This is a genomic window from Actinomadura rugatobispora (assembly GCF_042656285.1).
Classification (GTDB): domain Bacteria; phylum Actinomycetota; class Actinomycetes; order Streptosporangiales; family Streptosporangiaceae; genus Spirillospora; species Spirillospora rugatobispora.
Genome location: NZ_JBHSON010000045.1, coordinates 1 through 56774, shown reverse-complemented (window position 1 = coordinate 56774; position 56774 = coordinate 1). Strand labels below are relative to the sequence as shown.

The window sequence follows — 56774 nt, the reverse complement described above, 5'->3', positions numbered from 1 at the left end:
TGCCGAGGTGGCGCAGCAGCGCCGCCCAGTCGCCGACCGCCGACGGGGCGGTGCCCTGCGCGATGTCGCCGAGCACCGTCATCGAGCCGGTGGCGCAGCGCCGCCCGACGGCGCGGCACTGCATGGGGCTGAGGTCCTGGGCCTCGTCGAGGACGATGTGGCCGATCGAGGCGGTGCGCTCGACGAGGTCGGAGAGCTCGTCCAGCAGCGCGGTGTCGGCGTCCGACCACTTCGCCGAGCGCCACGACCTGGGCGGCCTGCGCCACAGCAGCAGCTCCTGCTCCTCCTGCGTGAGGTCGCGCCGGGCGGACCTGGCGAGGAACTCCGCGTCCGACAGCAGCCGGAACAGCACCTGCTCGGGCGTGACCTTCGGCCACACCGCGTCGAGCAGCTGCCGGACGGGCTTGGAACGGGCGACGGCGTTGTGGGTGCGGTCGTCGGGCGACTCCCCCCGCCGCTCCATCTGCACCAGGACCGCGTGGGCGATCCGCTTGGCGGCGGCCGCGCGGCCCGGGCCGTACCGCATGGCGCCGCGCAGCCCGGCGACGATCTCGCTGACCTCGTGGTCGGCCACCCGGTGCCGGTAGACGCCCTTGGCGTACACCAGCCCCTCGGCGGGCCGGGTGACGTGCGACCACAGCGCGCGGTGCAGCACCTCCGCCATCCGGGCGTCGCCCTTGAGGCGGGCGACCGCCGGGTCCTCGCGGTGGTGCGCGGGGCCGCGGCCGATCAGCTCCTCGACGGTGGTCTGGGTGACGTTGACCTCGCCCAGCGCCGGGAGCACCCGCCGGATGTAGGACAGGAACGAGCGGTTCGGCCCGACGACGGCGATGCCCGTGCGGCCGAGCCGGTCGCGCTCGGTGTAGAGGAGGTAGGCGACGCGGTGCAGCCCGACGGCGGTCTTGCCGGTGCCGGGGGCGCCCTGCACGCAGACGGTCCGCTCCAGCGGGGCGCGGACCAGGTCGTCCTGCTCGGGCTGGATGGTGGCGACGATGTCGCGCATCGGCCCGGAGCGGGGGCGTTCGATCTCGGCGGCCAGGAACGCCCCGGCCCGGTCACCGTCCACGCCGGGGCCGGCCAGCGGCTCGTCCTCGTAGGCGGTGAGCTCGGCGGCGCCGGAGAACCCGTACCGGCGGCGCAGCCGCACGCCCTGCCGGTCGTCGCGGGTGGCGCGGTAGAACGCGGTGGAGATCGGCGCCCGCCAGTCGATGACCAGCGGGTCCCCGGCGCCGTCGTGGACGTGCCGCCGCCCGATGTAGAGCCGCTCGGCGCCGGTCGAGCCCGGGTGGGCGGCGCCGGGGTCGAAGTCGAGGCGGCCGAAGAACAGCGGCACGTCGGGCAGGTCGACCAGCAGCAGGGCGCGCAGCTCGCGGGCGCGCTTCTGGAACAGCCGCTCGGCGTAGTTGTCGTTGTCCTCGGCGGCGGCGGTCAGCTGGGTCTCGGTGGTGACGACGTCGTGGTGCATCCGGTGCAGCGCGGCGCGGGCGGTCGCCAGGTACGCGCGCTCGGCCCGGATCTCGGGCTCGGCGTGGTCGAGGGCAGGGTCGGCGGGCGCGCCGGAGGAATCGGCCATGGCAGGACGGCCTCGGCTTTCGGGTCGCGGTGTCGGCGGGAAGGTGTCGGCAGGAAAGAAGGGGAGGCGGCGGACTCCGGATCCCGCCCCGGAGGAACTCCGGTTCGTTGCGACCCTCAGGCATGGTGCGGGCGCCTGCCTCGAAAAGAAGCGGGAGGCACTTTAGCGCGCCCGCGGGCCCGTGCCAAACGGGTTTATGATCGACCGGCAGAGGCGCTCAACGGCAGGGGGCGAGGCGCATGGCGGAGGGCGACGCGGGTGGTGACACGGGCGTCGACGCCGGGCCGGTCGTGATCGACGGCGGCGACCGCTCCTGCGTGCGGCTGCTGCTGGAACTGCGCGGCCGGCTGGCCGAGATGGCCGCCGGGACGGTCGTCCACCTGATGGCCAGCGACCCGGCCGCACCGCTCGACCTGGCCGCCTGGTGCCACATGACCGGGCACGAGTACCTCGGGACCGTTCCGCCGCCGTACGGCGAGACGCCCACCTACGCGCTGCGGGTGGCCGCCGCGCCGCGGCCCACCCGGCCCGAGTCCCCCTGGCGCCCGCAGAACTGAGGCCGGGCTCGGTTCATCGAGGCCGGTGGACGACGGACAGGACGATCTTCCCGGTGGTCCGGTTCGTCTCGCCGCGCTCGTGCGCCCTGGCGGCCTCCTCCAGGGGCACCACCGTGTCGAGTTGGGCGCGCAGCCGTCCCGCCCCGGCCAGCGCCGCCAGCTCCTTCATGCCCTGCTGGTCGGGCTCGACCAGCAGCACCTCGCTGCGGACGCCGGGTGCGTCACCGATCCGCACGTCGCGCGGGGTGATGGTGACGATCACGCCGCCCGGGCGCAGCGTCCGCACCGACCGCGGGCCGTACTCGCCGCCGATGGTGTCCAGCACCACGTCCACGTCCCGGACCGCCTCGGCGAAGTCGGTGGTGCGGTAGTCGATCAGCTCGTCCGCGCCCAGCCCGCGCAGCAGGGCGTGCTTGGGCTCGCTGGCGGTGCCGATCACGTACGCGCCGCGGGCCTTGGCGATCTGCACCGCCAGGTGCCCGACCCCGCCCGCGGCCGCGTGGATCAGCACGCGCTGCCCGGCCTCCAGGCCCGCGGTGTCGACCAGCGCCTGCCAGGCGGTCAGCCCCGCCAGCGGCAGCGCCGCGGCCTGTATGTGGTCGAGGTTCTCGGGCTTGGGGACGAAGTAGCGGGACGGGGCGGAGACGTACTCGGCGTGCGCCCCGGCCCCCTGCGGGTACTTCAGCATCCCGAACACCGCGTCGCCCGGCTTGTGCAGGGTCACGCCCAGGCCGGTCTCCTCCACCACGCCCGACAGCTCCCAGCCCAGCACGAACGGCGGCTGCCCCAGGAAAAGCCCGTACGCCCGGTGCTTCCAGTCGGTCGGGTTGACGCCCGCCGCGTGCACGCGGACCAGGACCTCGGTGGGCCCGGGGTCGGGGCGCGGCAGGTCGATCTCCTTGAGCACCTCGACGCCGCCCAGGACGTCCTGGCTGATCGCTCGCACGGCGCTCAGTCCTCGGTGGCGAGCCGGGCCGGGAAACCGCCCGTCGCGATGGGGCCCCAGCCCTCCGGGCTGATCCGGATCAGCGACTTGCCCTGCTCGACCATCGCCGCGCGGTACTCGTCCCAGTCGGGATGCTCGCCGGAGATGTTGCGGAAGTACTCCACGAGCGGCTCCACCGACTCGGGCGCGTCGATCACCTCGGCCCGGCCGTCGATCTGGACCCACGGCCCGTTCCACTCGTCGGACAGGACGATCACGCTGACCCTGGGGTCGCGCCGGGCGTTGCGGACCTTGGCGCGCTCGGGATAGGTGGAGACGACCACCCGGCCGGCGTCGTCCACGCCGCAGGTCACCGGCGAGCCCTGCGGGCGCCCGTCGGCGCGGGCGGTGAGCAGCAGCGCGCGGTGCCGAGGCCGGACGAACTCCAGCAGTTCGGGCAGCCCCACGGTCTGGTTCGTCGCGATGGTGCGGGCCATCACCGGCCCCCTTCCTTCGGGTGTCGTGCGGGTGTCATGGCAGGATCTTCGTCCCTGCTCCCTTACCGTGATTCGCCGGTTTCACTCGGATCTCACCCGGACCCGCCGCGCCGGGCCAGCAGCCGCCGCCTGGGAGCACCCGGCTCGTCCGGGACGTTCCGCTGGTCGAGGACGACGAACGGGCCGGGCAGGTGCGTCGCGGGCTCGCCGGGGAGCAGGCACCATTCGGCGGGCAGCGACGGGCGCTCGCGGCGGGCGTCGGAGGTGAACGCCTCCCAGGCCAGGAGCCCGCCGTCCATCACCGCCTCGGCGGCCGGTCCGAACACCCTCCGGTCCCAGAAGCCGGTGCACACCACCAGCGCGAAGGCGCGCGGCGGCGGCGTCCACACGGCCAGGTCCGCGTGGACGAGGGTGATCAGGTCGCGCCGCCCGCGCCGCCCGGCCTCCTCGCCGAGCAGGTCCAGGGCGGTCTCGGAGACGTCCACCGCCGTCACCTCGCGGCCGGACCCGGCGGCCAGCAGGGCGCAGCCCGACGGGCCGCAGGCCAGGTCGAGGACCGGGCCGTCCGGGGGCGGCACGGCCAGCGCCCGCGCCGCCGCCGGGTGGGCCTTGAACGAGGGCCGCGGGGCGGCCTCGTACTTGGCGTTCCAGCGGAGCCGATCCGGATGGCCGGAAGGCACGGCGGGCACGGGCGGCGGGTGGTTCATGATCGGAAGACTACGCGGTCGTCACGGTTCGAGGGCGAGCTCGGGGGAGGGAGCGGGGGCGGGGGACGTGCGGAGGGCGGTCAGCGCGGCGGCGGGGTCGTCGGCGAAGAACCGGATCGCGCGGACCTCGGCGCGGGCGCCCATCGGCCGGACGATGGTGACCGGCTCGGTCAGTTCGACGACCAGGTTGGTCCGCGAGGCGACCACCACGGCGGCGGTGCCGTCCTCGACGCGGATGAGGCCGGTCTCGTTGAGGTTGCGGACGGAGCGGACCGCGGCGATCCGGTCCCGCGGAATCCGCGCGTCGAAGTACGCGCCGGAGCGCAGCCGCAGCTCGTCGCGGGTGACCACGTGCGGGCGGGTGACGCAGGCCGCCCACATCCCCAGCGCCATCAGCAGTCCGTACACGTCCACCACCAGGACCAGGATCCGCAGCCAGTCCGGCACGCCGAGCCCGCGCAGCAGGATCTCGAAGCCCACCAGCTCCACCGTCATCGCGAAGAGCCACAGCGACTGGGTGAAGGTCTGCTCGCGCGCGTAGGAGACCTCGACGGCGCCCTCGGGAACGCCCGACCGGCGGCGGGCCGCCCACAGCAGCAGGCTGTGGTTGCCCTTCAGCTCGAAGCCGGCCAGCCGGAGGACCTGCCGGGGGACGAGCCGGTCGCGGACCTCGCGCAGCGCCGCCCGGCGGTCGGCCCCGTCCCGGCGGGCGGCGGCGAACACCCGGCAGGCCACCGTGAGCTCCAGGGCCAGCACCGCCGGCACGGCGGCCTCGGCCGCCAGGATCAGCCCGGCGGGGACATCGGCCCCCGACAGCAGCAGGACGACCAGCGTCAGCTCGGCGGGGAACACGGCCAGTAGCGCGGCACGCGCGATCTTCACCAACACGTTGTCACCGTCTCTCCATGAGGAGGGCCACCATCCGCCGGAACACCGCGAGCTGGGCGGGCGGCAGCTCGCCCAGCAGCGTGTCCAGCCATTCGGCGCCCTGGACCTGTTCGGCGCCGGGCGCGCCCCCGCCCGGCGGCGCCAGGCTGTCGACCATCACGGCCGCCATCTCGGCCGGGATGTGATCGGCGAGGTCGGCCGCCAGCTCGGCGATGCGGGGATCGTCGGGCGGGACGCCGGTCAGCTCGTCCAGCCGCCGGTAGAGGTCCTCGCCGCGCTCGACCGCCGCGGGCTCGGTGAAGGGCCGGAACATCTCCAGGAACTCGGCCCGGGCCGCCTCGTCGACCCCGGTCTCGATCAGCGCGATCACCTGGCGGTCGAACTCGGCGAACTCCGACCCGCCGTGCGGCAGCGCGTCCAGCACCGCCGCCAGGTCCGGCGACACCGTCGACTCGGGGTGCAGGTCCGCCTCCGACAGCAGTGCCGCCAGCCGGGCCCGGCGGGCGGCGATGGCCTCCTGCTGCCTGGCCAGGTCGGCGTCCAGCTCCAGAAGCACCTCGCGCAGCTCCTTGCCCTGGTCGTCGGCCAGCACGTCGCGGATCTCGTCCAGTGACAGCCCCAGCTCCGTCAGGCGGCGGACGCGGGCCAGGGCGACCGCGTCCCGCAGCCGGTAGTCCCGGTAGCCGTTGGCCCGCCGCTCGGGCTCGGGCAGCAGGCCCAGATGGTGGTAGTGGCGGACGGTACGGGTGGACACCCCGACCAGCGCCGCGATCTCGCCGATCCGCATGCCTTCATTAGAAACGTTGACGTTGCGTCAAGGTCAAACCGGCGCCCCCGGGACGCCCGTGTGCAGCGTGTAGCGCCGGAAACCGAGCGGTGTCACCCCGTCCATCCGGGCGATCAGGGAGCCCAGCCGGTTGCCGCCCCGGGTGGACGCCTCGATCACCGCCTCGTGTGAGGCCGCGTCCGTGAACTCGGCGTAGTTGAGCATCCGGGAGCCGTCCACCGCGATGTGGAAGTGCGAGGCGAGGCCGCCCCCGGGCAGGTCGGCGCCGGCGAACTCCTCGATCAGGCCGTCCACCAGGGCGCGGGCGGCCCGCTCGTCCCGGGTGTCGAACCGGATGATCACGATGCTGCCGGGCGTGCGCCCCCGCGCGGTGAGACCGGTGCGGTACAGGCGGTACGCGGCGGGCTCGCGGCGCTCGACGCCCGGCGCGACCTCCCCGGTCAGCGGCGGGCGGCCGGTCTCGGCGAACCGGCGGTACGCCTCGTGGCTCCGCCACTGCTCGTACGCCAGGACCGCCGTACCGTCGTCGCTCACGTACAGATTCCGGGACAGGCAGCCGCCGGGGAGGGGAGCGGAGCGCCAGAGCCGCGCGAGGGCGGCGGCGCCCGCCCGCTGCCGCTCGCGGGTCCCCACGTCCCACTGGTCGATCAGGACGGCGCCCGCGTCGGCGCGGGAGATGTCGGGGTGCTGCTGCTCGGTGGTTCCGGCCGGACCGGTCACGTCGTGCTCCTCGGGTCGCTTCGTCGTACGGCGTCGTACGGCGTCGTACCGGAAGCTACGGGCGGGGCGGCCCGCGGAGCATCAGTCACGTGACCGGTCGCCGGGCGGCGGCCGTCCGGGCGGGTCAGCCGCCGAGCCGCTCGGCCAGGATCGAGACCAGCGGTTCGCGGCGTGCGCAGGCGGCGAGGGCGAACGAGTCGGCCAGCGCGTCCAGCCCGCCCTCGTCCAGGCCGCGGAACAGCTCCGCGTACTCCACGGTCAGCGGCTGCGCGAACAGCAGGTGGCGGACCAGGTCGTCGGTGAACTTGCGCCGCCCGAACGGGTAGGGGTCGAACCCGGGGAACTCCTCGGCCATGAAGGTGTGGAGGGGCTCGGTCAGATGCCGCACGCCCTCGCCGGTCGACCCCCAGTGATCGGCGCCGATCCGGTCCTTCTTCGCCTGGAACTCCCCGAACCGCCGCATGTAGGGGCTGTCCGGGTGGGCGTGCACCATTCCCTGGAGCCCGACGTCCTTGTACGTCCACAGCGACCAGCCCGCGCCGTGGGCGTCGTAGATGTCGAGCTGGTCCCGCAGGATCTGGTAGCGCTGCGCGTCCCGTTCGGGGTCGCCGGTGTAGACGGGGCCGAACTCGCCCACCCAGACAGGGGTTCCGGTGCGGCGCTGGTAGGCGGTCCGCTCCAGGAACTTGTCCTCCAGTTGGTCGCGGTCCACCCATTCGCCTTCGGTGCGGCCCGGGTAGGGGCCGCCGTACACGAAACCGGCGAGCGCGTAGTCGTGGCAGGTGTAGACGGCGTTCTCCGCCGGCTCCCCGAACATGTCGAACCGGGTGGAGTAGGTGTTGCCGTCCAGGAAGATCGTGTGGCGGGGGTCGGCCTCCCGGACCGCCTCCACCAGCCGGGCGTAGAACGGGCCGATGATCTCGCCGGTGGGATCGGCGGGCTCGTTGAGCAGGTTGTAGCCCGCCACCCACGGGTTCCCGGCGTAGCGGTCGGCGATGGCCCGCCACAGGTGGACGAGCCGGTCCTGGAAGTGGGCGTGCTGCCAGAACGCGGGCTCGTGCGTGGGGTTGTCGCTGTGCCAGTGGTGGTTCTGCGAGCCGGGCGCGGCGTGCAGGTCCAGCACGGTGTAGACGCCGTGCCGCGCGCAGTCGCCGACCACCCGGTCCAGGTGCCGGAACCCGTCCTCGATGATCTTGAAGGGGGCGAGGTCGTCCTCGAAGTGCCGGTAGTTCAGCGGTATCCGCACGCAGTTGACGCCGAGCGAGGCGAGGAGGGCCGCGTCGTCCTCGTTGAAGAAGGCGGTGAGGAGGCGGTCGAAGAAGCGGCGGTACCGCTCCTCGCCCAGCACGCCGCGCACCGCCCGCCGCATCAGCGTCTCGGTCGCCGGGTAGCCGGTGATGAAGTTCTCCATGTTCATCCACCCGCCGAGGCCCACGCCGCTCAGGCGCACGGGGGCGCCCGTCCCGTCGGCGAGCGTGCTGCCCTCCACGCGGAGGAACCGGTCGTCGTCGGTCATGCCCGTCTCCTTGGATCTCACTTGCCGAATCCCGCGGTCAGCCCGCTCACCAGGCGCCTGCGCCCGAGCACGTAGAAGAGGAACACCGGCAGCACCGACAGCGTCATCGCCGCCATCAGGGCCGGGACGTTGGAGGTGTACTGGCCCTGCAGGCTCCACAGGCCCATCGTCAGCACCCGCCGGTCCTGCGACTGGGTGAGCACCAGCGGGAAGAGGAAGCCGTTCCAGGCGTTGACGGCGACGTAGACCGCGACGGTGACCAGGCCGTGGCGGCTCAGCGGGATCACCAGCGTGCGCAGCGTCCGGGCGGGGCCGCCGCCGTCCAGCGCCATCGCCTCGTACAGCTCCTCGGGGATGTCGCGCAGCGCGCTGGTGAGGACCAGCACCGCCATCGGCAGCAGGAACGCCGCCGTGGGCAGCACGATCCCGGTGAGCGAGTCGTACAGGTGCATCCGGGTGATGATCAGGTACACCGGGACGATCACCGCCTGGGCGGGGATGGCCAGCCCGAGGAGCAGCAGCGAGAAGCCCGCGCGCACCAGCCGTCCGCTGCCGCGCACGATGGCGTACGCGGCGGGGAGCGCCAGGACCAGCACCAGCGCCACCGACGCCGCCGTGACGACGGCCGTGTTCAGCAGGTACCGCTCGAAGCCGCCGCCGACGACGGTGGCGTAGTTCTCGAACGTGGGCGAGGTCGGCGGGGACAGCGCCCCCGCCGTCAGGTAGTCCTCGCGGGTGCGCAGGCTCACCGCGACCAGGTAGTACAGCGGCAGCCCCACGACCACCAGCCACGCCAGCGCGCCGAGCGCGGCGAGCGGATTGGCGCGGCGCAGCCGGTGGGCACGGGGCGGCCGGTGGGTACGGGGCGGCAGGGCCGGGGTCACAGGCCCTCCCGCGTGCTGCGCATCCGGGCGAAGCCCGTCGCGCGGACGATGACGATCGACAGCGTCGTGCCGACCGCGACCAGCAGCACCGCGAGCGTGCTCGCGTACCCCATCTCGAAGGCGGAGAACCCGGTGAGGTACATGTGCAGCGGCAGCACGCGGGTCGCGGTGCCCGGCCCGCCCCCGGTCATCAGCAGGATCGTCTCGAAGTAGGTGAACGACCCCACCAGGATCAGCACCGTGGACGACACGATGGTGTTGCGCAGCTGGGGGAGGGTGATGGACACGAACCGCCGGACCCGCCCGGCGCCGTCGATGGCCGCCGCGTCGTACAGCATCGCGGGGATCTGCCGGGTCGCCGCCTGGTAGAGCAGCACGTGGAACGGGACGAACTGCCACGACACCACCAGCACCACGGCGGCCAGCGCCCGGGACGGCTCGCCCAGGATGTTGCCGTCGCGGGCGGCCAGCAGGGGGCCGACCAGGTCGGCCAGGCCGAAGGCGGGGTCCAGCAGCGACTGCCACAGCAGCGCGACCGCGGCGTTCGACATCAGCAGCGGCACGAAGAACACCGCGCTCAGCGCCGCCCGGCCCCGGCCGGGTCCGGCCGCCCAGACCCCGAGCAGCAGGCTGAGCGGGGTCTGCACGCACCAGGCCGCGACGGTGAGGATCGCCGACAGCCGCAGCGAGCCGGGCAGCGCGGCGTCGTCGCCCAGCCGGGCCCAGTTCGCCGTGCCCGCCCACTGCGGGACGCCGAGGCCGTTCCAGGTGGTGAGGCTGAGACAGGCCACCAGCGCCATGGGCGCCACCGCGAACACCGCGAAGTAGGCGATCGCGGGGGCGGCCCACAGCGCTCCCGGACGCTTGGTCATCTGACCTTGTCCATGGCGGCGGTGAACTCCTCGGGGCCGAGCTGCCCGAGGAAGAACTTCTGCAGGTTGGTCAGCAGGGCCTGCGACGCCGCCGGGGTCAGCGCCTGGTCCCACGACTGGGTGAACTCGGGCGCCGAGCCGACCAGGGAGTAGATGAACGTCGCGTACTCGGACTCGGGCGCGGTCCGCAGCGTGGGCTCCAGGCCCTTGATGGCGGGGATCTCGCCCACGCTGATGAGGCCCTTGACGTAGGCGTCGGAGGTCATGGACTCCTTGAGGAACCGGATCGCGCCCGCCCTGTCCTTGGACGCGGCGCCGACCGAGTAGTAGTTGGCCGGGTTGCCGACCACGTTGCGGGGGTCGCCGGTGCCGCCCGCGACGGTGGGGAAGGGCACCCAGCCCATCCGCTTGTTCTTGACGAACCCGGGGTTCTGGCCGAGCTGGGTCGCGTACTCCCACGAGCCCATCAGGTGCATCGCGGCCTTGCCCGTGGCGAACAGGGTGGAGGCGCCGCCCACGTCGTAGTCGACGGAGGCGAAGCCTGTGCCGAACGCGCCGCGGTCGATCAGCTGCCGGATCATCGTGAGGGCGCGGACGACCGCCGGGTCCCGCCAGGCGCCGGGCGTCCCGTCGGTGATCGCCTTGAACCTGGCCGGGCCGCCGATCCGGTCCAGCAGGTACTCCAGCCACATCAGCCCGGTCCAGCCCTGCGACCCGGCCAGCGCGAACGGGGTGATCCTGCGCGCCTTGAACGTGTCGACCAGCCTGAGCACGTCGTCCCAGGTCTTCGGGGGCCGCGCGCCCGCGGCCGCGAACACGTCCTTGTTGTAGAACAGCACGATCGGCTGCATGCCGCGCTCGGGGACGCCGTAGTAGCGCCCGCCCAGCTGCGCGGTCTTCATCACGACGGGGAGGAACCTGTTCAGCCAGGCCGGGTCCTTGGTGAACTCCGGGGTCAGGTCGGCGACCTGGCGGGCGTCCACGTACTGCTTGAGGTGGCCGCCGCCCCAGTTGATGAACACGTCCGGAGCGTTGGGCGCGCCCATGGCGACCTGCAGCTTCTGCTTGTAGGGGTCGTTGAGGAAGGTCTCCAGCCGCACCCTGGCGCCGGCGGACCTGTTGAACGCCGCGACGCCGTCCCGTTCCACCTTGTTGATGGCGTCGCCCTGCAGCGTCCACGCCCGGATCTCCCCGGAGGCCCCGCCCCCGGCCGGGCCGGAGGTGCCGCACGCGGCCGTGCCGGCGGCCAGCGCCAGCGCCGCCAGCGCGGCGATCAGCGGCCGCGGCCGCGTTCTGAACGAAACGTCGAACACCTTTCGCACCTCCCGAGGCGTCGCCCCCGGACCGCCGATGTTCTCGAAACATTGCCGATACATTTCGGAAAGTATGATCGGCCCGAACCCCTGTCAATACGGTGATTGTGCTTTTTCAAAAGCGCATCGGCCATCGAAAATTTTCGGAGTAGTATGCGGCCAACAGGAAGGCGAGGTCCACCTTGACGAACCGGAACCAGAGCGGACGGGACCGGCGGCGCGTCACGATCACCGCGATCGCCCGGGAGGCGGGCGTGTCGGTGTCGACGGTCTCCAAGGTGCTCAACGGCCGCGCCGACGTGGCCGACGGCACCCGCAGCCGGGTGGAGGAACTGCTCGACCGGCACGCCTACCCGCGGGCCAGGCGCCGCGGCTCCGAGCCCGCCGGGCTGGTCGACCTCGTCTTCGACGAGCTGGACAGCCCCTGGGCGGTGGAGATCATCCGCGGTGCCGAGGAGGTCGCGCACGGCTCCGGCGTCGGCACCGTCGTCTCGGCCATCCACGCCCGCTCCGAGCCCGCCCGGCAGTGGCTGGACAACCTGGAGCGGCGGCGGTCGGAGGGCGTCATCCTGGTCCTGGACGAGCTCACCCCCGACCAGCACGCCCGGCTCGGTGCGCTGAACGTCCCCTACGTCGTCATCGACCCGCGCGGCGAGCCCGACCCGGAGGTCCCCTCGATCGGCGCCGCCAACTGGGCGGGCGGGCTGGCCGCCACCCAGCACCTCATCGACCTCGGCCACCGCCGCATCGCCATCATCAGCGGCCCCTCCGGGATGCTGTGCAGCCGGGCCCGGCTGGACGGCTACCGCGGCGCGCTGGAGAGCGCCGGGCTCCCGGCCGACGCCGGGCTCGTGCGGCACGGCGACTTCCACCACGAGAGCGGCTACGTCCAGGCCGGGCTGCTGCTGGAGCTGCCCGACCCGCCCACCGCCATCTTCGCCGGCTCCGACCAGCAGGCCTACGGCGCGTGCGAGGCGGCCCGCGAGCGCGGCCTGCGCATCCCGCAGGACCTCAGCATCGTCGGCTTCGACGACCTGTCGGTGTCGCGCTGGTTCTCCCCGCCGCTGACCACCGTGCGCCAGCCGCTGGCCGAGATGGGGGCGCTGGCGGCGCGGATGCTGCTCCGCATGGCCCGCGGCGAGACCCTGGAGACCCACCGGGTCGAACTGGCCACTGAGCTGGTCGTCCGCGAGAGCACCGCACCCCCCGCGCCCCACCGGTAAGTTCGCCCGCCATTGACCTCTCCTTCACACGACCCGCCCCGGCCGGGCGAAAGCGCCCTCCAAGATCGGCTCGGCGACGGGACCGACGGCGTCCCGCGCGCGAAGGAGATCGGTTCCATGGCTGGGAAGTTCATGTCCGTGCTGGCCGCCACCGTGTTCGCCGCCGGAGGCGCGCTGCTCGCCGGCGGCGGTGCCGCGGCCGCCGCCCCCGCCCCCTGCGCGGACGCTCCCGAGGTCAAGGTCACGACCGGAGCCGTGTTCAGCGAGCCGGTGGGCGGCGACCCGGCCGCGATCGCGCAGCGGCTGTGCTCGCTGGTCGAGCAGACGCCCGCGGGCGCCACCGTCCAGGTCGCGCACTTCGTCATGTCGGGGACGGCGGGCACCGGCTTCGCCGACGAGCTGATCAAGGCGCACCGGCGCGGCGTCCGCGTGCAGGTCCTGGTGGACGGCGACACCCGCGGCGCGGCCGTGGCCCGGCGCCTCGCCGACGCGCTGGGCACCGACACCGCGGACCGCTCGTTCCTGCACGTCTGCACGGGCCCGATGTCGGGCGGGACGGCCGCGTGCATCGGAGACAAGGGCCAGCACAACAAGTTCTACCTGTTCTCGCGCGTGGGCCGGGCCAAGAACGTGGTGGTGCAGTCCTCGGCGAACCTGACCGACCTCAACTCCACCACGTACTGGAACAACGCGGTCACCCTCGTCGGCGACAAGCGGCTCTACGGCGCCTACTCGGCCTACTTCGCCGACCTCGCGGCCGAGCGCAAGAACCTCGACTACTACCGGACCGTGGACGCCCGCAAGGTGCAGGCGTCCTTCTTCCCGCGCGCCGGGACCGACGCCTCCACCGACCCGATCGTGGAGAACCTGGGCCTGGTGCGCTGCACGCCGGGCACCGCCATCCGGGTCGGCATGTCCGAGTGGGACGCCTACCGCGTCGCCATCGCCGAACGCCTCCGCGACCTGGCCCGCCAGGGCTGCACCGTCCAGATCGTCTACGGCATCGTCGACGACGAGGTCAAGCAGGTCCTCCAGAGCGAGCCCCGGATCGGACTGCGCGTCCTGGGCGGCGGAAGCGGCCTGCCCGGCCGGATCCACTCCAAGTACATGCTGATCGAGGGCTCGTTCGGCCGCGACGACCGCGCCCGCGTGGTGCTCACCGGCAGCCACAACTACAACCAGACCTCGCTGCGCCGCAACGACGAGGCCCTCCTGCGGCTGACCGACAAGACGATCTACACCCAGTACGTCCGCAACTTCACCACGATGCAGGCGGCGGCCCCCGCCGCCTCACCGGCCTGACGGGCGCACCAGGCCCGAGAGGGTGGGGCCCAGGGGGGCGTTCAGGGTCAGGAGGGCGTGTTCGTCTCCCCTGGTGGGGCCCTGGTTGATGATGGCGATGGGGATGTCCAGGGTGGCGGCGTGCCGGACGAAGCGCAGGCCCGACATCACCGTCAGGGAGGAGCCGAGGACCAGGAGCGCGCCCGCCCGTTCGGTCAGCGTGAAGCATTCCCGGACGCGCGGCCGGGGCACGTTCTCGCCGAAGAAGATCACGTCGGGTTTGAGCACCCCGCCGCAGCGGTCGCAGTCCACGGTCCGGAACGACTCGATCCGCTCGTCGCTCAGCGCGACGTCGCCGTCGGGGTTGATCGCGGCGGACTCGTCCCGCCAGCCGGGGTTGGCCTCGTTCAGCCGGTCGTGCAGGTCCCGGCGCGGGGAGCGGCGGCCGCAGCCCAGGCACAGGACGCGGTCGAGCCCGCCGTGCAGCTCGATCACGTCCCGCGCCCCGGCGGCCTGGTGGAGCCCGTCGACGTTCTGGGTGATGATGCCGGCGACCAGGCCGCGGCGCTGGAGTTCGGGCACCACGTGGTGGCCGGCGTTGGGGTCGGCGCGGGCGATGTGCCGCCAGCCCAGGTGCCCGCGGGCCCAGTACCGGCGGCGGGCGGCGGCGCTGCCGACGAAGGTCTGGTAGGTCATCGGCCGGGCCTGCCGCCGGCGTCCGGTCTCCCCGCGGTAGTCGGGGATCCCGGACTCGGTCGACAGCCCGGCGCCGCTCAGGACCACCAGGTCCCCGTCGGCGACCAGGTCGGCCAGCATCTCCAGCCGGTGGCCGGAGGTGAGCGGGAGAGTGTCTGCCACCCTCCCATGGTGCCCGACGGGCGCGCCCGTCCGTCAGCGGCGGACGTCCAGCCAGACCAGGCGGTGGTCGGAGCTCGGGAACGGGTAGGCGCCGGTGAGGCGGGACAGCGGGTCCGACGCCACCGGCCAGAACACCCCGGCCCCCGTGGCCTTCAGGCCCTTGGAGGGCAGCACGTAGTCGGCCCGCAGGTTGCCGGGCGCGGTGTCGGCGAAGTCGGCGGTGTCGTAACGGGGGTCGCCCTTGTGCCCGGCGTTGGCGCCGCCCTGGAGCCGGCTCGCCTCGGCCGCGCCCTCGCTGGCGGGGCGCACGCCGGCGTTGACGCGGGGGTTGCCGAGCAGCTGCAGGATGGCGTGGTCGTGGCTGTCGCCGTCGTGCGGGTCGGCGTTCTGGTCGCCGGCGATCACGAACTCGGCGCCGGGACGCAGCCCGCCGCGCCGGCCCTGGTCGTCGTAGAGGTAGCGGCCGTGGGAGGGCCGCACGTAGTCGGCCCAGAGCCGGATCTCGTCGTGGTTGCGGCGGCCGTTGCGGTCCTCGGCGCCGTCGAACGTGGGCGGCGTCGGGTGGGAGGCCAGGAAGTGGACGGTGCGGCGGCCCAGCTTGATCGGCACGTCCCAGTGGCTCTTGGACGACAGCCGCACCGCCCCGAGCTCCTCGTCCGAGTACCAGCCGGGCGGGAGGGCCGCGCCGGGCATGTCCTTCCACAGGAACTTCTGGAACGTCCGGATGCCGCGGTGGTCGATCGGGTGCCGCGAGTAGACGACCATGCCGTACTGGCCGGGGAAGAAGCCGTAGCCGAGCGCGTCCTGCCCGTAGGCGTCGGAGCCGGGGGCCGTGGTGACGGCGCCGTCGTTGTTGAGGTCGTGTCCGGAGGCGACGCCGGTGTTGCTGGGCGCGGTGTACCGGTAGGGGTAGCGGATGGGGGCGGCGCCGTTGCGGCCCTGGGACAGGTAGTTGTCCTGGAAGAGCCGGGCCGCCTCGCCCCTCGCGTCGTAGTCGAACTCGTTGATGAGCAGGACGTCCGGCCGGGCCCGCTGGATGATCTCCGCGACGGTGGCGGCCTGCGCGTTGCCGGGGGTGGACAGGTCCTTGACCAGCTGCCCCTCGGTACCGCGGTTGAGGGACGCGTTGAACGTGGCGAACCGGACGTCCCGCCGCTCCCCGGCGTGGGCCGGGACGAGGGGCAGGGCGAGGGTGACCGCGGTCACGGCCGCGGACGCGGTGGCCGTGAGGGCGCCGGCACGGATCATGGGCTTCTCCTCGGAGATCGTCTCGCGCCGATGCTTTCATGACCGGGATGTCCGGAAGGGGGCTTGCAGGCGACGTGCCGGCGAATCGCTCGGCCGCCCGTCCCTGTCCCCCTCCCGTCCCCGCCCGAGGTGTCATCGCATGTGAGGGGGTATGCAGGCCCCGACCACACGCGGGGGAGGACGACATGGCGGTGTCGCCGGAGGGATCCGGGTGAGCGGGCCGCTGGCGGCGGTGGCCGCCGCCGCCACCGAGGCCACCACGGGGGCCGATCTCGGCGCCGCGCGGATGCAGATGGCGCTGTCGCTGGGCTGGCACATCGTCCTGGCCTGCCTGGGCGTGGGCATGCCGGCCATCACCCTGATCGCCGAGTGGCGCGGGCACCGCACCGGGGACGAGCACTACCGGCTGCTGGCCCGGCGCTGGGGCCGCGCGATGGGCGTGCTGTTCGCGGTCGGCGCGGTGTCGGGGACCATCCTGTCGTTCGAGATGGGCCTGCTGTGGCCGGGCCTGATGGGCACCTACGGGGAGGTCATCGGGCTGCCGTTCTCGCTGGAGGGCATCGCGTTCTTCATCGAGGCGATCTTCCTGGGCGTCTACCTGTACGCCTGGGACCGGCTGCCGCCCGTGCGGCACATGCTGACCGGGATCCCGATCGTGGTCGCGGGCGTGGCCAGCGCGTTCTTCGTCGTGACGGCCAACGCGTGGATGCAGCAGCCGACCGGGTTCGACACCGAGGGCGGCCGGATCGTGGCGGTGGACCCGTGGGCGGCGATGTTCAACCCGGCCACGCCGCCGCAGACCGTCCACATGATCCTGGCCGCGTTCATGGTGGCCGGGTTCACCATGGCGAGCGTGTACGCGGTGGCGATGCTGCGCGGGCGCCGGGACCGCTACCACCGGCTGGGGTTCCTGATCCCGTTCACCGTGGCGGCGGTCGTCACCCCGGTGCAGATCGGGGTGGGGGACTGGGCGGCGCACTTCGTGGCGAGCAACCAGCCGGTGAAGCTGGCGGCGATGGAAGGGGTCTTCGAGACCGCGCGCGGGGTGCCGCTGCACGTCGGCGGGGTCGCGATCGACGGCGAGATGCGGTACGCGCTGGAGATCCCGTACGGGCTGTCGCTGCTGGCGCACTGGAACCCGGACGCGGAGATCGCCGGGCTGAACCAGGTGCCCGTGGCGGACCGGCCGCCGGTGAACGTCGTGCACTGGGCGTTCCAGATCATGGTGGGGCTGGGGCTCGCGCTGCTGGCCCTGGCGGCCTGGGCGGCGTTCTGCTGGTGGCGGCGCCGCGACCTGCCGCGCACGCCGTGGTTCCTGCGGGCGGCGGCGCTGTCGGGCGTGGCCGCGGTGGTGGCGCTGGAGGCCGGCTGGGTGGTGACCGAGGTCGGGCGGCAGCCGTGGATCGTGTACGGCGTCATGCGCACGTCCCGGGCGGTCAACCCGGCGCCCGGCCTGGTGTGGGGGTTCGTGCTGGTCAGCGTCGTGTACGTGGTGCTGACGGTGGCGACGGTGTACGTGCTGCGGCGCATGGCCCGGTACCGGCCGGTGCCGATCGCGCCGCAGGAGCGCGACGTCACCGACTTCAAGGTGGTCTGACGATGCCGCTGCCGGAGATCATGCTGGTGGTGCTGTGGATCGGCCTGACCGCCTACGTGCTGTTCGGCGGCGCCGACTTCGGCGGCGGGGTGTGGGACCTGCTGGCCGGGGGCGCCGAGCGCGGGCGGCCGCGGCGGGCGCTGGTGGAGCACTCGATCGGCCCGGTCTGGGAGACCAACCACGTCTGGCTGATCTTCGTGATCGTGGTGACCTGGACCGCGGTGCCGCCGGTGTTCGCGGCGATCGCCTCGACGCTGTACGTCCCGCTGACGCTGGTGGCGCTGGGCATCATCGCGCGCGGGGCCGCGTTCGCGTTCCGCAAGGCGAGCACGGAGCTGTGGCAGCAGCGGCTGTTCGGCGCGACGTTCGCGTTCTCGTCGCTGGTCACGCCGTTCTTCCTGGGCACGGTGGCGGGCGCGATCGCCTCCGGCCGGGTGCCGCCGGGGATCGCGGCGGGCGATCTGCTGACCAGCTGGCTCAATCCGACCTCGCTCATCAGCGGGGTGCTGGCGGTCGGGGTCGCGGCCTACCTGGCGGCGGTGTTCCTCACCCGGGACGCCGAGCGCGGCGGCGAGCGCGGGCTGGCCGAGGAGTTCCGGCGGCGCGCCCTGGTCACCGGGGCGGTGGTCGGGGTGCTGTCGGTGGCGGGGCTGGCGGTGCTGCGCGCCGACGCGCCGGGGCTGTTCACCGAGCTGACCTCGGGGCGCGGGCTGCCGCTGCTGGTGGTGTCGGTCGTCGCGGGGCTGGCGTCGCTGGCGCTGCTGTGGCGGCGCGCGTACGTGGCCGTCCGGGTCACCGCGGCGCTGGCCGTCATCGGACTGCTGTGGGGCTGGGGGCTCGGCCAGTACCCGGACCTGCTGCCGGGGGTCCCGCTGGACGAGGCGGCGGCGACCGATTCCGTGCTGGCCGCCAGCCTGGGCGCGCTGGCCGTGGGCGCGCTGCTGCTCCTGCCGTCGCTGTGGTGGCTGTACTCGATGTTCCAGCGGGACCATCGCGCCTGACCGGTCCGGGCATCTCCGGCGAGCCGGGATGTAAGGCACATCATTGACGGCCGTAACGCATCTGACTAACTTCATGGGGTGGGTCAACCGATCCCGGGCCGCTCGCGGCCGTTCACAGGAGGATGCATGCTCAAGGGCAAGGTCGCCGTGGTCACCGGCGCCGGGCGCGGTCTCGGCAGGGCGTACGCCCGGGCGATGGCGGCCGAGGGCGCCGCGGTCGTCGTCAACGACATCGACGCCGGGGTCGCCGACGAGACCGTCGCGCTGATCGCCGGGGCGGGCGGCTCCGCGGTCGCCGAGACCGGCGTGATCGGAGAGTCGGAGACGGCCGACGCCCTGGTCGCGCGGGCGGTCGCCGAGTTCGGCCGGCTGGACGTCATGTGCACCAACGCGGGCGTCCTGCGGGACCGCACGCTGCGCAACACCGGCGACGAGGACTTCGACGCGGTCGTGCGCACCCACCTGCGCGGCACGTTCACCTGCGGCCGCGCCGCCGTCCGCCGGTTCCGCGAGCAGGGCGACGGCGGGCGGCTGATCCTGGTCGGCTCGCCGGCCGGTCAGCGCGCCAGCTTCGGCCAGACCGCCTACTCGGCGTCCAAGGCCGGGATCGTCGGGCTCGTGCGGACCTGGGCGGTCGAGTGCGAGCGGATGGGCGTCACCGTCAACGCCGTCATCCCCACCGCGCTGACCCGGATGGTCGCCACCATCCCCGGGCTCGGCGAGATCGTCGAGCAGGTCGAGCAGGGCGCCCCCGTCCCCGAGCACATGCGCCGCGGCGGGCTGGGCACCGCCGAGGACGCCGCGCCCGCCGTGGTCTTCCTGGCCTCCGACGCCGCCGCCGGGATCACCGGGCAGTGCCTGGCGGCCGGCGGCGACCGCGTCACCCTGTGGTCGCACCCCACCGAGGTCGCCACCGCCGTGCGGGACGGCGGCTGGACCCCCGAGACGCTCGCCTCGATCTTCCCGTCGGTGTTCGAGCCGCATCTGCAGGACTACACGCTGGCCCCGCCGCCCGGCGCCGAGACGGGAGGACGCTGACCATGGCGATCGACCTGGGAGCCGTCTCCGCCATCGACGTCCACGTGCACGTCCACGGCTCGGTCCGCCGGGACGCCGGGGAGGCGGGCGGCGAGACGCTCAAGGAGATGGCCGAGTACTTCCGCTCGGACGCCGTCGCCGCGCACACCGCCCGCGACATCGCCGCCTACTACCGCGAGCGGGGCATGGCCGCCGTTGTCTTCGGCGTCGACAAGGCCGGCGGCGGCGCCAACGAGCACGCCGCGGGCAACGAGGAGATCGCGGAACTGGCCGCGGAGAACTCCGACGCGCTGATCCCGTTCGCCAGCATCGACCCGGCGCGCGGCGCCGAGGGCGTCCGGGAGGCGCGGGAGCTGCTCGCCTCGCACCCCCAGATCCGCGGGTTCAAGTTCCACCCCAACATGCAGGGCTTCTTCCCGAACGACCCGTCGGTCTACCCGCTGTACGAGGTCATCGCCGAGCACGGCCGCATCGCCCTGTTCCACACCGGGCACACCGGCGTCGGGGCGGGCACCCCCGGCGGGGGCGGGATCCGGCTGAAGTACTCCAACCCGATGCACGTCGACGACGTCGCGGTGGACTTCCCGGACATGCCGATCATCCTGGCGCACCCGTCCTTCCCCTGGCAGGACGAGGCGCTGTCGGTGGCGATGCACAAGCCGACCGTGCACATCGACCTGTCGGGCTGGTCGCCGAAGTACTTCCCGCCGCAGCTCGTCCAGTACGCCAACACGCTGCTCAAGGAGAAGGTGCTGTTCGGCTCCGACTACCCGATGATCACGCCGGAGCGCTGGCTGGCGGACTTCGGGAAGCTCGACATCAAGCCCGAGGTGCGGCCGCTGATCCTCAAGGAGAACGCCGCCCGCCTGTTCGGCCTCGCCTGAACCGGGACCCGGCGCCGGGTCCGGGACGAGGACCAGGTAGAACGGCGGGACGCCCCCCGCATGAGCGATCGAGAATCCAAGGAGACACCATGCCGACGACCGCCGTTGGAGTGGAGGGCCTGCGCGCCCTCGCCGGGAAGCACCTCGGGCACAGCGACTGGATGGAGGTCACCCAGGAGCGGGTGAACCAGTTCGCCGACGCCACCGGCGACCACCAGTGGATCCACGTCGACCCGGAGCGGGCCGCCGCGGGCCCGTTCGGCGGCCCCATCGCGCACGGCTACCTCACGCTGTCGCTGGTGCCCTCCTTCCTCCCGCAGATCCTGGACGTTCAAGGCTTCACCATGGGCGTCAACTACGGCTGCAACAAGGTGCGCTTCCCCTCGCCGGTGCCGGTCGGCGCCAAGCTGCGCTGCGGGGCGTCCCTGGACGAGGTGGCCGAGGTGAAGGGCGGCGTGCAGATCACCCTCACGCTGACGTTCGAGGTCGAGGGCGCCGCCAAGCCGGCGTGCGTGGCCGAGGTCGTGCTGCGCAACTACCTCTGATCCGCTGAGCGACGCACACTGAGAGGAGTGGGCTCCGGGGACGGGGCCCACTCCAGGATCTCCCCGGCGATGCGCCGCGACGGCCCCTCGTAGGCGCGGCGCAGCCGCAGCGCGACGTGCTCGGCGCGCACGGCGGGCCAGTCGGCGGGCAGGTGCTCCACCGGCAGCCGCGGGTCCTCCCGGACCAGCATCAGCCACTCGGTGAGCAGCAGCAGCTGGCGGGCCAGGTCGTCGCGCGCCGCCGGGACCGGCTCGGGCCGGTCCCAGCGGTCGAGGAAGGCGCGGTAGCGGGCGGCCAGCGCGTCCAGGTCCCACGCGTCGGCGATCATCTGGTCGACGTCGGTGGGGGCGACCATGGTCGCCCGGAACGCCTTCACGTGGTCGACCACGTCCAGGCCCTCCAGTAGCCGGTCGACGTCGACGGCGGCGGGAGTGAGCCACAGGCCGTTCTGGAGCATCCCGAACCCGGCCCACGACAGCCTTGAGCGCAGCAGGTGCCGGTCGCCGCGCTGCCGTTCGGGCAGCGAGAAGCCCAGCAGGGTCCACCGGCCGTCCCAGTCGCGGTTGACCGCGGGCTGCCGCCAGATCCGGTCCTCGCCCTCGCCCAGCACCTCCCGGGCGTGCTCGGTCAGGCCGTAGAAGACGCGCTTGCCGTGGCGGTGGCGGGTGAGCAGGTCGCGCCGGGTCATCCGGGCGAGGGTGGAGCGGGCGGCGTGCTCCTTGACCCCGACCCGGTCGAGCACGGCGATCAGGCCGCCGGAGAAGACGGCCTCGTCGCGTCCGAGCAGGTAGCCGCCGCAGAAGGTGAGCAGCAGCGACTGCGGGCGCAGCCAGGGCGTCTCGGGCGCGTCCGGCGCGGCCGGGACGGCCGCGCGGCCGTTGCCGAATCCGCCGGATTTGTCGGTGACTGTCACGCTTCCCCATTGTCCCGGCCGGGTAGGGTGGTCGGCCCATGGCATCTCCCACTCCCTCCCTGACCGCCTCCGTCGTCGGCAGGCTGCGCGCCGCGGGCTGCGTGTTCGCCGAGGACGAGGCGCGGCTGATCATGTCCGCCGCCGCCACCCCCGAGGAGCTCGACGCGCTGGTGGAGCGCCGCGCGGCCGGGCTGCCGCTGGAGCACGTGGTGGGCTGGGCCGAGTTCGGCGGGCTGCGCGTGGCCGTCGACCCCGGGGTGTTCGTCCCGCGCCGCCGCACCGAGTTCCTGGTCGAGCGGGCCGTCGCGCTGGCCCGTGCCGCCGCGCGCCCGCCGGCGGTGGTCGTCGACCTGTGCTGCGGCTCGGGGGCGGTCGGCGCCGCGCTGGCCGCCGCCCTCGGACCGGTGGAACTGCACGCGGCCGACATCGAGCCGGCCGCCGTGCGCTGCGCGCGCCGCAACCTCGCCGGCGCGGGCGGCCGGGTCCACGAGGGCGACCTCTACGACCCCCTCCCGGCGGTGCTGCGGGGCCGCGTCGGCGTCCTGGCCGCCAACGTGCCGTACGTGCCGTCCGGGGAGGTCGGGCTGATGCCCGCCGAGGCCCGGCTGCACGAGCCCAGGGTGGCGCTGGACGGCGGCGCCGACGGCCTCGAGGTGGCGCGCCGCGTCATCGGCGGCGCGCCGGACTGGCTGGCACCCTGCGGGCACCTGCTGTTCGAGACGAGCGAGCGGCAGGCCCCCGCCGCCGTCGAGGCCGTCGAGGCCGCCGGGCTGGTCGCGCGGGTCGACGCGTCCGAGGAGCTGTACGCGACCGTCGTCACCGGGACCCGGCCGCCCGCCTGACCCGCGCGGGTCAGAGGTTCACGGGCAGCGAGGTCAGCCGCCAGTTCCCCGGGTCGGGCGCCCGCAGCTCCTCCACCGTGGCGGCGAGCTCCAGGCCGGGGAAGCGGCGCAGCAGCGCCGCCAGCGCGACCTCGGTCTCGACGCGGGCGAGTGAGGCGCCGAGGCAGAAGTGCGGGCCGTGCGAGAAGCCGAGGTGCCCCGCCCCGCCCCCGGCCGGGGCGCGGGCGATGTCGAAGCGGTCGGGGTCGCCGAACACGCGCGGGTCGCGGTTGGCCGCGGCGATCGAGACGGTGACGGCCTCGCCCGCCGGGATCCGCACCCCGCCGAGCTCGACGTCCTCGCGGGTGAAGCGGGGGACCGACAGCAGCGCGGGACCGCCCCACCGCATGACCTCCTCGACCGCCCGGGGCAGGAGGGCGGGGTCGGCGCGGAGCGCGGCGAGCTGGCCGGGATGCGACAGCAGGGCCGCCACGGCGTTGGCCACCAGGTTGGCCGGCGTCTGGCCCGCGATGACCAGGTGCCAGATCAGCGTGACCATCTCGGCGTCGGTGAGCTGGTCGGCGTGCCCGGTCTGGAGGCGGACCAGGTCGGAGATCACGTCGTCGCCGAGCTCGGCGCGGCGGCGCGCGACGGCGGCCCTGGCGCCCGCCATGATGCCGGGGATGGCCGCGGCGAACTCGGCGCCCGCGCTCGCCGCGACCGTGGCGCCGTACTCGCGCCAGCGCGGCCGGTCGGGCTCCGGGATGCCGACCAGCTCGCAGATCACGTCCATCGGCAGCGGCCGGGTGAAGTGCGGGACGAGGTCGACGGGGCCACCGCCCGCCCGCCCGGGCAGGCCGTCCAGGAGGCGGCCGACCAGGGGCTCGATCCGGGGCCGGAACGCGCCGGCGCGGCGGGCGGTGAACGCCGGGGACACCAGCCGCCGCAGCCGGGTGTGCTCCGGGCCGTCCATCTCGCCCATCGTGCGCATGTACGGCAGGCAGTCCTCGGGCACGTCGGGGCGCAGGTAACTGTCGGCCCGGAGCGCGAAGCGGGGGTCGCTGAGCATGTCCCTGGCCTCGGCGTGCCGCGTCACCAGCCACATCGTGCCGAAGCCCGGCATGGCCAGCCGGGCCAGCGGGGAGCGCTCGCGGGCCTCCCCGTACACGGTGAACGGGTCGCGCACGACCGCGGGGTCGGTCAGGTCGATCTCCGGCAGGTCGCCCATGCGGCGGCTCCGATCGGTCTCAGAGTTTCAGATGTGCAGAACAGATGATGACATCATCTGAATGCCGACGGTATCTTGCTTGCGGACGGACGGCAACGCGAGCGGAACGGGGAGGCCGATGGCCCGGCTCACGAGGGCGGAGACGCAGCGCCGCAACCGGGCGCGCGTCCTGGAGGCGGCCCGGGAGGAGTTCGCCGAGCGCGGCTACCGCGACGCCAAGATCGACGCCATCGCGGAGCGGGCCGAGCTCACCCGGGGCGCGGTCTACTCCAACTTCCCCGGCAAGCGGGCGCTGTACTTCGCCGTGCTGGCCGACCTCGCCGACCGCGAGCCCGCGCCGCCGCCCGGCCCCGGCGGCACGGCCGGCGACGCGCTCGCCGCGTTCGCCCGGGCCTGGGTCGCCCGGCTGCCGCTGGCCACCGACCAGCGCCACGGCGCGGCCCGGCTCGGCATGGACGTGCTCCCCGAGATCATCGCAGACGAGCGGCTCCGCAAGCCGTTCGCGCAGCTGATGAAGCTGGAGGCCGTCCTGCTCGGGCTCTGCCTGGAACGCCTTGGGCCGCCCGTCCCGCAGCACCTCCCCGGCGGCAGGATGGTGCGGACGGCCGAGACCGCGCTCACCACCCTGCAGGGCGCCGCCCAGCTGGCCGCGGCCGCGCCCGGCTTCGTCGAGCCGTTCGACATCGTCGGCGCCTGCCGGCGGCTCGCCGACCTGGAGACCGACGACCGCTGGCCGGTGCCGCCGATCGTCGCCAGAACCCGCCCGGCCGCCGACCCGTGGTCACCGCCGCCGCCCGCGACCGACGCCTTCCGCGGCGATCCGGTGCCGTTCACCGGCGACGGGGTGGTCGCGGTGCTGGGCCTGCACCGGCTGGCCGCCGCCGAGGAGGCCGTGCGGGCCGCGCCGCCGGGGGCCGAGGTCACCGCCGTCCTGGTCACCGGCGCCCCGGACGAGCTGGCACCGCTGGTCCGGCTCGTCCTGGCCGAAATGCGGGTGTGCCTGCGCCAGGCCGTGCCGGAGGAGGCGTGGCCGCGCCTGCGGATCGTCGTGGACGAGACGGGCGCGACGGCGGCCGCGGCCGGGGTGACGGCCGTCAGCGACGCCACCGAGACCGCGGTGCGGATCGAGTCGGGCCGGATCGTCGCCCGCGCCGAGGGCTTCGGCGCCTGCCACGCCGCCGCGACCTGGGGCCGCGAGGCCGCCGACAGGACCGCGGCCGGCCGGGAAAGCCGCTGACCCGCCCGCGATGAGTTTCGCCGGCCCGTCCGGTCCACCCCTGTGACATCGTTCCACCCGAGCGGGAGAAGAGGCAGGCCATGGGACGGCAGGAGACCAGCGGCACCGAGCTGGACAAGCGATTCACCGCGACCTTGGTCACCAGCCCGAACGAGGGCGGCTGGACCTACGTCGTGATGCCCGGGTCCGCCGAGTACTTCGGGACGCGGGGGCTGGTCAAGGTCCGCGGGACCATCGACGGGCATCCGTTCCGGAGTTCGTTCATGGCGCTGGGCGACGGCACGCACAAGCTGCCGGTCAAGGCCGACGTGCGCCGGGCGATCGGCAAGGGCACCGGTGACACCGTCACCGTCCACCTCTTGGAACGGCTGAGCTAGGCGCGGTGGATGCGGATGTCGCCGTAGGAGGTGCGGGCCCGGATCTCGACGGTCTCCTCCGACCCGCCCGGGCCTTCGGCGGCCTCCAGGCGCGAGGTCACCCTGCCGTACGCCGACACCGCGTCCACCCAGGCCGCGGTGCCCTCGCGGACGCCGACCTCCAGATCGCCGCCGGCGGTCTCCAGCAGGATCGACCCGCGGACCACCTCCCCGATCCTGATCCGGCCGTAGGCGGTCCTGGCGGAGAGGCCCGCCAGGGCGCGGTCGACGGAGAAGTCGCCGTAGGCGGTCTGGAGCCGCAGGTCGCCGCCGGCCGTGCCGACCGTGACCCCGCCGTTGGACGACTTGACCACCGCCGTCCCGTCGATCTCGCCGATCCGGACGTCGCCGTTGGCGGTGGTCACCTCGGACGGGCCGCCCAGCGCGTCGGCCGTGATGTGGCCGGAGGAGGTGTCGAGCCTGGACGCGCCGAGGCGGCCCTGGCAGCGCAGGTCCGCCATCCCGGCCCTGATGTCGACGCGCGAGCCGGACGGGAGCCGGACGGTGACGTCGACCGACCCGCCCGTCCCGAAGAACCGCCAGGCCCGTGTCTTGGGGGAGCGGATCGACAGCGCGCCGCCGGTGAACTCGACCCGGGTCTGCGCGGCGGCGTCCACGTCGGTGTCGCGGCCCCCGTCGGAGGGGCGCACCTCGACGACCGTGTCGGCGCGGTCGCCGGCCTCGATGATGACGTCACCGGCCGTGAGCTGGACGGAGGCGAGGATCGGCGCGGGGGTGGCGAAGACCGGCACTAGCGCACCCAGCCGGTGTAGCGCTGCCCGCCGAGGGGGCCGCTCGTGTGGCCCGAGCCCGAGCCGGTGCCGGGCGGGCGGCGCCGGTCGCGGTCCCGGCCCGCCGGTTCGAGCGCGGCGGTGACCGCCCGGACGAGCCAGGCGTTCACCGACAGCCCCTCCCGGCCCGCCGCCTCCTCGATCCGCGGCTTGAGATGGTCGGGGACGCGCAGGGTGATGCGCGAGGTGCCGCCGTCGTCGGCCTCCGGGGCGGGTGGGGGAGCGGCGGCCGGGGGCGGCTGGGCGGCCGCGGCGGCGGCGTCCTCGCGGCCGGGCGCCGGGCCGGCCGGCGGTGGCGTCACGACGAAGCCGGGGTCGAGCCCGCGCAGCCGGACCTCGACCGAGCCGGGCGCCAGCTCCCGGGTGATCTCGTCCGTGGCGTCGGACAGCGCCTTGAGCAGCGCCAGCCGGGCCGCCGACTCCAGCGTCGCGGTCAGCCGCCCGGCGAGGTCGCGGACGTCCTGCCCCCCGGCCGCCGCGGCGGTCTCGAGCTCCCGGCGCAGATGGTCGACATACGGCGTGAGATCCATGACGTCATTATGGCGTCAACCCCCGGGTCAGCGCGTCGCGGGCTCGGGGAGGCGCAGCGCCTTCCGCACGAACCGCTCGATGGTCTCCCAGGTCGGCGGGGGCGCGTCCGCGACGACCCCGTCCCGGCCGTCCTCGGTCCACCGGACGGTCTGCCCCGCGGCCCGCGCCGGGTCGGTGACGTAGGGGTGCTCGTGCCCGACCCCGGGGAGGGAGTGGAACGTGGCGCGCCCGCCCGCCCTCCTGACCGCCTCGAACAGCAGGGCGCTCTGGTTCTCCGGCACGAGCGGGTCGGCCTGCCCGTGCAGGAGCAGTAGCGGGGGCGTGCCGCGCGCCGCGTACCGGGTCGGATCGGCGCGCCGCACCTCGTCCGGGTGCTCCTGGACGGGAGCGCCGACCAGCCGCGACTCCGGCGAGCGTGGGTCGTTGTGGCCGTCGGTGGTGCGCATCATGGCGTTGAACCGCTCGCGTGCGCCGGGCGGCATGTGCTCGTCCATGCGGAGGAAGTCGGTGGGGCCGTAGAAGTCGACCGCGGCCTGGACGCGGCTGGAGGGGCCTCGCACCCCGACCTCGCCCTCCAGTTCGGGCATGCCGGAGGTGACGGCCGCCATCGCCGCGACCCAGCCGCCCGAGGAGTTCCCCATGATGGCGAAGCGCTCCGGGTCGAGGCCGAAGCGGTCCGCGCCCGCGCGCAGGAAGCGGACGGCCGCCTTCACGTCGTGCAGCTGCGCCGGGAACCGCGCCTGCGAGCTGGAGCGGACGCTGACCCCGGCGACCGCGAACCCGGCCGCGGTGAAGTGGCGGGCGGCCTCCTCCGCCCCGGCCTTGCCGTCGTCGCTCAGCCACGCCGACCCCGACGACCAGATCACCAGGGGCCGCGGCGCCCCGGGAACGGCCCGCTCCTCCGGGAGATAGAGGTCCAGCAGGTGGCCGCGGCCGCCCGCGGGATCCGCCTCCGCGTACGCCACATCCTTGATCACGCGCGCTCCTCCGCCCGGCCCGCGCCCGGCGGCGCGTCCGCGGCCGGGCATCCACGCGAACCTCCCATGACGGCGGCCCTCCGGCCCGGCCGCCTTCCGCCCAGCGGAAGGCTCGCGCGGAGACCGTCGCTCCCTGCGCGCCACTAGCATGAGCGGTTCCGTCCATCCGGGCATTGGCGACAACCCGAAGGAACGTGATGATCTGGTCGATGTCGATGAGCACGCGCTGGGCCGAGGTCGACTGCGACTTCGGCGTCTGGCTGCTGCTGCCCCGCGAGATCCCCCCGGACCTGTGGCCGGACGACCTGTCCTGGGCGATGGACCAGGCGCAGGCCGTCTGGGACGACTCCGGGCTGCGCCACCGCCGCAGGGACGTCAAGAACCTGGTCACGCTCCTGCTGAACTACCGCTCCTTCATGGCCGGGCGGGCGTGGAGCCACATGGCCTACCTGCACATGCCCGACCCGCGGATGGAGCCGCTGGCCGCGTCCGTGAGCGTGTGGCGCGCCCAGGGCGAACGCGACGACGCGCTGCGCTTCTACACCGGCGCAGACCTCCCCGGCACGGACGGGCCGCCGGAGGTTGCGGAGTTCCCCACCGAACACCTGGGCGCGGGGCTCCGGGCCATGTCGCGGCCCGCGACGCTGCGGCCGTCGGCCGACGCGGAGGAGGCGTCCGCCACCGTGCTGAGCTACGCCTGGCGGGTGGAGGACGACACCGACGTGAGCCTGTTCCTGCTGTCGCCCGACGCCGCCCGCCTGCGCGAGGCCGTCCCGGACGTGGACGCCTTCGCCCGGGGCATCCGCGTCGTCCCGGATCCGGAGGGGGAGGGCGCCGCCGACGAGGAGGAGGACGAGGTCCTCATCGAGGCGCCCTCCTACCTGCACGTGCTCGACCGCATGGAAGAGCTCACCGGCGAGGGCTGACGCCCGCGGTCAGCAGGTCATCGTCCAGGAGCATTCGAGTTCGGGACCGCTCGACGGCGCCCGGCGCGGGGTGACGGTCCGCTCGGCGGCCTCGGGCCCGCCCGCCAGCCGGACGGCGAACCTGTCCTCGATGTCCTTGGGCGCGGCACCGCCCGAGTAGCCGTTGAGCACGAGCGAGAAGATCAGCCGCCGTCCCGACGGGTCGCGCACGTAGCCCGACAGCGCCGTCACGCCCGTCAGCGTTCCGGTCTTGGCGCGCACGTTGCCGGCCGCCGGGGTGCCCGCCATCCGCTTGGCCAGCGTTCCGCCGACCATCGGATCCGGGTCGCCCGCGACCGGCAGCGCCCGGTGCCAGGCGGGGAACCAGTCCTTGGACCGCGCGTTCGCCAGGAGGGCGGCGATGTCGCGGGGCGTGGTCCGGTTGGAGCGGGAGAGGCCGGAGCCGTCGGTCAAGTCCGTCCGCGCGGGGGAGACGCCCTGGCCGGCCAGGTACTTCTCGATGACCGGGAGCCCGGCCCGCCAGCTTCCCTCGCCCTTGGCCTTGCGGCCGATCGCCTTCACCAGGATCTCGGCGATGACGTTGTTGCTCAGCTTGAGGAACGGGGCCGTCAGCTGCGAGAGCGGCATCGAGTCGCGGGCGGCCAGCGCGGCGGCGCCGCGCGGCGTCCGACCGCGCGAGGTCGTGCCCGCGACGCTGACGCCGTGCCTGCGCAGCGCGTCGCGGAACACGTCGGCCGCGTACAGGGCGGGCTCCTCGACCGTGCGCAGCAGCTCGGCGGGAGCGCCGCCGCTCGGGTGCGAGCCGGTCACCACGATGGTGTTGGCCCCGGCGGGGCGGTCGACCGTCAGCGTGGAGGGGGAGCCCGCGGCGCCGGTCGTGGCCCGGTTGTCCACCTTCACCACGCCGGTGGGCGGGTCCAGCGCCACCGTGACCGGCCTGCCCGCGGCGCCCGGCGCGACCGTCACCTTGACCGAGCCGGCGTTGAAGCGGTCGTCGGGCGAGATGGTCAGCGCGGAGATCTGGGCGGCGTAGGCGTAGGGGAAGTCCCCGGGCTCCCAGCCGGGCGCGGTGCGCTGGGAGTCGAACCAGGCGTCGTCGGCGACGAGGTCGCCGGTGACCCGGGTCACGCCGCGTCCGGCGACGCGGGCGGCCAGCCGGTCGTAGTCGGCGGCGCGCATGGTGGCGTCGCCGGTGCCCTTGAGGTAGAGGTCCCCCTTGATCGTGGAACCGGCCTTCTTGGACGCGTACACCCCGGTGCGGAACCGGTAGCCCGGCCCCAGCAGCGCGAGCGCCGCGGCGGAGGTGTGGAGCTTCTGGTTGGACGCGGGCATCAGCGGCGCCGCGGCGTCCCGCTCGTACCGGACCTCGCCGGTCCGCACGTCCCGCACCAGGGCGCCGACGCCGGCGCCCTTGAGCCGCTCGTCGGCCAGGATGGCGTCCAGGTCCGCCTTCAGATCGCCCGCCCGCGCGGCGGTGGGCTCGGCCACTGTGGAATCGGCGCTGGAGGCGAACGCGGTCACCGCGACCACCGCCGAGGCCACCAGGGTCGCGAGCGCACCGCCCGCCGAACGACGCAGCATCATGGCCCAAGACTGTAGAGGCGTGTGTTGCCCCGGGGAGGGAGGAGACGCGAAGAGTCCGCGCCTCGTTACGGCTTTCTCACTTCGCCCGGACCCTGCCCGATCCCCGCGCCCTGGCAAGGTTGGTGTGGAAATCTGGTGCGGCCCGGCCGCGGCGCCGGGCCACGGGCGCGTCCCCCCACGCGCGCCCGACCCCCTCGCTCCCCTGCTGGAGGTCACCGTGACCAGCGACGACGAGCCGCGGGCGGACATCGACGCCACCGTCCCTCAGTCGGCCCGCATCTGGAACTACTGGCTCGGCGGCCGGAACAACTACGCCGTCGACCGCGCCGCCGGCGACGAGGTCCTGCGCGTCTACCCGGAGATGCCCGACGCGGCTCGCGCCGCCCGCCACTTCATCGCCCGCGTCGTCCGCCATCTGGTGGGCGGCGCCGGTATCCGGCAGTTCCTGGACGTCGGCACCGGCCTGCCCACCGTCGACAACACCCATGAGATCGCGCAGCGCGAGGCGGCCGACTGCAAGATCGTCTACGTCGACAACGACCCCCTGGTGCTGGCGCACGCCCGCGCCCTGCTGACCAGCTCGCCCGAGGGCGCCACCGTCTACGTCGACGCCGACCTGCACGACCCCCGCACGATCCTGCGCGAGGCCGGGCGGACGCTCGACCTCGGCCGCCCCACCGCGCTGATGCTGATGGGCATCCTCGGGCACATCGACTACGGCACCGCGCGGGCGATCGTCCCGGAGCTGATGGCGGGGCTCCCCTCCGGCAGCCATCTGGCGATCTACGACTTCACCGACACCAGCGCGGGGGTCAAGGAGGCCGAGCGCCTCTACGAGGAGAGCGGCACGCTGCCCTACCATCCGCGCCCGCTGGAGCAGATCGCCGGGCTCTTCGAGGGCCTGGAACTCCTGTCCCCCGGTGTGGTGGAGGTGTCCCGGTGGCGGCCCGACCCCTCGCCGTTCCCTCGGGTCGAGGTGGACGTGGCCGGAGGCGTCGCCCGCAAGCCCTGACGCCCGCGCCGGCGGCCTCAGCGGCGGGCGTGCGCGGCGTCCAGCGGCAGGCCGGCCCACCGGCAGACGCCCCGCGTGAGCACCTCGGCCGCCTCGTCGAACAGCACGACGCGACCGCGTGCCGTCCCATCAGCCGGGTGCGGACGAGCGGGCCCTCGGCGTCGCGCCACCGGTCGGGCAGCCAGGAGTACCCCTCGCTCAGGAGGGCGAGCGTGCTGTCGGTCACCGGTCGTCTCCGAAAGTCCATTGGCCGCGCATGCCCTCGCCGCCGACGCGCAAACGCGGGCCCCGTCGTGCGGCTACGGCGTGGCGAGCGTGCCGAGGAACTCGCGGACGGCGCCGGCGAACGCCACCGGGTCGTCGTCGTGCGGCCAGTGCCCGCAGCCGGGAAGCTCGCGCAGGACGGTGCCGGGCCGCCGCCCGGCCATCTCCCGGACCATCGACGTGGGCAGCACGAAGCTGTCGGGCCCGTGCACGAGCAGGGCGGGGCAGGTGGAGCCGAGCCAGTCGGGCCACCAGTCGCCGACCAGCGCCTCCTGCGACTCCACCATGGCGTCGTGGTCGAACAGGAACCCCCAGCCGTCGTCGCGTTCGACGGCGCTCTCCAGGAAGTAGCCCGCGTCGGGGATGCCGTGGGCCTCGACCTGGCGGCGCAGCTCGTCCAGGGTGGGGGCGCGGCGGGGCCAGGGGCGGACGTCCAGGACCGGGTGGGGGATCTCGGGGCGCCGGTTGAGCGCGCCGCCCTCCTCGTTCACCAGGGCCCGGACGAGAGCGGGGTGGCGTGCCGCGAGCCGGAAGCCGAGGACGCCGCCCATGGAGTGCCCGACGACGACAACCGGGCCCAGGCCGAGCCCGCGGACGAACGCGGCGACGTCCTCCAAATAGTCGTCGGGAGCGTAGCCGTCGGCGTGGTTGCTGTGCCCGTGCCCGCGCAACTCGAGCGCGATGACGCGGTGGGCGGGGGCGAGCGCGGCGGCCAGCGGCGCGAACATCCGGGCCCGCCCGAAGTGGCCGTGCAGGGCCAGGACGGGCGTCCCCGTCCCGCCGAAGTCGATGTAGGCCAGGCGCAGCCCGCGCACATCGGCGTGGGATTCAACGGTCATCGTCGTTCCTTCCTTTCCCGGGTGGGATCGCGGTGATGGCGGCGGCGGCGAGCGCGACGGCGGCGGCGACCAGCGCGGCACGGCCGAACCCCTCGGTGAACGCCTCGCGCGCGGTGGCGGCGAGCCGTTCGCCGGCGGGCCCGCCCAGTGCCCGCGCCGCCGCCGTGACGCCCGAGATCGACTCGCTGGGGGAGGCGTGCGCGCCGGGCGGCAGCGCGCGTGTCACCGGCTCCAGGCGGCGGGCCAGATGCCCGGCCAGGACGCTGCCGAGGACGGCGACGCCAAGGCTGCCGCCGAGTTTGAAGGCGGTCTCGTTCAGCGCGGCGGCGGAGCCGGCGCGGTCCCCGGCAGCCGCGGCCATGACGGCGGTGCTCGCCGTGGTGACGGTCGCGGCGTTGCCCGCCGCGAGCAGGGCGAGCGCCACCAGCAGCGGCCCATCCTGGCCGGAGCGCGCGGCGGCGGACGCCAGCGCGAGGCCGAGGGCGGTGACGGCCAGGCCGCCCGCCATCGTCCGGCGGAGGCCGAACCGGGCGGCCAGGCGCGGGGTGAGCGGGACCATGCCGAGCTGCCCGCCGGCGAGCGGCAGGAGCAGCAGCGCGGTCGCGGACGGCGAGTGGCCGCGCACGTCCTGGAAGTACTGCGTGACCAGGAACAGCGTGCCCATCAGGCAGAAGAACCCGGTGGCGGCGGCGGTCAGGGCGGTCCAGGCCGGTGGTGCCGCGCGCTCGCCGGCCGGGGGCCGTTCCAGCAGCGGCTGCGCGGCGGTCCGCCGCCGCAGCGCGACCCCGGCCAGCACGGCCGCGCCCGCGAGACCGGCGGCCGGGGGCGGGACGGCGGCGGGCGGCCCGTGCCCCGGCGCCTCGATGACGGCGTAGACCAGGGCCACGAAGCCGCCGGAGAGCAGCAGCGTGCCGGGAACGTCCAGCGGGCGCGGCGCCCCGGCCCGGGAGGCGGGGACGACGAGCGCGACGGCGGTGGCGGCGCCCGCCACGGCCGCGACGTTGGCCAGGAACAGCGAGCGCCACCCGGCGTGCTCGACCAGCAGCCCGCCGGTCAGCGGGCCCAGCACCACGCCGAGGCTCGCCACCCCCGCCCACGCGGCCATGGCCCGGGGCAGCGCGTCGCGCGGGAACACCTCCCGCACGATCGACAGCGTGGCCGGCATGATCATCGCGTTGCCCGCGCCGAGCAGCGCGCGGGCGGCGACGAGCTGGCCCGGCGACCGGGAGAGGGCGGCCAGCAGCGAGGCCGCGGCGAACACCGCCAGCCCGCCGAGCAGGATCCGGCGGCGCCCGTACCGGTCGGCCAGCGCGCCCATCGCCATCAGCAGCGACGCCAGCGCCAGCACGGTGGACTCGGTGATCCACTGCAGCTGGCCGGTGGTGGCGCGCAGGTCGCGGGCGATGGCGGGCAGCGCCACGGTCACCGCCATCACGCTGACGCTCATGACCAGCAGCGCGGCGCAGAGCGCGGCCAGGATCGCGCGGCGGCGCGGATGGCCCGCGGAAAGGTCGGGGGAGGGCATGGCGGATTACCATAACGACTGTTTTGCGATTTGCATAACGGTCGTCATGTTCTTAGGGTGGGCCCGTCCCGACGACCGTGAGGAGGGCCGCCATGGCCAGGCCCGCGGACCCCGCGCGGCGCACCGAGCTGCTCGACGCGATCGTCGACTACCTCGCCGAGAACGGCATCGCCCAGCTGTCCCTGCGCCCTCTCGCCAAGGCCCTCGGGCACAGCACCTACGTGCTCACCCACCACTTCTCGACCAAGGACGACCTCATCACCGCCGTCCTCGCCCACATCGACCGGAGGCAGAAGGGCAGGCTGCGCGCGCTGCCCGGATGGGACGAGGGCCGCGGCCTGGGCGCGGTGATCCGGGCCTCCTGGGAGTGGCACCTCGCCGAGGACCTGCCGCTGACCCGGCTGCTGCACGAGATCGAGGGGCTGTCGGCCGCCGGGCGGCTCAGCGGGCCGTACGTGCCCACGATGCTGGGCGACCGCGCAGGGTTCGTGGCCGAGGCGCTGCGCGACCACGGCGTCCCCGAGGAGGTGGCCCGCCGGAACGCCACCCTCCTCAACGCCGCCTACGCCGGGCTGCAGATCGACTACCTCACCACCGGCGACCGCGAACGCGTGGAGGAGGCCCTGGACGACCTCGTCGCGCTCGCCGACGCCTGGACACGCGGAGGCGAACCGGCGGATCCGCCCGGCTGAACCGGCGCCCGGGGGTCAGCCGATCAGGTTCAGTCGGCGGCCCGCGGCGGCGAAGGCGTCCAGGATCCGCTCCACCTGCGCGCCGGTGTGGCTCGCCGTGACGGCGACGCGGATCAGGGCGTGCCCCTCCGGCACCCCTGGAGGGATCATCGCGTTGGTGAACACGCCCTCCTCGAACAGCTCCCGCCACAGCCGCAGGCACGCGAAGGTCTCGCCCACGTGCACCGGGATCGTCGGGGTGCCGTCCCGGCCCGCGGCGAACCCGAGCGCGGCCAGCTCCGAGCCCACCCGCTCGGCGGTCGCCAGCACGCGCCGGCGGCGCCCGGGCTCGGTGCGGATGATGTCCAGCGCGGCCAGCGCCGCGGCGGCGGACGGCGCGGGCAGCGACGCCGAGAAGATCGCCGCGCGGGAGTGGTGCCGCAGGTAGCGGATGACCGGCTCGGGCCCGGTCACCGCGCCGCCGACCGTCCCGAAGCACTTGGAGAAGGTCAGGGTGTGCAGGTCGACCGCCGACCCCTGCCCGTAGTGCTCGGCGGCGCCGCGCCCGCCGGGGCCGAGCACGCCGATGTCGTGCGCCCCGTCCAGGACGACCCGCGCGCCGTGCTGCGCGGCGAGCTTGCTGATTCCGGGCAGGTCGCACAGGTCACCGGTGGTGGAGAACATGCCCTCGGTGAGGATGATGAGCCCGGCCCCGGGGTCGGCGGCCTCCAGCAGCCGGCCCAGATGCCCCATGTCGTTGTGGCGGAACCGGCGCAGCCGGGCCTGCCCGAGCCGGGCCGCGTCGATCAGCGAGGCGTGGATGTACCGGTCGGCCAGCAGCGCGTCGCGCGGGCCCAGCAGCGGGCAGAGCGCCAGGTTGGCCTGGAAGCCGGTCGGGGTCACCAGCGCCGCCTCGTGCCCGAGGAACGCGGCGAGCTCCGCCTCGAGCTCCTCGTGCAGCGCGAGCGTGCCGTTGGTCAGCCGCGAGCCCGACGTCCCCGTGCCGAACCGGCCCAGCGCCTCGGCCGCCGCCGCCGTCGTGCGCGGGTCGGTGGAGAGGGCCAGATAGTCGTTGGAGCCCGCCATCAGCATCGGCCGCCCGCCGATGCGGACCTCGTTCGGACCGGCGCGCTCGTCGATCCGGTGGTAGTACGGATTGAGGCCCATGCCGGTGACGATGTCGTACTCGCGCCAGGAATGGCACTTGTCGAAGGCGTCCACCACGTTGCCGCGTCCCCTCTCCCGTGACCACGCACTGTGATCGGCCGAATCTGGATGATCTCCGAGCGGCCGGGGCGGGGCGAGCGTCCCTCCTGGTGGTTGCGTTCTATTGATCGACTTTTGGTCGACGGTGCGCGACGGAGAGTGATCATGTCGCACATACTCGTGTGCATGTCGTACGACGTCCGGCCAGGCACGGCGGACCGGCCCCCGGCCCCGCCCGAGGGCCGGCCGGCGGCCCGGACGGTGGACGCGCCCGCGGCCCGCCCGGTCCGCACCCGGCGGGACCGGCGCCGGTTCGTGGAGCTGCCCTACCGGCTGCACGCCGGCGACCCCGCCTTCGTGCCGCCGCTCCGCCGCGACTGCCGGCGCCTGCTCGACCGCCGCCGCAACCCCTTCTTCGACTACGGCGAGGTGGAGCTGTTCACCGTCGAGGCGCGGGGACGCGTCGCGGGACGGATCGCGGCGGTCCACAACCCGCGCCACAACGAGGTCCACCGCGCCCGCGACGGCTTCTTCGGCCTGTTCGAATGCGCCGACGACCCCGCCGTGGCGGGCGAGCTGTTCGACGCCGCCGCCCAGTGGCTGCGCGGGCGCGGCCTGCGCACGATGCTCGGCCCGGTCGGCTTCACGATGAACGACGAGTGCGGCCTGCTCGTGGACGGCTTCGGCACCCCGCCGCGCGTCCTGATGCCCTACAACCCCGACCACTACCCGGCGCTGCTGGAGCGGTGCGGTCTGGAGAAGGCCAAGGACCTGTGGACGTGGGAGCGCGACAGCGTCCCGCTCGACCCGCGGATGGTCCGCATCGCCGAGCACGTTCAGCGGCGCAACGGGCTCTCCGCCCGTCCCGTGAACCTGCGCGACTTCGACGCCGAGCTGGCCCGCATCAAGCGGGTCTACGACTCGGCGTGGCAGGACAACTGGGGCTTCGTCCCGATGACCGACGCCGAGATCGACGCGCTGGCGCGGCGCCTGCGGCGGATCGTCGACCCCGGCCTCGTGCAGCTGGTGGAGGCCGGCGGCGAGCCCGTCGCGGTCGGCCTCGGGCTGCCCGATCTCAACCAGGCGCTGCCCGCCGCGCGGGGCAGGCTCGCCACGTTCGGCGTCCCGATCGGGGCGGCCCGGCTGGCCCTGGCCGCGCGGCGCGTCGACCGGGTGCGCGGGATGCTGTTCGGCGTCGTCGCCGAGTACCGCCGCCGCGGCCTGGAGGCCCTGCTCTACACCCGGCTGTGGGAGGCGGTCGCCGCCGGCGGCTACACGGGCGGCAGCATCGAGATGGGCTGGACGCTGGAGGACAACCAGCCGATCGCCCAGAGCATGCGGGCCGTCGGATGCGAGCACGCCAAGACCTACCGCATCTACCGGCGGGACCTGTGAAGGGCGACGAACGGTTCCGGCGCGCCCGTCTGGTCCTGTGGCTGGCGGCCGCGGGGTTCCTGGCGGCGCTGGTCGCGGGCCACGACGTCCACGACCGGCTGACCCCGGGCGGCACCACCGCCATCGGGGCGGAGTCGGAGCGGTCGCGCGAACTGCTGGAGAGCGACTTCCACGCGGGCGATCCGGACCTGGTCCTCGTCGCCCGCTCCCAGGTCCCGGTGGACGATCCGCGCGCCGCCGAGGCCGGACGGAGCCTGACGGCACGGCTCGCCCGAACACCCGGGGTCGTCCACGCGATCTCCTACTGGGACGCGCGGGCGCCGTCCCTGCGCGGCCGGGACGGGCGCGCCGCGCTGCTCCTGGTGCGCCTGCAGGGCGACGACATGCGCCGCATCGCCGCCGCCCGGCGCGTGGTCCCGCGGGTCTCCGGCCGCACCGGCCCGCTGACCGTCACCGCGACCGGAAAGGCCCAGGTCAGGGCCGAGACCCAGGACCGCAGCGAGCGCGACCTGCGGCGCGCCGAGCTGGTCGTCGCCCCGCTGACCCTGGCGATCCTGCTGGTGGTCTTCGGCGGCCTCACCGCCGCCGTGCTGCCCCTGCTGGTCGGGGCGCTCGCCGTCACCGGCACCATGGCGGTGCTGCGGCTGCTCAGCGCGTTCACCGAGGTGTCGGTGTTCGCGATGAGCATCGCCAGCGCGCTGGGCTTCGCGCTCGCGCTCGACTTCAGCCTGTTCATCGTCACCCGCTTCCGCGAGGAGCTCGCGGCGGGGTTCGGGACGCGCGCGGCGATCACCGTCACCATGCGCACCACCGGGCGGGCCATGGCCTACTCGGCCGTCACCGTGTCCCTGTCGCTGGCCGCGCTGCTGCTGTTCCCGTTCACGATCCTGCGGTCGATCGCCTACGGCGGCATCGCCGTCACGGTGCTGGCCGCCGTGGGCAGCCTCGTCGTGCTGCCCGCCGTCCTGGTGCTTCTGGGCGAGCGCGTCAACGGACTGGCGATCCCCGGGCCGTGGCGCGCCGGGCGCCCGGCCCGTCCAGACGCCGCGCCCGGTCCCTGGTTCCGGATCGCCACGGCCGTGATGCGGCGCCCGCTGAGCGTGGCGATCCCCACCGCGCTGCTCCTGCTCGCCCTCGGCTCGCCGTTCCTGGACGTCCGGTTCGGCACCTTCGACGACCGGCTGCTGCCCCCCGAGGCCCCGGCCGCGCAGGCCGCCAACCAGCTGCGCCGCGACTTCGACGCGCGCGACAGCGTCGCCGCCACCACCGTGGTCCTGCCGGAGGAGCGCGTGGCGCCGGACGATCCCGTCGCGGCCGCGCGTCTGGACGGCTACGCGCGGCGCCTGTCGTCCGTGGCCGGCGTCGTCCGCGTGGACGCCGCCACCGGGTCGTACGCGCGCGGCGCCCGCGCCGGGGACGCGCCGCCGGGTGCCGCCGCGCGGTTCGTCCGGCCCGGCGCGCCCGGGACCTGGCTGGCCGTGTCCACCGCCCACGAGCCCTACTCGGTGGAGAACGGCGAGCTGGCCGAACGCGTCCGCGGCCTGCCCGCCCCCGGCCGGGCGCTGGTCGGCGGGCCGGGCGCCGAGCTGGCCGACGTCCGCGCGGGCATCGCCGTCACCCTGCCCGCCGTGCTGGGCCTGATCGCGCTCACCACCTTCCTGCTGATCAGCGCGCTGACCGGGAGCATGGTGCTGGGCGCCAAGGCGCTGCTGATGAACGCGCTGAGCCTGGGCGCGACCTTCGGCGTGCTCGTCCACATCTTCCAGGAGGGCCATCTGCGCTGGCTGGTCGGCGGCTTCTCCGTCTCCGGCAGCACCGACGCGCTGGTCCCCGCGCTGCTGTTCTGCGTCGCCTTCGGGCTGTCGATGGACTACGAGATCTTCCTGCTGTCGCGGATCGTCGAGGAGCACCGCCGGACCGGCGACACCCGCCTGGCCGTCGCCACCGGCCTGGAGCGCACCGGCCGGCTGTTCACCTCGGCCGCCGTGATCTTCGCCGTGGTGATGGCCGCGCTGGCCACCTCGGGCCTGGCGCTGCTGAAGATGATCGGGGTCGGGCTCGCCCTGGCCGTGCTGCTGGACGCCACGCTCGTCCGCGGCCTGCTGGTGCCCGCCGTCATGCGGCTCGCGGGCCGCGCCAACTGGTGGACGCCGTGGCCGCGGGGCCGCGCGTTCCGGCGGTACCGCGTGCCGCCGCCGCGCGTCCCGGAACCCGGCGCGACGAGAGAGCGGGTGCCCTCATGAGCGGAGAGTTCTCGGTCAGGCGGGCGCACGCCCTGGTGGGCGACCTGTTCACCCCGCGCCCGGCCGTCTACTGGGCCGACCTGGCCGCCTCCTTCACCGTGAGCGCCGCGGCGTTCTGGGCGGCCCGCCCCGCCGGGTACGCGACGCCGGCCGGGGCGCTGCTGTTCGCGGTCTCGACGCTGGCCGCCTACCGGTGCGCCGCGTTCATCCACGAACTCGCGCACCTGCGCGGGAGACAGGCGCTGCGCCGGTTCCGGCGGGGCTGGAACCTGCTGGTGGGGATCCCGTTCATGATGCCGGCGTTCATGTTCGACGCCCACGTCAAACACCACAGCGTGCGCTCCTACGGCACCCGCGACGATCCCGAGTACCGGCCGCTGGACAGGCTGTCGAGGGGCCGGGCGCTGGCGTTCCTGGGCTCCTCCTTCGTGCTGCCGCTCCTGGCGCCGGTCAGGTTCGGGCTGCTCACCCCCGTGGCGCTGGTCAACGCGCGGCTGCGCCGCCACCTGTACACGCACTTCACGACGCTGAAGATCGACCTCGACTACGTGGGCGGCGTCCCGGCCGACCGCCGCCAGGCACGCGCGTGGCTCGTCCAGGAACTGGCCTGCGCGCTCTGGGCCGCCGTCGCCGCGGCGCTCCTGCTCACCGGCGCGATCCCGGTGGAACGCGCCGTCCAGGCGTACGCGGTCTACAGCGCCCTGCTGCTGGTCAACGCGGTCCGCACGCTCGTCTCCCACCGCTGGAACGGCGACGAGGAGCCGATGGACCTGGTCGACCAGATGATGGACAGCATCAACCACCCGCGCCGCCCCCTGCTGACCGAACTCTGGGCGCCGCTGGGGCTGCGGCTGCACGCCCTCCACCACCTCTTCCCGGGCATGCCGTACCACGCCCTCCCCGAGGCGCACCGCCGCCTCAGCGCCGCGCTCCCGCCCGGCTCGGCCTACCACCGGACCGCCAGCGACGGCCTGCCCGCGTCCGTCGCCGCCCTCTGGAACGGCACCGGACGCCGCCCGGACGCCCCGCCGCGGGCCGGCGAACCCCTCACCACCCCCTGACCAGGCGTTCTGTTCTGTCAGGGGCGCCTGCCAGGATGGATCTATGACCGACCGGCCCCGACTGCTCCTGCTGGACGGCCACTCGCTGGCCTACCGGGCGTTCTACGCGCTGCCCGTGGAGAACTTCAGCACGACCGGGGGCCAGCCGACCAACGTGGTCTACGGCTTCGCCAACATGCTGGCCAACGTGCTCCGCGACGAGCGGCCCACGCACGTCGCGGTCGCGTTCGACGTCTCCCGGCGGACCTTCCGCACCGAGGCCTACCCCGAGTACAAGGCCGGGCGGGCGCGGTCGCCCGCCGAGTTCCACGACCAGCTCGCCCTCCTCGACCGGCTGCTCGCGGCCATGAACATCACCGCGCTGCGGGTCGAGGGCTACGAGGCCGACGACGTGATCGCGACCCTGGCCGCGGCGGCGGAGTCCGGCGGCTTCGAGGTGCTGGTCAGCACCGGCGACCGGGACGCCCTGCAGCTGGTCAGCCCGGACGTCACCGTCCTGTACTTCTACCGGACGGCCACCGACGTGATCCGCTACACCCCCGAGCTGGTCGAGGAGAAGTACGGGCTGACCCCGCGGCAGTACCCCGACTTCGCGGCGCTGCGCGGCGACCCGTCCGACAACCTGCCCGGCATCCCCGGCATCGGGGAGAAGACGGCCGCCCGGTGGATCAGGGAGTTCGGCTCGCTGGCCGAGCTGCTCGACCGGGCCGGCGAGGTGCGCGGCAAGGCGGGCGAGAAGCTGCGCGCCGCGCTCGGCACGGTGCGGCTCAACCGGCGGCTGACCGAGCTGGTCCGCGACGTCGACCTGCCCGTCGGCCCCGGCGACCTGGGGCGCAGGCCGTACGACCTGCCCGCCTTCGCCGCGCTCCTCGACGAACTGGAGTTCCGCAACGCCAGCCTCCGGCAGCGGCTCTTCGCCGCCGACCCCGGCGGCGGCGCGGCCACGCCCGGCCCGGGCCCCACCCCCGGTGCCGAGGCCGAGGCCGGTGCCCCGGCGCGCCCGCTGAGGGGCCGCGAACTCGGCCCCGGCGAGCTGCCCGGCTGGCTGGGCACCAGGGCCGGCGCGGCCGGAGCACCGGTCGGGCTCGCCGCCGACCTCGCCTGGCAGCGGGGCGAAGGCGAGATCACCCGGATCGCGCTGGCCACCGGCGACGGCTACGCGGCCGCCTTCGAGCCCGCCCGGATGACCGCCGCCGACGAGCGCGCCTTCACCGCCTGGCTCGCCGACGAGGAGCGCCCCAAGGCGCTGCACGACGTCAAGGCGCTGCTGCGCGGGTTCGACGCGCGGGGCTGGCGGCTCGGCGGCGTCGCCGTCGACACCGCCCTGGCCGCCTACCTCCTCCTGCCCGGGCTCGCCGCCTACGGCATCGCCGACCTGTCGGCCCGCTACCTTGGCCGCCGCCCGGCCGCCGACGGGCCCGCCGGGCTGATGCTGCGAGCCCGCGCCGTCCTCGACCTGGCCGGCCGGTTCGGCGACGAGCTCGCCGGCACCGGCATGGACGAGATGCTGCGCGAGGTCGAGCTGCCCCTCTCGGCCCTGCTGGCCCGCATGGAACGCACCGGCGTCTTCGTCGACGAGCCGCTGCTGCACGAGCTCGACCGGCGGTTCGCCGACGCGATGGAGCGCGCCGCCGGCGAGGCCGCGCAGATCGCCGGCCACCCGTTCAACCCCGGGTCCACCAAGCAGCTCCAGCAGGTGCTGTTCGAGGAGCTCGGGCTGCCCCGCACCAAGAAGATCAAGTCCGGTCACTCCACCGACCTGGACGCGCTGACCTGGCTGGCCGGCCAGACCGACAACGGGCTCCCGCAGATCCTGCTGCGCCACCGCGACCAGTCCCGGCTGCGGATGACGGTGGCCGGGCTGATCAGGGAGATCGGCGCGGACCGCCGGATCCACACCACCTTCCAGCAGACCGTGGCCGCCACCGGGCGGCTCACCTCCACCGAGCCCAACCTGCAGGTCATCCCGATCCGCACCGGGGAGGGCCGGCTCATCCGCCGGGCGTTCCTGCCCGGCGAGGGCTTCGCGTCGATCCTGACCGCCGACTACGGCCAGCTGGAGCTGCGGATCATGGCGCACCTGTCGCGGGACCTCATCCTGCTGGAGGCGTTCGCCTCCGGGGAGGACCTGCACACGACCATGGCCGCGCGGGTGTTCGGCGTCGCCGCCGGCAGCGTCACCCCCGACATGCGTCGCAAGATCAAGGCGATGTCGTACGGGCTGGCCTACGGGCTGTCGGCGTTCGGCCTGGCCAAGCAGCTCGGCATCGCCGTGGCCGAGGCCCGCCCGCTGATGGACGCCTACTTCGAGCGGTTCGGCGGCGTGCGCGACTACCTCGACCACGTGGTCGAGGAGGCGCGCCGCACCGGCTACACCCGCACCGTCCTGGGCCGCCGCCGCTACCTCCCCCACCTGTCCAGCGAGAACCGGCAGCGCCGCGAGACCGCGGAGCGGATGGCGCTGAACGCCCCGATCCAGGGCTCGGCGGCCGACATCGTCAAGATCGCGATGCTGCGGGTGGACGAGGCGCTCGCCGCCGCCGGGCTCCGCACCCGGCCGCTGCTGCAGGTGCACGACGAGATCGTGTTCGAGGTGGCCCCCGGCGAGCGCGACCGCGCGGCCGAACTGGTGCACGACCGGATGACCACCGCCTACCCGGTCAGCGTGGGCCTGGAGGTCGCCATCGGCACCGGCGCCGACTGGAACGCCGCCGCCCACTGACCGGGGAGAAGCCGGGCGGCGAGGTGGCGGGCCCGGTCGGCCTGCCGCGCGAGCCCGATCGCAAGAGGCCGACCGCGCGGCGGCGGGCCGGGAGCTCTCGGCAGTGGGGCGGGAGCTCTCAGGCAGCGCGGGCGGGAGGGCTCGGGCTCGGAAGGGCTGGGGCTCGGGAGGGCTCGGGCAACGGGAGGGCTCAGGTGCGGGCGTCGCCGGGGGAGTCGTCGTCCGGGGGCGGTGGCGCCAGCCCTTCGAGGCGGCGGACCTGCTCGATGATGGTCCGCACGGCGTCCAGGCCGGTGGGGGACAGCCCGGCCGCCCGCAGCGCCACGCCGCGCACGCCGGTGTCGCGGAGCGCGGCGAGCGCGGTCAGCTCCTCGTCCACCCGCCGGGTCGTCTCCTCGTCGAAGAAGTAGGCGGGCGGCACGCCGAAGAACCGGGCCAGCGCCTCCAGGTGCTTCAGCGTCGGGTTGTCGCGCTCGCCCCGGCGCAGCAGCGAGAGGTACTGCGCGGAGATGTCGGTGCCGGCGTCGCGGATGCCCGCCGCGACCTCCTGGTTGGTGTAAGTCCCGCGCCCCGGTGGGACGATCGTGGCGAACAGGTGGTTCAGCCGGTCGGCCAGCGTCGTCCCCGGGGCCGGGCCCGTCCTGTCCACGCTCGCTCCCTCCCGCCGGTCGGTCCGGGCCTGCGTCCCTCACCCGGGCGCGGTGCGCCACTGTCGTTTAGGCTGACGATCGGAGAAACAACACCAGTTTAGCCCGCATCGGCACAGGCGATGCAACTGTTGTTGCTGAGATTTCGTGATCGGGCAATGTGAGTTGACTCGATCGCCGTCCGGTGATTTCCTCGGGTGATCCGGCACACCCGCCGCGACGGGACGAGAGGAGGCCGCCATGCCCGAGGCCGCGTTCGAGGCCGCCGCCGGCTTCGACGCCCTGCGTCCCAGCTCCGCCCGGATGTACGACTACTTCCTGTCGGGCAAGGACAACTACGCGGCCGACCGGTCCCTGGCCGAGCGGCTCAGGCGGGCGGCGCCCGTCGTCCGCGTCCTGGCCAGGGCCAACCGCGACTTCCTCCTGCGCGCCGTGCGGACGCTGGCCGCCGAGGCCGGAATCGCCCAGTTCCTCGACATCGGCTGCGGCCTGCCGGGGTGCGACAACGTGCACCAGGCCGCCCGCCGGGTCCTCCCGGGCGCCCGGGTCGCCTACGTCGACAACGATCCGATGGTGGTCGCGCACGCCCAGGCGCTGATGGCCGCCGACGGCGGGACCGTCGCCTTCCAGGCCGACCTCAGATCGCCGGAGGCCCTGCTCGCCGACCGCAGGCTGCGCGCGGTGATCGACCTGGAGCGGCCCGTCGCCGTCCTGCTGACCGCCGTCCTGCACCACCTTCCCGACGAGGACGACCCGCACGGCCTCGTCGCCCGCGTCCGCGACGCGCTCCCGCCGGGCAGCCATGTCGTCGTCTCCCACGCCGAGACGACGCCCGCCCTCCGGCACGCCGCGGCGCTGCACAACGCCGCCGACACCCCCTTCGTGCCGCGCACGCGCGAGAGCGTCGCCGCCTTCTTCGACGGAATGGAGCCGCTCCCGCCGGGAATGGACGCCGCGATCCGGTGGCGGCCCGACGACGCGGGGAACCGCCTCGCCGGGATCGCCCGCGTCCCGCTGCTGGGCGGCGTGGCCCGGATCCCCGGCGGCTGACCGGGTCAGAGGTACCTGCTCCACAGGTCGGTGGCGGGCCAGGTGCCGATCCCGTTGGCCACCTTGTGGAGCGGCGCGCTGAAGTCGTCGTAGGTGTAGGTGAACGCGGACGGGTCGTCGCGCTGGTCGAACAGCAGCGCCCAGGTGACGCCGTCGTACCGCCGGGTCACGATCGTGCTGGTCCCGGGCAGGCTCCCGGAGTGCCAGGTGTTGCGGCCCCCGGCGACGTCCCGGACGTGCCACCCGAAGCCGTAGTAGGAGCCGCCGGAGTTGAGCCCGGTCTCCGGCTTGGCGAACACCGCCGCCACCGAGGACGCGGTCAGCACGCTGGTGGTGGCGTCGAAGATCCTGGTGAAGCGGACGTAGTCGACCGCCGAGGCCAGCCACGTTCCCGTCGCGATGCGGTTCTCGGCGTTGAACGTCCCGTAGGGCCCGGGGACGGTCGTGCCCGCCGCGTCGAACACCGACCGGCCGGTCTCCTGGGAGAAGTAGGGCACCTCGCCCGGCGCCCGCCCGCTCTTGAGCGACCTGCCGGGCCGGGCCCGCGTCACGCCGGCCGGGGCGAACACGTTCCGCTGGACGTAGTCGGCGTAGCTCATGCCGGAGACCTTCGCCACGATCTCGCCCAGCAGCAGGTAGCCGTGGTTGCTGTAGGCGAAGGCGGATCCGGGGTCGTGCTCCAGCCGCAGGCCGGCGCCGTGCCGGACCAGGTGCGCGCGGGTGATCGGGAGCGGCACGCCGAGCTGGGCGGCGATCTGCCGGTCCCGGTACGTGGGGTCGCCGGAGATGTCGCGGTCCCAGCCGCCCAGGTGCTGCAGGAGGCGGCGGACGGTCACCTGCGGCAACCTCGGGTCCAGGGTCTGGCCGGGCGGCGGCGTGAGGGTGAGCAGGCTCGTGACCGAGGCGGACAGGCTGAGCCTGCCGTCCTGGACGAGCCGCGTGACGGCCGCCGCGGTGACCGCCTTGCTGAGGCTGGCCAGCCGGAACAGCGAGGTGGGCTGAGTGGTGAAGGAGGTGTCGTCGCTCCAGGTGTAGCCGCGCGCGTGCAGCAGCCTGCCCTTGCGCATGACCGCCAGCGAGCCGCACGGGATGCCGCGGTCCTGCATCAGCTTCTTGACCGCCGTGTCGAAGCCGCCCAGCCCGGCCCCGGCCGTCCCGGTGACCTTCCAGGTGCGGGCCGCGGCGGCCCCCGCCCGGGTCGCCGTGCCCGACGCCGTGCCGCAGCCGGCCAGCAGGGCCGGGCCCGCCGCGGCGCCGAGCCCGGCGAGCCCCAGCAGCCTGCCGAAATCCCGCCGGTTCAGCGGTTCGTCCACCATCGTTCCCCCATGATCGATTTGATCGGATCACGGAACCTAGCGCGGTCCCGGCGGGTCCGGCGGGGTTTCGGGCGACTCGTGGACGGAGCGTTCAGGCGGGTGGAGCCGGTGTTCAGCCGAGCCACCCCGGCGCCACCAGGACCAGCCAGGCGGCGGGCGGGGCGACCAGGGTGACGGCGGCGCCGTACCGGAGCAGCTTGCGGTAGAACAGGTCGCGTTCCATCCCGCGCACGTTGGCGACCAGCAGCGCCCCGGTGGTGGAGAACGGGCTGACGTCGACGATGGCCGAGGAGATGGCCAGCGCCGCGACCACCCCGGCCACCCCGATCTCCCCGCTGAGCAGGAACGGCACGGCCAGCGGGATCAGCGCCCCGAGGATGCCGACGGTGGAGGCGAACGCCGACACCACCGCGCCCACGTAGCAGATGAGCAGCGCGGCCAGCAGCGGCGCGCCGATGCCGGCGACCGCGTCGCCGACGTAGTCGATGGTGCCCATCTCCTCCAGGACGCCGACGTAGGTGACGACCCCGCCGATGAGCAGCACGGTCGGCCAGGCGATCTTCTCGACCGCGCCGCGGTGCGCGTCCGGGGAGGTGATCGCCAGGACGACGGCCACGGTGATGGCGACCAGCCCCACGTCCAGGTCGAAGGCGAGCGTCGCGACGCAGAGCCCGACGATGCCGGCGAGGGTGAGGATCTGGTGCGGGGTCAGCCGCAGGTCCGCGGTGTCGTCCGCGGTCTCGTCCCCGCCGTCGTCCGGTTCCGTGCCGGGCGGCCGGGTGTGGCGGCGGTGCAGCAGGGCGAGGCCGCCGAAGGCGACGAAGGCGATCGCGGCGGCGGCCAGGTTGAACAAGAAGCTGCCCGCGAACAGCGCGACGTCGTTACCCGGCAGCCTCGCCTTGTCCAGGACGCCGTTGACGATGCCGCCCAGGACGCTGATCGGGGAGAACGCCCCCGCGTTCGTCCCGTGCGCGACCAGCACGCCGATGAGCATCGCGTTGATGCCGTACTCGGCGGCGAACCCGAACGCGATCGGCGCGAGGATCGCCGCGACCGCCGGGGCGGGCGCGCCGATGGCGGTGAACAGCGCGGCCAGCAGGAACATCACGACCGGGATCGCCACGATCCGGCCGCGCACCGCGCGCACGGACGCGCGCACGAGCCAGTCGACCGTGCCGTTGTTGGTCGCGATCGCGAACAGGTAGGTGACCCCGACGAGGATCACGAACAGGCCGCCGGGGAAGGCGCCGACGATGTCGTCCTCGGACATCCCGGCGACCAGGGTGCCGACGAGGAACGCGCCGGTCAGCGCCAGCGCCCCCAGGTTGATGGGCAGGACGGTGCCGATGACGAACATGATCACCAGCGCCAGGATCGATACGAGCTCGGCGGACACGGGTGCGCGTCTCCGTTCTCCCCCGAGGTTGTGGGTGGGCGGTGGAGTTCAGGACGGGCCGGCGGAGGGCTCAGGACGGGGCGAGCGCGCGGTGCAGCAGCTCGACGGGGTGGACGGCGGAGCGCCCGCCGCCGTGCGCGATCTGCTGGCGGCACGACACCCCGGTGGCGGCGACCAGCGTCTCCGGCGGCTCGGCGGCGAGCGCCGGGAACAGCCGCAGTCCGCCGATCCGCATGGACAGCTCGTAGTGCTCGGACTCGAACCCGAACGACCCGGCCATCCCGCAGCAGCCGGCGTCCAGCTCCTCGACCTCGGCGCCGGGGAGGCGTTCGAGCAGCGCCCGGGACGCGGCGGTGCCGGTGACGGCCTTCTCGTGGCAGTGGCCGTGGAACAGGATCCGGCGGCCCCGGGTGAACGCCTGCGGGTCCAGGACGAGGGAGCCGTCGTCGACGGCCTCGACGAGCAGTTCGGGCACGAGCCGCGCCGCCGCGGCGACGGCGGCGACCCGCCCGTCGCCGGGCAGCAGCGCGGCGTAGTCGTCCCGCAGCGTCAGCAGGCAGGACGGTTCGACGCCGGCGATGGGCACGCCGCGCGCGGCGGCGGGGGCGAGGCGTCCGACGGTCGCGGCGGCCTGCGCCCGCGCCTGGTCGAGCAGGCCCTTGGACAGGGCGGGACGGCCGCAGCAGCCCTGCCCGTGCAGCCGGACCCGCCAGCCCGCCCGTTCCAGCAGTTCGACGGCGGCCCGTCCGACACCGGGCTCGGTGTAGGCGGTGAACGAGTCGGCCAGCAGGATCAGGTCGCCGCGCGGGAACGGGCCCGCGGGCCGGGGCCGCCGGTTGTACCAGCGGGCGAGCGTGGCGCCGTGGAAGCGCGGCAGCGGCCGGTGCCTGGTGACGCCGAGCCGCCGGTCCAGCACGGCCCGTGCCGCGCCGATCCGGCCGGGCAGGTTGGACAGCGGGGCCAGCGCGGCGCCGATCCGGTTGAGGGCGCGGATCGAGGCGAACGCGCGTGCGCGCGGCGGCGTCCCGTGCGCCTGGTGGTAGTGGTGCAGCGCCTCGCTCTTCAGCGCCGCCATGTCGACGCCGAGCGGGCACTCGGACGTGCACGCCTTGCACTCCAGGCACAGGTCGAGCACCTCGTGCAGGCGCTCGTCGCCCAGCGCGGCGGCCGGGTCTGGCTCCGACAGGGCCTTGACCAGGGCGTTCGCCCGTCCCCGCGTGGAGTGCTCCTCCTCGCGGGTGGCCATGTACGACGGGCACATCACCCCGGCGCCGTCCTTGCGGCACACGCCGATGTTCTGGCAGCGGTCGGCGGCGTCCCGCATCCCGCCCGCGCCGAACTCCAGCCGGGTGGTCAGCGGCACGGCGACGGGGAGCGCGCGGTCGCGCAGGTTCTCGGTCATCGGCGGCGCGTCGACGATCTTGCCGGGGTTGAGCCGGGCGGCCGGGTCGAACAGCCGCTTGACCGCCCGCATGTCCTCGTACGGCCCGTCGCCGAACAGCCGCCGGTTGAACTCCGAGCGGGCCAGGCCGTCGCCGTGCTCGCTGGAGTTGACGCCGCCGTACCGGGCGACCAGTTCGGCGATCTCCCCGGCGACCGCGCGCATCGCCTCGACCTGCCCGGGCCGGCGCACGTCGACGAACGGCCGGATGTGCAGGCAGCCGACCGAGCAGTGCCCGTAGAACCCGGCGTGCAGCCCGTGCCGGTCCAGGATCGCGGAGAACTCGCGGATGTAGGGTTCGAGCCGGTCGGGCGGCACGGCGGTGTCCTCGACGAACGCCAGCGGCCTGCGGGTGCCGGTGCTGGAGGCCATCAGCAGGCCCAGCCCCGCCTTGCGCACCTTGCGGACGGCGGCCTGCGTGTCCGGGGTGAGGGCGCGCAGCGTGTGGTAGCCGTGCCCGCCGCGGCGCCAGGCTTCGGCGAGTTTCCCGACCTGCGCGGCGACCTGGGCGTCGTCGTCGCCGAAGAACTCCACGAACAGCAGGGCGCGCGGGTCGCCCTCCAGGATCCGGGAGAGCCCGGCGTACTCGACGCGCTCGCGGGACAGCCGCAGGATCGCGTCGTCCATCAGCTCGACGGACGCGGCGTCCAGGGCCAGCGCCTCGCCGGTGGCGGCGATCGCCGCGGGCGTGGACGCGAAGTGCCCGACCGCGATGGCGCGCGCCTGCGGCCTGGGCACCAGCCCGACCTCCGCCTCGGTCACCACGGCGAGCGTGCCCTCCGACCCGACGATCAGCTTGGCGGGGTCGAGGCGCCCGCCGCCGGCCGTCAGGTCGAGCGCCCGGTCGAGCCGGTACCCGCCCGAGTGCCGCCAGTACGGCGGGAAGCCGTCCGCCCGTGCGGCGCTCCGCTCCAGCAGCCCGGGCAGCTCGCGGTGGACGCGCCCCGCCAGGCCGCCCGCGCGGCCCCGGCGGCGGGCCTCGTCGAGGGAGACCGGTTCCAGCCGCGCCGCCGTTGCGTCCGACAGCACCACGTTGAGGCGCTCGACATGGTCGATCGTGGAGCCGTACAGCACCGAGTGGCTGCCCGCCGAGTTGTTGCCGATCATCCCGCCGATGGTGGCGCGGTCGCTGGTGGAGGTGTCGGGGCCGAACACCAGCCCGGCGTCCGCGACGGCCCGGTTGAGCTGGTCCTGGACGACCCCCGGCTGCACCCGGGCCCGCCGCGCCTCCGCGTCCACCGCCACGATCCGGTTCATGTGGCGCGAGCAGTCGAACACGATCGCCCGCCCGACCGCCTGCCCGGCCAGGCTCGTCCCGCCGCCGCGCGGCAGCACGGGGACGCCCAGCCGCGCGGCCGTCCCGACGATCGCGGCGATGTCGCCCGCGTGCCGGGGGAACGCGACGGCGAGGGGCTCGATCGCGTACATGCTCGCGTCGGCGGAGTAGAGGTGGCGGGTGTAGGCGTCGATCCGTACCGAGCCCTCCAGGACGGGCGCGAGCGCGGCCTGGATCTCCTCGGGCGCGGCCTCGTCCCGCGCGGTGGTCACGATGCCTCCAAAGAAGTCAGCGCGGCCGTCACTCCGCCGCGTTCGATCGGGACCCCGGCGGCGGCCAGCCCCATCTCCACCCCGCACAGCGTCCCGGCCAGCGACAGGTCGTCGAAGTGGCCCAGGTGGCCGATCCGGAAGACGCGCCCGGCCAGCCTGCCGAGCCCGGTGCCGAGGGACATGTCGAAGCGCTCCAGGATGACGCGGCGGACCTTGCCGGCGTCGTACGGCTCGGGCAGCAGCACCGCCGTGAGCGAGCTGGAGTACTCGCGCGGGTCGGCGCAGAGGATGTCCAGGCCCCAGGCGCGCACCGCGCTGCGGGTCGCCGCGGCGTGCCGGTCGTGCCGGGCGAACACCGCGGGCAGCCCCTCCTCTTCGAGGAGGGCGAGCGCCTCGCGCAGCCCGTACAGCAGGTTGGTCGGGGGTGTGTACGGGAAGTGGCCGTCGCGGTTGGCGGCCAGGATCGGCTCCCAGTCCCAGTACGAGCGGGGGAGCCGGGCGGTGCGGGCGGCGTCCAGGGCCTTGCCGCTCACCGCGTTGAAGCCCAGGCCGGGCGGCAGCATGAGGCCCTTCTGGGAGCAGCCCACCGTGACGTCCACGCCCCACTCGTCGTGCCCGTAGTCCATCGAGGCCAGCGAGGAGATCGTGTCGACCAGCAGCAGCGCCGGATGCCCGGCCCTGTCCATTGCCGCCCGCACGTCGGCGACGCGGCTGCGGACCCCGGTCGAGGTCTCGTTGTGCACCACCATGACCGCCGCCACGTCATGGCCGCGGTCGGCGGCGAGGCGGGCGCCGATCGCGTCCGGGTCGGCGCCGTGCCGCCAGTCGCCGGGCAGGAACTCCACGCGCAGGCCGAGGCGCTCGGCCATGTCCCGCCACAGCGTCGCGAAGTGGCCGGTCTCGCAGGCCAGCACGCGGTCGCCGGGGGAGAGGGTGTTGACCAGCGCCGCCTCCCACGCCCCCGTGCCCGAGGACGGGTAGACGATCACGGGGCCGCGGGTGCCGAACACCGGTTTGAGGCGTTCCAGCAGGTCGAGCGCCAGCGCGGCGAACTCCGGGCCGCGGTGGTCGATGGTGGGCGCCGCGAGCGCGCGCAGCACCCTTTCGGGGACGTTGGTCGGGCCGGGGATCTGCAGGTGATGCCGCCCACCGGGCACGCGCGTCGCCTCCTCGCTGTACCGTGATACGGCACATGTTCCGTGTGAAGGTACGCGGATCGTAGATTCGGATGTTCCGGGAGTCAACGCATGCAGAACGTCGTGAACGCGCTCCGGGTCCTGGAGGAGGTCGCGGTCCGGCAGCCCGCCGGGGTAGGCGAGCTGTCCCGCGTGCTGGGGCTGCCCAAGAGCACCGTGCAGCGCGCGCTGCGGACGCTCGACACGGCCGGCTGGATCCGCCCCGCCGGGGGCGAGGTCACCCGCTGGGTGCTGACGGCCAAGGCGCTGCACGTCGGACGGCACGCCAGCGGCGAGCTGAGCCTGCGCGACGCCGCCGTCCCGGTGATGGAGGACCTGCGCCGGCGCACCGAGGAGACCATCCACCTGGCCGTCCCCGAGGGCGACAGCGCGGTGCTGATCGAGCGCCTGGAGACGCCCAAGGTGGTGCGGATCATCCTGCCGCTGGGCAAGGCGCTGCCCGTGCACGCCTCCGCCAACGGCAAGGCGATCCTGGCCCACAGCCCGCCGGAGACGATCGAGCGGCACCTGGCCACCGGGCTGCCCCGCCACACCGGCACCACCGTCACCGACCCCGAGGCGCTGCGCGCCGAGCTGGCGCTGATCCGGAGCCGCGGGTACGCGACCAACGGCGGCGAGTGGCGCGAGGACATCGCCGCGGTCGCGGCGGCCGTGCTGGGACGCGACGGCAGGCCCGTCGCCGGGCTGAGCGTCTCCGTCCCGGCGATGCGCATGACGCAGGAGCGCTATCCCGAGTACGGCCGGCTGGTCGTCCAGGCCGCCGCCACCCTCGCCGACCGGCTCGCCGCCCGCTGACCGCCTGTCCGGGAGGTGACCGATGGGTCGCTTGCTGCCGGTTCGGGCCCTTCGTACCGCCGCACAGGGCAGGATGGCCCCCATGGACCTGGTGGAGTTCCTCAGAGCCCGGCTGGCCAAGGACGAGCAGATCGCCCGTGCCTGCTCGGGCGCGTCCTGGACGGCCTCGCCCTCCGGCACGGTCCACCTCGACCCGGCCGGGGGCGGCGAGCCGTCGGGCAGCGGGTTCGTGGCGTCGGTGGAGAACGGCGCCTACGCCGAGTTCATCGCGCGGTACGACCCGGACCGCGCGCTGCAGGAGGTCGCCGCGCGGCGCCGGATCGTCGACGACTACGAGAAGGGCGCGTGGGTGCTGGAGCAGGGCCAGCGCACGGAGGCGGCCGAGGCCGCCCACGCGGCCCGGCTCGCCGTCCTGCGCCTGCTCGCGCTCCCCTACGCGCACCACCCCGAGTACCGGCAGGAATGGCGCCCCTGAGACCCGGCGCGGTCAGGCCAGCAGGCCGCCCAGCGTGATCATCACGGGGATCGACAGCAGCGTGCTGGCCAGGACGGCGCTGCGGGCCAGCCGGGTGGCCGTGCCGTAGTGCACCGCGTAGACGTAGATGTTCTGGGCGGTGGGCAGGGCCGCGAACAGCGTCGAGGCCAGCAGCGCGCCGCCGTCCAGCCCGAAGGCGTACCGTCCCGCGAGGTAGGCGACGGCCGGCTGCAGGAAGATCTTCAGGACGACGGCCAGCGCGATGTCGCGGCGGACCCCGGCGTCCTCCTCCTCGGCGTGCCTGCGGCCGCGCAGGCTCAGCCCGTAGGCGATCAGCGCGACCGGCACCGCCGCCCCGGCGACCAGTTCCACCGGGCGCATGAGCGGCTCCGGCGGCTCCACGCCCGCCACCGCGACGCCCAGGCCCAGCAGCGACGCCACCGTCAGGGGGTTGCGCAGCGGGCGCAGCAGCGCCGCCCGCACCGCGTGGGCGCGCCCGCCCTCACCGGCGCCGCCGTCCAGCACCAGGAACGCCACGGGCGTCATCACCAGCAGCTGGAACAGCAGGATCGGCGCGACCAGCGCGCCGTCGCCCAGCACGTAGACGCTGACCGGGATGCCGAGGTTGCCGGCGTTGACGTACGACGAGGCCAGCACGCCGATGGTCGTCTCGGACCGGCGGCGCCGCAGCACCCAGCGCGCCGCCGCCAGGTACACCGCCTGGACCGCCGCCACCGCCAGCACGTTGACCGGCAGCACGGGCGAGAAGATCGAGCCCAGGTCGGCGGTGGCCACCGTGGTGAACATGAGCGCGGGCGTGGCGACGAAGAACGCCAGCCGCGACAGGACCAGCTCGTCCTGGGCGCGCAGGACCCCGGCGACCCCCGCCAGGTAGCCCAGGAGCGCGACCGCGACCAGCGCGGCGAACGCCGTGACGACCCCCGCCAAGGCGGCGGCCCGCGCTCAGGTCCGCGCCATGGAACGATCCACGGCGGGAGTTCGGGGGAGAATGACGGCTCCTGGGGGCGATGCGAGGAATGCGGCTCGGTACGAGATTACCTAGATCAGGACGCGGCCTTCGACAACGACCGAGCGGACGAGCGCGGCCTCGGGGCGGCGCAGGGCCTCGGCCAGCGGCGCGTGCAGCAGGACGAGGTCGGCGGGCGCGCCCACACGCACCTGCCGTACGGGGCCGCCCGGGTCCTCGGGAGGCGTGAGGTACGCGCGCAGCGCGGCGCGCGGGCCGATCCGTTCGGTCTCCCCGGCCACGGCGCCGGACCGCGTGCGGCGCCGGACCGCCGCGTCCATCACCTGCCAGGGGTCCAGCGGGCCGTACGGCGCGTCGCTGGAGAGACCGACGCCGACGCCCGCGTCGAGCAGTGCGGCGCACCGGTAGAGGTCGGGGTGGTCCTCGGCGGGCAGGTCGCGCAGGTAGTCGTCGCCGCGGTCGGCGAGGAAGCCGGGCTGGGTCACCACCCGCAGCCCGCGGCGGGCCAGGTCGTCGACGAGCTCGGCCGGGACGAGCGCCGCGTGCTCCACCCGGTCGCCCGGCAGGTGCCCCGCCTGGTCGAGCGCGACCAGCAGCAGGATCAGCGCCTCGCGGGTGACGCAGTGCACGGCCACGGGACGGCCGCGCCGGTGCGCCGCCCCGATCCGCCCGGCGAGATCGTCGAGGGAGGGCAGGCCGGAGTCGGCGATCACGATCTTGTACGGGCCGGTGGTGACGCGCGGATGGGACGCGGGGGAGGCGGCCGCCTCCTCCAGCGGCGTCCCCAGCAGGTGCAGGCGCTGCGGGAGCGTCCCCTCCCGGACCGCCCGGTCGAACGCGGCGAGCGCCCCGGCGTCCAGGTCGGGCGTGGCGTCGGTGACGGCGGTGATCCCGAACCGGGTCAGGGCGCGTGCGACGTCGTCCAGGGGAACCGGGCCGGTCCGGGGCAGGCGCGAACGGAGCCAGTCGTCGGCCCGCCACAGCCGCCCGGTCGGCGCTCCGTGCTCGTCACGCTCGATGCCGGGATGGTCGCCGGCGGCGATGCCGGCCGCGGTCAGCGCGGCGGTGTTGAGCGTCCAGAGGGCGCCGCTGCGGTGCTGGACGCGCACGGGCCGGCGCGGCTCCAGCCGATCGAGGGCGGCGGCGTCGAGATCGCCCGCGACCGGCTCGGCGTACCCGACCCCGCGGATCCAGCCGTGCTCGTCGGGGGTCGCGGCGCGGAGGGCGCGGGCGAGCCCGTCCGGGTCGTTCACCTCGGGCGGCCCGCACAGCGCCGAACGACTCCGGGCGGCCAGGGCGTGCAGATGCAGATGGTGGTCGCACAGCCCGGGGAGCAGCGCGCCGCCGCCGCAGCCGACGACGCGCTCGCCCGGCTCGCGGGACAGGCCGCCGCCGATCTCGGTGACCCGGCCTCCGGCGACCCGGACGTCGGCGCGCTCGCGCCCGCCGATCTCGGCGTCGCGCAGCAGCAGCCCGGTCACGGGACCGCGATCCCCAGCCCGCGCAGGACCTCCGCGGTGTCGGCTCCCATCTCCGGCGCCTCGCCCGAGCCGCCGGCCGGGGGTTCACGCCTGGCCGGGAGCACGACGGGGGCCGGGCCGTCGGCCGTCTCCACGCTCCAGCCGCCGCGGCCGTCCGGGACGGCCGCGGGCGAGGGGACGGGAGCGTCGCCCGGATCGAGCGTCGAGGCGACCACCCGCGCCATCGCCACGTCCCACAGCACGCCGCCACCGCCGGGCGGGGCGGTCGAGGCCAGCACGGCGGCGGTGAGCCCGGTGAGCGGGTCGGCGATCGCGTCCCCGCAGAACAGCGGCGCCCCGGACGGGTCGCGGCAGACCAGTCCGGCGGCGGCCGCGACGTCGTCGCCGAACCCGACCCGGTCGGCGGCGCGCCCGTAGGCGGTGATCGAGACCCAGGAGGTCCCGGCGGCGACGGCGGCCCCGGCGTCCAGTCCGAACCGGGCCAGGGCGCGCGGCCGGGACGCCTCGATGACGATGTCGGCCGCCGCCACGAGCGCCGCCAGCGCCCGCCGGCCCTCGCCGGCGCCCGGATCGAGCGCCACCGAGCGGTGCCCCGCGTGCAGCAGCCGGTAGAACCCCGGGTCGCCGCGGCGCGCGCCGTCGGGCCTGCCCGGGACCTCCACCTTGACGACCCGCGCTCCGGCCAGCCCGAGCAGGTGCGCGCACAGCGGGCCCGCCCACAGCGCGCTGAAGTCGACCACCAGCGCCCCTTCGAGCGGGCGCGGCTCGAGCGGGACGGGCGGCGGCGGGGGAGCGGGGGCGCGCACGACCGGTCCGGCGGCGACCCCCAGGAGCCCGGCCCGTTCGGCCAGTTCGGCGCCGGTGTGCTCGCGCAGCCAGGCGGTCACCGCGGGCCAGGGGTCGTCGCCCACCTCCGCGCACGCCAGCGCGCCCAGCAGCGCCGGGTCGTCGGGACGGGCGCAGGACACCGCCGCCCAGCCGTCGGCGGTCGGCAGCAACCGGCAGGCGCCGCCCGCCGACACCCCGCCGCGCCGCCGCAGGCCGAGATGGGCGGCGCGCTCGGTGAGCAGCCGGGCGCCGTCCAGCCGCACGGCACGGCCCGTGCCGGAGGTGTGGGCGGCGAACCGCTCCGCCAGGGCCCGCGCGGCGGCGGCGCCACGGCCG

The 56774-nt window shown here is 74.7% G+C and carries 51 protein-coding genes (1 of these 51 running past the window's edge); 21 read left to right on the top strand and 30 right to left on the bottom strand.

Translation table 11 applies throughout. The annotated features are described in order from the left end of the window. Positions 1-1573: the 5' portion of a HelD family protein gene (locus tag ACFPZN_RS29445; RefSeq protein ID WP_378285494.1), read on the bottom strand. Its footprint begins 527 nt before the window's first position; the window shows 1573 of its 2100 coding nt (coding positions 1-1573); it begins with the start codon at positions 1571-1573; the stop codon falls past the left edge of the window. Between the two features lie 239 nt (positions 1574-1812). Here ACFPZN_RS29445 and ACFPZN_RS29440 point away from each other — a divergent pair, with 239 nt between their 5' ends. After that, the gene (locus ACFPZN_RS29440) at positions 1813-2130 is read left to right on the top strand and encodes a sulfurtransferase TusA family protein (protein WP_378285493.1); all 318 of its coding nucleotides are present in this window, start codon (positions 1813-1815) and stop codon (positions 2128-2130) included. Between the two features lie 13 nt (positions 2131-2143). Here ACFPZN_RS29440 and ACFPZN_RS29435 read toward each other — a convergent pair whose 3' ends face one another. From ACFPZN_RS29435 to ACFPZN_RS29390, 10 genes are all read right to left on the bottom strand, one after another. Next, entirely contained in the window at positions 2144-3076 is a 933-nt protein-coding gene (locus tag ACFPZN_RS29435; RefSeq protein WP_378285492.1) for an NADP-dependent oxidoreductase, read from the bottom strand. A gap of 5 nt (positions 3077-3081) precedes the next feature. Continuing rightward, positions 3082-3552 carry a PPOX class F420-dependent oxidoreductase gene (locus ACFPZN_RS29430; protein ID WP_378285491.1) on the bottom strand — a complete coding sequence of 157 codons (471 nt, stop codon included), beginning with the start codon at positions 3550-3552 and terminating at the stop codon, positions 3082-3084. 92 nt (positions 3553-3644) lie between these two features. Further along, positions 3645-4259, bottom strand: coding sequence for a methyltransferase domain-containing protein (locus tag ACFPZN_RS29425; protein WP_378285490.1), 615 nt, complete (start codon positions 4257-4259; stop codon positions 3645-3647). A gap of 21 nt (positions 4260-4280) precedes the next feature. Then, positions 4281-5141 carry a hypothetical protein gene (locus tag ACFPZN_RS29420; RefSeq protein ID WP_378285489.1) on the bottom strand — a complete coding sequence of 287 codons (861 nt, stop codon included), beginning with the start codon at positions 5139-5141 and terminating at the stop codon, positions 4281-4283. A gap of 10 nt (positions 5142-5151) precedes the next feature. Continuing rightward, positions 5152-5934, bottom strand: coding sequence for a MerR family transcriptional regulator (locus tag ACFPZN_RS29415; RefSeq protein ID WP_378285488.1), 783 nt, complete (start codon positions 5932-5934; stop codon positions 5152-5154). A 33-nt stretch (positions 5935-5967) separates the two neighbouring features. Next, on the bottom strand, positions 5968-6654 hold the full coding sequence (locus ACFPZN_RS29410) for a hypothetical protein (RefSeq protein ID WP_378285487.1): 687 nt from the start codon (positions 6652-6654) through the stop codon (positions 5968-5970). Positions 6655-6778: 124 nt separating this feature from the next. Further along, the gene (locus ACFPZN_RS29405; protein ID WP_378285486.1) at positions 6779-8170 is read right to left on the bottom strand and encodes a glycoside hydrolase family 5 protein; all 1392 of its coding nucleotides are present in this window, start codon (positions 8168-8170) and stop codon (positions 6779-6781) included. A gap of 17 nt (positions 8171-8187) precedes the next feature. Beyond that, positions 8188-9054 carry a carbohydrate ABC transporter permease gene (locus tag ACFPZN_RS29400; protein ID WP_378285485.1) on the bottom strand — a complete coding sequence of 289 codons (867 nt, stop codon included), beginning with the start codon at positions 9052-9054 and terminating at the stop codon, positions 8188-8190. After that, positions 9051-9926 (bottom strand): carbohydrate ABC transporter permease, encoded by an 876-nt coding sequence (locus tag ACFPZN_RS29395; protein WP_378285484.1) that lies wholly within the window; start codon positions 9924-9926, stop codon positions 9051-9053. Before ACFPZN_RS29395 ends, ACFPZN_RS29400 begins: the two co-directional genes overlap by 4 nt. Continuing rightward, positions 9923-11239 carry an extracellular solute-binding protein gene (locus ACFPZN_RS29390; RefSeq protein WP_378285483.1) on the bottom strand — a complete coding sequence of 439 codons (1317 nt, stop codon included), beginning with the start codon at positions 11237-11239 and terminating at the stop codon, positions 9923-9925. The genes ACFPZN_RS29395 and ACFPZN_RS29390 overlap by 4 nt, the downstream gene beginning before the upstream one ends. Before the next feature lie 182 nt (positions 11240-11421). Here ACFPZN_RS29390 and ACFPZN_RS29385 point away from each other — a divergent pair, with 182 nt between their 5' ends. Both ACFPZN_RS29385 and ACFPZN_RS29380 read left to right on the top strand, forming a co-directional pair. Beyond that, positions 11422-12462 (top strand): LacI family DNA-binding transcriptional regulator, encoded by a 1041-nt coding sequence (locus ACFPZN_RS29385; RefSeq protein ID WP_378285482.1) that lies wholly within the window; start codon positions 11422-11424, stop codon positions 12460-12462. 117 nt (positions 12463-12579) lie between these two features. Continuing rightward, on the top strand, positions 12580-13764 hold the full coding sequence (locus ACFPZN_RS29380) for a phospholipase D-like domain-containing protein (protein WP_378285481.1): 1185 nt from the start codon (positions 12580-12582) through the stop codon (positions 13762-13764). Here ACFPZN_RS29380 and ACFPZN_RS29375 read toward each other — a convergent pair. Both ACFPZN_RS29375 and ACFPZN_RS29370 read right to left on the bottom strand, forming a co-directional pair. Beyond that, positions 13753-14559 carry an NAD-dependent protein deacetylase gene (locus ACFPZN_RS29375; RefSeq protein ID WP_378285508.1) on the bottom strand — a complete coding sequence of 269 codons (807 nt, stop codon included), beginning with the start codon at positions 14557-14559 and terminating at the stop codon, positions 13753-13755. The genes ACFPZN_RS29380 and ACFPZN_RS29375 overlap by 12 nt on opposite strands. A 75-nt stretch (positions 14560-14634) precedes the next feature. Beyond that, positions 14635-15849: an endonuclease/exonuclease/phosphatase family protein gene (locus tag ACFPZN_RS29370; RefSeq protein WP_378285480.1), complete on the bottom strand. Its 1215-nt coding sequence runs from the start codon at positions 15847-15849 to the stop codon at positions 14635-14637. A gap of 211 nt (positions 15850-16060) precedes the next feature. On the opposite strand from ACFPZN_RS29370, the gene ACFPZN_RS29365 reads away from it, so the two are divergent. The 5 genes from ACFPZN_RS29365 (at position 16061) to ACFPZN_RS29345 (ending at position 20914) form a co-directional block, all read left to right on the top strand. After that, entirely contained in the window at positions 16061-17446 is a 1386-nt protein-coding gene (locus tag ACFPZN_RS29365; RefSeq protein ID WP_378285479.1) for a cytochrome ubiquinol oxidase subunit I, read from the top strand. 2 nt (positions 17447-17448) lie between these two features. Then, entirely contained in the window at positions 17449-18447 is a 999-nt protein-coding gene (locus ACFPZN_RS29360) for a cytochrome d ubiquinol oxidase subunit II (protein WP_378285478.1), read from the top strand. Between the two features lie 126 nt (positions 18448-18573). Further along, entirely contained in the window at positions 18574-19485 is a 912-nt protein-coding gene (locus ACFPZN_RS29355; protein WP_378285477.1) for an SDR family NAD(P)-dependent oxidoreductase, read from the top strand. Between the two features lie 2 nt (positions 19486-19487). Next, on the top strand, positions 19488-20369 hold the full coding sequence (locus ACFPZN_RS29350) for an amidohydrolase family protein (RefSeq protein WP_378285476.1): 882 nt from the start codon (positions 19488-19490) through the stop codon (positions 20367-20369). Positions 20370-20458: 89 nt separating this feature from the next. Continuing rightward, positions 20459-20914, top strand: coding sequence for a MaoC family dehydratase (locus tag ACFPZN_RS29345; RefSeq protein WP_378285475.1), 456 nt, complete (start codon positions 20459-20461; stop codon positions 20912-20914). Here the strand turns inward: ACFPZN_RS29345 and ACFPZN_RS29340 are convergent. Continuing rightward, positions 20905-21828: a PaaX family transcriptional regulator gene (locus tag ACFPZN_RS29340; RefSeq protein WP_378285474.1), complete on the bottom strand. Its 924-nt coding sequence runs from the start codon at positions 21826-21828 to the stop codon at positions 20905-20907. The genes ACFPZN_RS29345 and ACFPZN_RS29340 overlap by 10 nt on opposite strands. A 38-nt stretch (positions 21829-21866) precedes the next feature. On the opposite strand from ACFPZN_RS29340, the gene ACFPZN_RS29335 reads away from it, so the two are divergent. After that, positions 21867-22670 carry a putative protein N(5)-glutamine methyltransferase gene (locus ACFPZN_RS29335; protein WP_378285473.1) on the top strand — a complete coding sequence of 268 codons (804 nt, stop codon included), beginning with the start codon at positions 21867-21869 and terminating at the stop codon, positions 22668-22670. A gap of 10 nt (positions 22671-22680) precedes the next feature. Here the strand turns inward: ACFPZN_RS29335 and ACFPZN_RS29330 are convergent, their stop codons facing one another. Further along, on the bottom strand, positions 22681-23877 hold the full coding sequence (locus tag ACFPZN_RS29330) for a cytochrome P450 (RefSeq protein ID WP_378285472.1): 1197 nt from the start codon (positions 23875-23877) through the stop codon (positions 22681-22683). Between the two features lie 118 nt (positions 23878-23995). Between ACFPZN_RS29330 and ACFPZN_RS29325 the strand changes: the two genes are divergently transcribed. Together ACFPZN_RS29325 and ACFPZN_RS29320 are read left to right on the top strand one after the other, a co-directional pair. Beyond that, on the top strand, positions 23996-25114 hold the full coding sequence (locus ACFPZN_RS29325; protein ID WP_378285471.1) for a TetR/AcrR family transcriptional regulator: 1119 nt from the start codon (positions 23996-23998) through the stop codon (positions 25112-25114). Positions 25115-25194: 80 nt separating this feature from the next. Then, on the top strand, positions 25195-25491 hold the full coding sequence (locus ACFPZN_RS29320; protein ID WP_378285470.1) for a DUF1905 domain-containing protein: 297 nt from the start codon (positions 25195-25197) through the stop codon (positions 25489-25491). Here the strand turns inward: ACFPZN_RS29320 and ACFPZN_RS29315 are convergent. From ACFPZN_RS29315 to ACFPZN_RS29305, 3 genes are read right to left on the bottom strand one after another with little or no spacing between them, the layout of a single operon-like run. Next, positions 25488-26282, bottom strand: a complete 795-nt coding sequence (locus ACFPZN_RS29315) for a DUF4097 family beta strand repeat-containing protein (RefSeq protein WP_378285469.1) — start codon at positions 26280-26282, stop codon at positions 25488-25490. The two genes, ACFPZN_RS29320 and ACFPZN_RS29315, sit on opposite strands and share 4 nt — an antisense overlap. After that, a complete protein-coding gene (locus ACFPZN_RS29310; RefSeq protein ID WP_378285468.1) occupies positions 26282-26851 on the bottom strand; it encodes a hypothetical protein in 570 nt (189 codons plus the stop codon). The genes ACFPZN_RS29315 and ACFPZN_RS29310 overlap by 1 nt, the downstream gene beginning before the upstream one ends. Before the next feature lie 27 nt (positions 26852-26878). Further along, positions 26879-27829, bottom strand: a complete 951-nt coding sequence (locus ACFPZN_RS29305; RefSeq protein ID WP_378285467.1) for an alpha/beta hydrolase fold domain-containing protein — start codon at positions 27827-27829, stop codon at positions 26879-26881. A gap of 209 nt (positions 27830-28038) precedes the next feature. On the opposite strand from ACFPZN_RS29305, the gene ACFPZN_RS29300 reads away from it, so the two are divergent. Then, positions 28039-28755, top strand: a complete 717-nt coding sequence (locus ACFPZN_RS29300) for a hypothetical protein (RefSeq protein ID WP_378285466.1) — start codon at positions 28039-28041, stop codon at positions 28753-28755. 9 nt (positions 28756-28764) lie between these two features. Here ACFPZN_RS29300 and dacB read toward each other — a convergent pair whose 3' ends face one another. Then, complete coding sequence (gene dacB, locus ACFPZN_RS29295) at positions 28765-30339, bottom strand: D-alanyl-D-alanine carboxypeptidase/D-alanyl-D-alanine endopeptidase (protein ID WP_378285465.1); 1575 nt, start codon at positions 30337-30339, stop codon at positions 28765-28767. A gap of 217 nt (positions 30340-30556) precedes the next feature. Here dacB and ACFPZN_RS29290 point away from each other — a divergent pair, with 217 nt between their 5' ends. Next, the gene (locus tag ACFPZN_RS29290) at positions 30557-31351 is read left to right on the top strand and encodes an SAM-dependent methyltransferase (protein WP_378285464.1); all 795 of its coding nucleotides are present in this window, start codon (positions 30557-30559) and stop codon (positions 31349-31351) included. 299 nt (positions 31352-31650) lie between these two features. Here the strand turns inward: ACFPZN_RS29290 and ACFPZN_RS29285 are convergent, their stop codons facing one another. Together ACFPZN_RS29285 and ACFPZN_RS29280 are read right to left on the bottom strand one after the other, a co-directional pair. Further along, entirely contained in the window at positions 31651-32454 is an 804-nt protein-coding gene (locus ACFPZN_RS29285; RefSeq protein WP_378285463.1) for an alpha/beta fold hydrolase, read from the bottom strand. Next, the gene (locus ACFPZN_RS29280; RefSeq protein ID WP_378285462.1) at positions 32444-33979 is read right to left on the bottom strand and encodes an MFS transporter; all 1536 of its coding nucleotides are present in this window, start codon (positions 33977-33979) and stop codon (positions 32444-32446) included. Before ACFPZN_RS29280 ends, ACFPZN_RS29285 begins: the two co-directional genes overlap by 11 nt. 92 nt (positions 33980-34071) lie before the next feature. On the opposite strand from ACFPZN_RS29280, the gene ACFPZN_RS29275 reads away from it, so the two are divergent. Then, entirely contained in the window at positions 34072-34671 is a 600-nt protein-coding gene (locus ACFPZN_RS29275) for a TetR/AcrR family transcriptional regulator (protein ID WP_378285461.1), read from the top strand. Positions 34672-34686: 15 nt separating this feature from the next. Here the strand turns inward: ACFPZN_RS29275 and ACFPZN_RS29270 are convergent, their stop codons facing one another. Further along, a complete protein-coding gene (locus tag ACFPZN_RS29270; protein WP_378285460.1) occupies positions 34687-35874 on the bottom strand; it encodes an aminotransferase class I/II-fold pyridoxal phosphate-dependent enzyme in 1188 nt (395 codons plus the stop codon). 147 nt (positions 35875-36021) lie between these two features. Between ACFPZN_RS29270 and ACFPZN_RS29265 the strand changes: the two genes are divergently transcribed. From ACFPZN_RS29265 to polA, 4 genes are read left to right on the top strand one after another with little or no spacing between them, the layout of a single operon-like run. Next, positions 36022-37251, top strand: coding sequence for a hypothetical protein (locus ACFPZN_RS29265; RefSeq protein ID WP_378285459.1), 1230 nt, complete (start codon positions 36022-36024; stop codon positions 37249-37251). Next, positions 37248-39494: an MMPL family transporter gene (locus ACFPZN_RS29260; protein WP_378285458.1), complete on the top strand. Its 2247-nt coding sequence runs from the start codon at positions 37248-37250 to the stop codon at positions 39492-39494. Before ACFPZN_RS29265 ends, ACFPZN_RS29260 begins: the two co-directional genes overlap by 4 nt. Beyond that, positions 39491-40555 carry a fatty acid desaturase family protein gene (locus ACFPZN_RS29255; RefSeq protein ID WP_378285457.1) on the top strand — a complete coding sequence of 355 codons (1065 nt, stop codon included), beginning with the start codon at positions 39491-39493 and terminating at the stop codon, positions 40553-40555. Before ACFPZN_RS29260 ends, ACFPZN_RS29255 begins: the two co-directional genes overlap by 4 nt. A 43-nt stretch (positions 40556-40598) precedes the next feature. Then, positions 40599-43277 (top strand): DNA polymerase I, encoded by a 2679-nt coding sequence (gene polA, locus ACFPZN_RS29250; RefSeq protein ID WP_378285456.1) that lies wholly within the window; start codon positions 40599-40601, stop codon positions 43275-43277. Between the two features lie 190 nt (positions 43278-43467). Here polA and ACFPZN_RS29245 read toward each other — a convergent pair whose 3' ends face one another. Then, positions 43468-43926 (bottom strand): helix-turn-helix domain-containing protein, encoded by a 459-nt coding sequence (locus ACFPZN_RS29245; protein WP_378285455.1) that lies wholly within the window; start codon positions 43924-43926, stop codon positions 43468-43470. A gap of 238 nt (positions 43927-44164) precedes the next feature. On the opposite strand from ACFPZN_RS29245, the gene ACFPZN_RS29240 reads away from it, so the two are divergent. After that, positions 44165-44974, top strand: coding sequence for an SAM-dependent methyltransferase (locus tag ACFPZN_RS29240; RefSeq protein WP_378285454.1), 810 nt, complete (start codon positions 44165-44167; stop codon positions 44972-44974). A gap of 5 nt (positions 44975-44979) precedes the next feature. On the opposite strand, the gene ACFPZN_RS29235 is transcribed toward ACFPZN_RS29240, so the two are convergent. From ACFPZN_RS29235 to ACFPZN_RS29220, 4 genes are all read right to left on the bottom strand, one after another. Then, positions 44980-46290, bottom strand: coding sequence for a serine hydrolase domain-containing protein (locus tag ACFPZN_RS29235; protein ID WP_378285453.1), 1311 nt, complete (start codon positions 46288-46290; stop codon positions 44980-44982). A 112-nt stretch (positions 46291-46402) separates the two neighbouring features. Beyond that, complete coding sequence (locus ACFPZN_RS29230; protein WP_378285452.1) at positions 46403-47686, bottom strand: SLC13 family permease; 1284 nt, start codon at positions 47684-47686, stop codon at positions 46403-46405. Positions 47687-47756: 70 nt separating this feature from the next. Beyond that, positions 47757-50675, bottom strand: a complete 2919-nt coding sequence (locus tag ACFPZN_RS29225; protein ID WP_378285451.1) for an FAD-binding and (Fe-S)-binding domain-containing protein — start codon at positions 50673-50675, stop codon at positions 47757-47759. Continuing rightward, positions 50672-51832: a pyridoxal-phosphate-dependent aminotransferase family protein gene (locus ACFPZN_RS29220; RefSeq protein ID WP_378285450.1), complete on the bottom strand. Its 1161-nt coding sequence runs from the start codon at positions 51830-51832 to the stop codon at positions 50672-50674. Before ACFPZN_RS29220 ends, ACFPZN_RS29225 begins: the two co-directional genes overlap by 4 nt. Positions 51833-51922: 90 nt before the next feature. On the opposite strand from ACFPZN_RS29220, the gene ACFPZN_RS29215 reads away from it, so the two are divergent. Then, positions 51923-52666 (top strand): IclR family transcriptional regulator, encoded by a 744-nt coding sequence (locus ACFPZN_RS29215; RefSeq protein WP_378285449.1) that lies wholly within the window; start codon positions 51923-51925, stop codon positions 52664-52666. A gap of 82 nt (positions 52667-52748) precedes the next feature. Then, on the top strand, positions 52749-53141 hold the full coding sequence (locus ACFPZN_RS29210) for a DUF6221 family protein (RefSeq protein ID WP_378285448.1): 393 nt from the start codon (positions 52749-52751) through the stop codon (positions 53139-53141). A gap of 12 nt (positions 53142-53153) precedes the next feature. Here ACFPZN_RS29210 and ACFPZN_RS29205 read toward each other — a convergent pair whose 3' ends face one another. From ACFPZN_RS29205 to ACFPZN_RS29195, 3 genes are all read right to left on the bottom strand, one after another. Beyond that, positions 53154-54089, bottom strand: coding sequence for an AEC family transporter (locus tag ACFPZN_RS29205; protein WP_378285447.1), 936 nt, complete (start codon positions 54087-54089; stop codon positions 53154-53156). Positions 54090-54200: 111 nt separating this feature from the next. Beyond that, positions 54201-55610 carry an amidohydrolase family protein gene (locus ACFPZN_RS29200; RefSeq protein WP_378285446.1) on the bottom strand — a complete coding sequence of 470 codons (1410 nt, stop codon included), beginning with the start codon at positions 55608-55610 and terminating at the stop codon, positions 54201-54203. Then, positions 55607-56774: CoA transferase (locus ACFPZN_RS29195; RefSeq protein ID WP_378285445.1), on the bottom strand; the 1168-nt coding region annotated here is incomplete at its 5' end. The genes ACFPZN_RS29195 and ACFPZN_RS29200, both read right to left, overlap by 4 nt.

Coding starts and splice junctions, on each gene's coding strand:
- ACFPZN_RS29350 (WP_378285476.1), top strand. CDS start 19,488: ATGGCGATCGACCTGGGAGCCGTCTCCGCCATCGACGTCCACGTGCAC.
- ACFPZN_RS29215 (WP_378285449.1), top strand. CDS start 51,923: ATGCAGAACGTCGTGAACGCGCTCCGGGTCCTGGAGGAGGTCGCGGTC.
- ACFPZN_RS29395 (WP_378285484.1), bottom strand. CDS start 9,926: ATGACCAAGCGTCCGGGAGCGCTGTGGGCCGCCCCCGCGATCGCCTAC.
- ACFPZN_RS29430 (WP_378285491.1), bottom strand. CDS start 3,552: ATGGCCCGCACCATCGCGACGAACCAGACCGTGGGGCTGCCCGAACTG.
- ACFPZN_RS29335 (WP_378285473.1), top strand. CDS start 21,867: ATGGCATCTCCCACTCCCTCCCTGACCGCCTCCGTCGTCGGCAGGCTG.
- ACFPZN_RS29320 (WP_378285470.1), top strand. CDS start 25,195: ATGGGACGGCAGGAGACCAGCGGCACCGAGCTGGACAAGCGATTCACC.
- ACFPZN_RS29375 (WP_378285508.1), bottom strand. CDS start 14,559: ATGCTGGCCGACCTGGTCGCCGACGGGGACCTGGTGGTCCTGAGCGGC.
- ACFPZN_RS29235 (WP_378285453.1), bottom strand. CDS start 46,290: ATGGTGGACGAACCGCTGAACCGGCGGGATTTCGGCAGGCTGCTGGGG.
- ACFPZN_RS29300 (WP_378285466.1), top strand. CDS start 28,039: ATGTCGATGAGCACGCGCTGGGCCGAGGTCGACTGCGACTTCGGCGTC.
- ACFPZN_RS29405 (WP_378285486.1), bottom strand. CDS start 8,170: ATGACCGACGACGACCGGTTCCTCCGCGTGGAGGGCAGCACGCTCGCC.
- ACFPZN_RS29240 (WP_378285454.1), top strand. CDS start 44,165: ATGCCCGAGGCCGCGTTCGAGGCCGCCGCCGGCTTCGACGCCCTGCGT.
- ACFPZN_RS29280 (WP_378285462.1), bottom strand. CDS start 33,979: ATGCCCTCCCCCGACCTTTCCGCGGGCCATCCGCGCCGCCGCGCGATC.
- ACFPZN_RS29275 (WP_378285461.1), top strand. CDS start 34,072: ATGGCCAGGCCCGCGGACCCCGCGCGGCGCACCGAGCTGCTCGACGCG.
- dacB (WP_378285465.1), bottom strand. CDS start 30,339: ATGATGCTGCGTCGTTCGGCGGGCGGTGCGCTCGCGACCCTGGTGGCC.
- ACFPZN_RS29345 (WP_378285475.1), top strand. CDS start 20,459: ATGCCGACGACCGCCGTTGGAGTGGAGGGCCTGCGCGCCCTCGCCGGG.
- ACFPZN_RS29325 (WP_378285471.1), top strand. CDS start 23,996: ATGGCCCGGCTCACGAGGGCGGAGACGCAGCGCCGCAACCGGGCGCGC.
- ACFPZN_RS29265 (WP_378285459.1), top strand. CDS start 36,022: ATGTCGCACATACTCGTGTGCATGTCGTACGACGTCCGGCCAGGCACG.
- ACFPZN_RS29330 (WP_378285472.1), bottom strand. CDS start 23,877: ATGGGCGACCTGCCGGAGATCGACCTGACCGACCCCGCGGTCGTGCGC.
- ACFPZN_RS29285 (WP_378285463.1), bottom strand. CDS start 32,454: ATGACCGTTGAATCCCACGCCGATGTGCGCGGGCTGCGCCTGGCCTAC.
- ACFPZN_RS29355 (WP_378285477.1), top strand. CDS start 18,574: ATGCTCAAGGGCAAGGTCGCCGTGGTCACCGGCGCCGGGCGCGGTCTC.
- ACFPZN_RS29210 (WP_378285448.1), top strand. CDS start 52,749: ATGGACCTGGTGGAGTTCCTCAGAGCCCGGCTGGCCAAGGACGAGCAG.
- ACFPZN_RS29440 (WP_378285493.1), top strand. CDS start 1,813: ATGGCGGAGGGCGACGCGGGTGGTGACACGGGCGTCGACGCCGGGCCG.
- ACFPZN_RS29380 (WP_378285481.1), top strand. CDS start 12,580: ATGGCTGGGAAGTTCATGTCCGTGCTGGCCGCCACCGTGTTCGCCGCC.
- polA (WP_378285456.1), top strand. CDS start 40,599: ATGACCGACCGGCCCCGACTGCTCCTGCTGGACGGCCACTCGCTGGCC.
- ACFPZN_RS29255 (WP_378285457.1), top strand. CDS start 39,491: ATGAGCGGAGAGTTCTCGGTCAGGCGGGCGCACGCCCTGGTGGGCGAC.
- ACFPZN_RS29415 (WP_378285488.1), bottom strand. CDS start 5,934: ATGCGGATCGGCGAGATCGCGGCGCTGGTCGGGGTGTCCACCCGTACC.
- ACFPZN_RS29370 (WP_378285480.1), bottom strand. CDS start 15,849: ATGATCCGTGCCGGCGCCCTCACGGCCACCGCGTCCGCGGCCGTGACC.
- ACFPZN_RS29425 (WP_378285490.1), bottom strand. CDS start 4,259: ATGAACCACCCGCCGCCCGTGCCCGCCGTGCCTTCCGGCCATCCGGAT.
- ACFPZN_RS29360 (WP_378285478.1), top strand. CDS start 17,449: ATGCCGCTGCCGGAGATCATGCTGGTGGTGCTGTGGATCGGCCTGACC.
- ACFPZN_RS29310 (WP_378285468.1), bottom strand. CDS start 26,851: ATGGATCTCACGCCGTATGTCGACCATCTGCGCCGGGAGCTCGAGACC.